Source organism: Saccharopolyspora sp. NPDC047091, assembly GCF_040643635.1.
GTDB lineage: Bacteria > Actinomycetota > Actinomycetes > Mycobacteriales > Pseudonocardiaceae > Saccharopolyspora_C.
Genome location: NZ_JBEYUS010000058.1, coordinates 1 through 41,520, shown reverse-complemented (window position 1 = coordinate 41,520; position 41,520 = coordinate 1). Strand labels below are relative to the sequence as shown.

Below are 41,520 nucleotides of genomic sequence, written 5' to 3'. Positions count from 1 at the left end.
TTGTCAATAGGTGTCCTCTTCTTTTTCTACCCCGCCGCCCCCCGCACCACGGGTGCACCCCGTCCGACGGGGCGCGCCACCACCGCCGCTCGGCGGCACCCACCTCGCGGACCACGAATGGAGTGACAGATGAAGGACGCGATCGTCATCGGAGCCGGCCTCGCCGGCCTGTCGGCGGCCTGGCGGCTCCGGCACTGGGACGCGGTGGTCCTCGAAGCCGACGAGCGCGTCGGCGGCCGCATCCGCTCGGAACGCCGCGGCCGCTACTGGCTCAACTGGGGCGGGCACGTCTTCGCCGGCGCCGACTCCTCGACCGACGCCCTGCTCAACGAGGTCGGCGTCGCCGCGATGGCCGTCCCCGGCTCGCTGCAAGCGCTGGCCATGAACGGGAAGTTCCTCCGGAAGGGCCACATCGCGACCTACCCGTTCCGCATCCCGATGCCCACCGCCGCGCGGATCGGCACCCTGCGCGCCGGGCTCAAGGTCGTCGCCGAGGTGGCCCGGTACACCGGGGTGGTGCGCAAGCGCCCCGGCGAATCCGGGGCCGCGCGCCAGCAGCGGATCTACGACTTCGCCAACGACCGCTCGTTCCAGGACTTCGTCGGGCACCTGCCCGAGGACGCGGCGGCATTGTTCCGGACGACGGTCACCCGCTCCGCCGGGGACATGGACCAGATCTCGGCCGGGGCGGGCATCGGCTACTTCAGCCTGGTGCTCGGCTTCGGACAGGGCCTCAGCCGCGGCATCGTCGGCGGACCGTCCACCCTCACCGAAACGATCGCGGCCGCGCTCGGCGACCGCGTGCGGCTCGGCGCCGCCGTGCAGGAGGTCGTGCGCAAGCCCGGTTCGGTCGTGGTGCGCTACCGCCAGGACGGGGTGGACCGCGAGGTCGAGGCGCGCACCGTCGTGCTCGCCACCACCGCCGACGTCTCGCACCGCATCGGCGTGGATCTGCCCGACGAGCTGCGCGACGCGCTGGGCCGCATCGAGTACGGGCCGCACGTCAGCTCCGCGTTCCTCACCGACGAGACCTCGGCCCGCCCGTGGGACGACATCTACGCCATCGCCGCGCCGAAGCGGTCGTTCGCGATCGCGCTGAACCAGGCGAACCTGGTGCGCGGCACCGAATCCGCGCGCCAGCCCGGCGGGAGCTTCATGACCTTCTCCCCCGCCTCGCTCGGCCGGGCGCTGCTGGACAAGACCGACGACGAGGTGGTGCGCACTCACCTGGCCGACCTGGACCAGATCCTCGGGCACGGCTTCGCCGACTCCGTCGTGGAGGCCGAAGCGGCGCGGTGGGCGGTCGCCTCGCCGTACTCGTTCCCCGGCCGCGCGAAGCTGCAGTCCACCCTCACCCGCGGCGCCGATCGCGTCCACCTGGCCGGGGACTACCTCGGCACGCTCTACACCGAGAGCGCCATCACCTCCGGTTTCTCGGCCGCGCAGGAAGCCGCGAGCTTCCTCGCCACCGAACGCCAGACCCACCGGGCCGCTCCCGCGCCCGCCGCCGTCTGACCCCGCCACACCCTCGCAGCAGAGAAGTCGCAGCAGAGAAGGAGAACCACCCGTGACGAACAACCTCAACGGCGTGCTCACCGCGCTGGTCACCCCGTTCGACGGGGACGAATCGATCGACCTACCGGTGCTGAAGAAGGTCGTCGACCGCTCCATCGAGTCCGGTGTGGACGGTGTCGTGGCCGCGGGCTCCACCGCCGAGGTCGGCGCGCTGAGCCCGGACGAGCGGCTCCGCCTCGTCGACACCGTCGTCGAGCACACCGCGGGGCGCGTCCCGGTAGTCGCGCAGACCGGCGCCACCAGCACCGCCGAAGCCATCCGGCTCTCCCGGGCCGCCGAGCGCAGCGGCGCGGACGTGCTGATGCTCGTCACCCCGTTCTACGAGCCGATCAGCCTCGACGAGACCGTGGCCTACCTCAAGGACGTCGCCGCCTCGGTCGAACTGCCGATCATGCTCTACAACATCCCGGCCGCGACCGGCGTCAACCTCGACCCGGAGACCGTGCGCGGGCTCGCCGAGAGCACCGGCAACATCCGCTACATCAAGGACTCCAGCGCGAACTGGGAGCAGGCGCTGCAGCTGATCCACCACCACGGCGACGTGATCGGTACCTTCATCGGCTGGGACGTCTACATCTACAGCGCCCTCGTGGAAGGCGCCGCAGGCGTGATGGCCGGGGCGGCGAACGTGGTCCCGGAGGAGATCGTGGCGGTCCGCCGCAGCATCGCCGACGGCGACCTGTCCGGTGCGCTCGCGCAGTGGAAGGCGCTGTACCCGGTCATCGACTCGCTCATCTCGGCGCCGTTCATCCCCGCGGTGAAGGCGGGCACCGGGCTGCGCGGTCTCGACGTCGGCTCCCCGCGGCGCCCCACCGCTCCGCTGGACGCGGCGAGCACGGCCCGCGTCGAGGAAGCGCTGGCCGCGATCCGGGGGGAGGCGCAGTGATATGGGCCTGTCCTCCCTCGCGGACGAACTCGCGGCGGTAGCCGACGCGATCTGGACGCCGATGGCCTACCTCGCCATCGGGTTGGGCGTGCTGTTCACGATCGGCACGAAAGCGGTGCAGTTCCGGCGCATCCCGGACATGCTGCGCCAGTTGCGGGACACGCCGGGCGAATCCGGCGGGCTGTCCTCGTTCCAGGCGCTGGTGCTCGCGCTCGGCAGCCGCGTCGGCGTCGGCAGCATCGCCGGGGTCGCGACCGCGATCGGCGGTGGCGGGCCGGGCGCGCTGCTGTGGATGGCGATCACCGGGCTGGTCGGCTGCACCGTCGGCTACGCCGAGGCCGCCCTGGCGCAGGTGTTCAAGCGCCAGGTGCAGGACGAGGATCGGCAGCGGGCCGGTGAGGACATCGGGGGCATGCCGTACTACATCAAGCACGGCCTGCGCATCCCGTTCCTCGGCGGGCTCGTCGCCGTCCTCGGCCTCGTCGGGTACGGGTTCGTCTTCCCCGGGTTCCAGGTGAGCACCATCGCCTCCAGCGCGAAGCTCGCGTTCGGGTTGCCGTCGTGGATTCCGGCGCTGATCATCACCGGGCTGATCGCGGCGATCATCTTCGGCGGGACCACCCGCATCGTGAAGGTGACGCAGCTGCTCGTGCCGGTCCTGGCGGTCGGCTACCTGGTGCTGGCCCTCGCGGTCATCGGCACGAACGTCGAGAACGTGCCCGCGGCGGTGTCGCTCATCGTGCGGTCGGCGTTCGGTCTGGAGCCGATGCTGGCCGGGCTCACCGGCGCGGCGGTGGCGTGGGGCGTGCGGCGGGCGGTGTTCGCCTCGGCGAACGGGCTCGGCGAGGCGACCTTCGCGGCCGCAGCGGCGCGCACCTCGCACCCCGGCAAGCAGGGGCTGGTGCAGAGCTTCAGCATCTACATCGACGTGCTGCTGATCTGCATGGCGACCGGGCTGATGATGGTGGTGTCCGGGAAGTACAACGTCTCGGACCACTCCGGCGGGTTCTTCATCGAGAACGTGCCCGGCCTGGACGCGGGCCCGAACTGGGTGCAGGCCGCCATCGACACGCTGGTGCCCGGTTGGGGCGCGGGATTCGTCGCCGTCGCGGTGCTGCTGTTCGGGTTCACCTGCCTGCTGCTGTACTTCTACGTCGCGAACTCCAACCTGCTGTTCCTGCTGGACGGCCGGAAGGGTCCGGTGTGGACGATGGTGCTGCGGCTGGGCACGGTCGCGGTGGTCTTCACCGGTTCGGTGCTCGACGCCGACCTGGTGTGGGCGGCGGGCGACATCGGGCTCGGGCTGATCGCCTGGGTGAACCTGCTGTGCCTGGTGCTGCTGTACCCGGTGGTGCACAAGATCTGCCGCGACTACGACCGGCAGCGCAAGCTCGGCCTCGACCCGGTCTTCGACCCGGTGGCGCTGGGCATCGAGGGAGCGGACTTCTGGCATCCGGACCCGTCCCCCGCACCGGCGGGCCGCGTCGCGGAACGGCCTACCGCCGACTGACCGGTCGGGGCTGGGCGAGGGCCGGGGTGCCGGGGTGCGGAACCACCCCGGCACCCCGGCCCTGCTCATGTCCGCCCCACGGCACGGTCGCCACTCGTACGCCGCGAACGGGATGCGCCGCGGCCCGGGCCGGTTCCGGCGAAGCGCGGATTCCGGGCTCAGTCCAGGATCGCGGTGGCGGTCAGGTGGTCGATGTCGTGGCGGTAGATCTCGGTGTCGCCGCGGTCCAGCACGGCCTGCTGCGCCGGATCCTCCGCTCGGGCCGAGCCGACGATGAACTCGACGAGGTCCTGCAACCTGGTGATGGCGATGCGCAGCACGTCGGCCGGGGTGATCTCGGGCAGGCCGTAGGCGTCGCAGAACAGCGCGAGCCGCCGCCGCTGCTCGGCGACGCCCGGGTGGCCGACGTCCGGGTTCCGCGGTCCGGTGAGCGGGACGAACCGGTACGCCGTGTAGCCGAGGTCCCACACCCGCGGTCCGGGCGACGCCGTGTCGAAATCGATCACGCCGGTGATCCGGCCGTCCTCGAACAGCAGGTTGTACGGGCAGAAGTCGTTGTGGCACAGCACTTCCCGCGGCTCGTGCGGAGGCCACTGCCACACCGCGCCGGCCGGGGGCTCGAAGTCCACCGTGGCGTCGTGGTACTCGCGCAGCAGGCCCGCCACCTCGCGCAGGGTGTGGTCGGAGAGCACCGAGGCGGCCAGCGGGTAGGTCGCGACCGCACCGGACAGGAAACCGAGCACCTCCCGGCCCCGCTCATCGCGTCCCAGCGGTTCCGGCGCGCGGGTGAACCCGCGCCGCCGCAGGTGGGCGAGCAGCGCGTGCACGGCGGGGGTCCACGGACCGGCGGTGCGCCGCACCGTGTTCCCGACCCGCGTCACCGCCGTCATGTTCCCCCCGGCGAGGACCTCTTCTTCCGCCATCCGCTCCCCTTCCCGACGGCCCCGAGTACAGCAGTTCGCCGATCGGGTGATCGTGCTCGGGGGTCTCCCGGCACCACGTCCGCAGCGGCACGTCTTCCGGAAACACCGCCCCGAAGGGCGCGTCGTCCGGCACCGCCCCGAAGGGCGCGTCGTCGAGGACCGTCGTCCGAGGTGCGGCGCCGCTCCGGGCGCGACGCGTTCCGAACGGGTGGGCGCCGCGCCCGGATCCGAGTGCGCGCGGCGGGCACATGGCGTCGCCGCTCCTCGACCGGGCGGTGCGGCACCACCGCGACGCCCCGGCTCGTTCGCCGCTTCGCGGATCAGCCCGCGAGGCGCCGGATTTCGTCGACGACGACGTCGGGTTCCGCGAGCGGAACGCAGTGGCCGGAGCGCTGCGCGACCACGTGCCTGCCCTGCGGGGACTGCGCCGTCCGGTGCGCGTGGCTCGCGTTCGCGTCGGCCCGCGCCGCCGCGTTCATGCCGCCCCCGGCGCGGCCGCCGGAGATCACCGTGCCCGGGAGGTCGCCGAGCTCCGGTGGCGCCTCCCGGAAGGCGAGGAGCTCGTCGAGGAACGTCCGCGACCGCTCGGCCTGGGTGCGCACCAGCCGCGGGGTGCACCCGTCCCGCAGCACGGCGCGGCGGGCGTCCGGTGGCAGCGGCCGGCACAGCGGCCCGAGCAGGCGCGCGCGGGCCAGCAGCAGGTGGGTCCGGACCACCCACTTCTCGGCGCGCCGGAATCCGGGGGTGAACAGCGCTTCGGACGCCTCGTCGGCCGGGTCGACCAGGACGAGCCCGGCCATGCGGTCCGGCCGGTCGGCCGCGGCCCGGAGGACGAGCGGCCCGCCGGCGCTGTGCCCGACCAGCACGAACGGCCCCGGCCCGAGGTCGTCGAGCACCGAGCTGCGGCCGTCGGCCATCCGCCGCAGCGTCCGGGACACCGGGTCGGGCGCGCTGGCTCCCAGGCCGCTGCGGTCGTAGACCACGGCCCGCGCGAACTCGGCGACCGCCGGTTGCCCCAGCGCCCACGAGCTCCCGGTCGCCGCCGCGCCCGCTTCGGGCACCACCGTCGGCGCGCCGGGCGGCCCGGGCAGTTCCCCGCCGTGCAAGGTGCGCCCGTCCGGCATCGCGAACGGCCGCACCGCGCCCTGCACGTGCTCTCCACGATCTCCCATGGCGAGGCGAGGCTCACCACACCTCGGCGAACTCGGGAACGCACCGCCCTGATCGCCACCTCGCGTTCCGACGGCGGTGGAAAGGGACCGCACGTGCCGGATCGTCCGGGCGCGCGGCGGTAGCCTGGGCCGGTGGAGACCGAACAGCGCCGCCCGGCGGGCAGGCCGCGGGGGTTCGACGCCGACGAGGCCCTCGAACGCGCCCTGCTGGTGTTCTGGGAACAGGGCTACGAAGGCGCCAGCCTGGCCAACCTGACCGGTGCGATGGGCATCTCCACCACCAGCATGTACGCCGCGTTCGGCAACAAGGAGGAGCTGTTCCGCAAGGCGCTGCAGCGCTACCTCGAAGGCCCGAGCGCCTACGCGAGCCGAGCGCTGGAGGAACCGACCGCGTTCGAGGTCGCCACCGCGCTGCTCGCCGGGGCCGTCCGGACCACCACGCTCCCCGAGCACCCGCACGGGTGCCTCACCGTGCAGGCCGCCCTGGCCACCGGTGATTCCGGGCGCGGGGCGCGGGACCTCCTGCAGAACTGGCGGCGGGACAGCCACACCGGTCTCCGGGAGCGCTTCGAGCGGGCCGTCGACGAGGGCGATCTGCCCGCCGGGACGGATGCGGGCCTGCTCGCCCGGCTGGTGAGCACCGTGTCGTCCGGCATCGCCGTGCAGGCGGCGAGCGGGGTCGGGCGCGAGGAGCTCCAGGAGCTGGCGGACGCGGCGCTGCGCAACTGGCCGTTGTGCTGAGCGGTTCCCGAGCAGAGCCGGGATCGTCCGCACCGGTGGCTCCGGCGGGCGACACCGCCGTCCGCACCAGGAGAACGCCGAGAACCCGCGGGTGATCGGGCGGTCCACGCGCTGACGGGAAGACGACACGAGCTCGCGTGCCGGTCCACGACCGGGCCGTGACGTCGTTTCGCCGACGGCGCGGGAAATTCCCCATCGGGGCGACGTGTTCAGCACATCGCCGATTCTGCATCGACCGTTTCAGAACGTGCTAGCGTCCCGTTCTGCATCGATCGCTACAGAACTGGAAGCGGGTTCGACCATGGGACTGCTCGAAGGCAAGACCGCCGTCGTCACCGGCGGCAGCACCGGCATCGGCCTGGCCGCCGCCCGGCGCCTCGCCGCGGAGGGCGCGCACGTGTTCATCACCGGACGCCGCGAGGAAGAGCTGGCGAAGGCCGTCGCCACCGTCGGCGACGCGACCGGCGTGCGCGGCGACGTCAGCGTCGCCGCCGACGTGGACCACCTCTACGAGCAGGTGCGCGCCCGCGGCGCCGGCCTGGACGTGCTGTTCGCCAACGCGGGGATCAACCACCTCGCGCGGCTGGTGGAGCTCACCGAGCAGGACCACGACCGGGTCTTCGACATCAACGTCAAGGGCACCTTCCTCACCGTGCAGAAGGCCGTCCCGCTGCTCAACGACGGAGCCTCGGTGATCCTCACCGGCTCGACCGCGGGCAGGCGCGCCGTGCCGGGCATGGGCGCGTACGGGGCGTCGAAGGCCGCGGTGCGCGCCTATGCGCGGACCTGGGCCAACGAGCTGAGCGGCCGGGGCATCCGGGTCAACGCCGTCTCCCCGGGGCCGATCGACACCGCGATGTTCGAGCAGGTCTTCGACACCGACGAGAAACGCTCCTCGGTCGCCGCCCACGTGCCCGCCGGGCGGGCCGGTCTCCCCGAGGAACCCGCCGCGGCGGTGGCGTTCCTCGCCTCGCCGCAGAGCAGCTTCATCCACGGCGCCGACATCCTCGTCGACGGCGGTGAACTCGTCGCCTGAGCCGCACGGCCCCGGGAACCGCCGGGCCGCCGCCGCGCACCCGGCGGCGGCCCGGGCTATCCGGCGCCGGAGGCACCCCGCGCACCGGAGCGCGCCGTGTCCCGGATCGGCGCCACCCCGAACATCCGCTTGTAGTCGCGGCTGAACTGGGAGGCGCTCGCGTACCCGACGGCGGACGCGATGCGCGCCAGCGCGTCCGCGTCGGCCACGACGAGGCGCCGGGCCTCGTGCAGCCGCGCCTGCTTGTGGAACCGGACCGGGGTCGTCCCGGTCGCAGTCTTGAAGTGCCGATGGAAGGTCGTCGCGCTCATCCCCGCCCGCTCCGCGAGCCGTGCCACGTCCACCGGCGCGTCGACGTGCTCGCGCAGCCAGGTGGTGCAGTGCCCGATGCGGCCGAGCACGCTGTCCGCCCTGGCCAGCTGCAGCAGCGCTGCCCCGCCCGGCCCGCTCAGCACCCGGTGCAGCAGTTCCCGGCGCACGCCGGCCGCGAGGACTTTCGCGTCCACCGGGTCGTCGGCGAGCCGCAGCAACCGCAGCAGCGGTTCGAGCACCGCGGGCCCGGCCGGGTGCACCGACACCGCGCCGTCGTCCTCGAACGACAGCGCGGGCAGCTCCGCGGCGAGCCCGGTGAGCTGTTCGCGGTCGATCGGCAGCTCCACCGCGAGGTACGGTTCCGCCGCGCTCGCGCCGGTCACCTGGGCCAGCGCGGGCAGGTCGATGCCGCAGGTCACCAGCTCGCCGCCGCGGTAGCCGACCACCCGATCACCGATCCGCAGCTGCTTGGCGCCCTGGACCACCACGTAGAGCGCCTTCCGGTACAGCAGCGGCATCGGCGGGGTCGGCGCGGTCTCGACGTACCGGCGCACCCCCACCGCCGCGAACCGGCCGGGGTCGTCGACGTGGTGCGCGAGCAGGTCCCGGATCTCGGTCAGCACGGTCCCGAGCGTACCCACCACCGCCGGGCCCGGGCGGTGCCCGCGGCAGGATCGGGCAAGAAGCCGGTGCTCGTGGTCCTGGAGGTGCCGCACCGCCGCGCCTAGCGTCGTCCTGGTCCCGAGAGGACCGGCCGGGAGCGGAGTTCTCCCCGCGGTTCTCCCACTTCTTCCCCTTCCGGAGCCGATGATGACCGCAGAGCAGTCCACTTCGGACGATCTCGACGCCGTGCTCGACCGGTTGGCGCACGGGCTCGCGCACCCGATCCGCTCGCCCCTGCTGCACGATCCGGGTGAGGAGGGGCTCGACTACGAGGAGCTGTCCTTCCCGTCGCAGGACGGGATACCGCTCGAAGCGTGGTACGTGCCGTGCGAGGGCTCGGACCGGCTGATCGTCTGCATGCACCCGCGTTCGTTCAGCCGCGCCGGTGTCCCCGCGCACCTCGAACCGTGGCGGTCGGCGTTCGGCACCGGGCTCGGCAACGACTTCGACGTGAACTTCGTGCCCAACTACCGGATCCTGCACGACAACGGGTACCACGTGCTGGCGTTCGACTTCCGCAACTTCGGGCTCAGCGCCGCGGCGAACGGCGGGTTCCCGTCGAACTTCCGGTTCGAGGCCAGGGACGTCCTCGGGGCGCTGGCCCACGTCCGATCGCACCCCGAGCTCGCCGGGATGAAGCTCGGCCTGTTCGCCGCGTGCCTGGGCGCGGACAGCACCTTCCGGGCGATCTCCGCGGAGCCGCGGGCGTTCGACGGGGTGCGCTGCCTGGTGGCGCCGCTGCTGCTGTCACCGCGCGCCATCCTGGAGCGGCAGCTGGAGCGCGCCGGGCTCGCCGAGCACGCCGACGAGGTCGACCGGCGCCAGCAGCTGCACACCAGCATCCGGCTCGCCGAGGGTTCGCCCGCGCGGTTCGCGCCGGACGTGCTGCTGCCGACGCTGACCTACGGGGTGCACGACGACGCGCTGGTGGACCGGTCCGACCTGCAGCGGATCTTCGACCGGATCGGGGCAGCGGACAAATCGCTGTTCTGGATCCACGGCACCACCCGGCGCTGGGACGGCTACGCGCACTTCCAGCGGCACCCGGAACGCGTCCTCGAATGGCTCGACGCCCGCATGGAATAGCCGGGCGCCCGAAGCCGATCCGTCAGCCGCCGAACGGGGTGTCCAGGTCGTCCGCGTTCTCCCGGCTCGTCCGCGGGCGGGGCGGCTCCGGGTCGGCGGAGGCCCGCTCGGGGGCGAGGAAGACGACGGGAGCCACCGGAGCCGGGCGGGGCTCGGTCCGGTGCGGTTGCTGCGCCGCCGCGCGGGGGTCGGTGTGGAAGGCGACCTCGGCGGGCCGTGCCGGAGTGCTCATGTGCAGGCCTTTCGTACTAGGTGTGTGCGCCCGCGGCGGTGTGCGGCGGGCGGTGGACTTGCGGGTGCGGTCAGCCGGTGACGAGCACGCGGCCGCCGCCGACGGCGGCGAGCTGGCGCAGCGCGCTGGCGACCGCTTCGGATTCGGTGCCGATGATCCGCGCGGTGTGCTGGCCCTCGGCGTCGGTGATCTGCCAGGCGTCCTCGGACAACGTCGGTGCGACGTAGCGGATTCGGCGCATCAGGCCACCACCTCCGCGGGGCGGCGTCCGGACTTCCGCTGCCGCGGCACCGCACCGCCGGGTGGGAGGAGCTCGATCCCGGCGGCGTGCAGCGCGGTCCGCACACGCGGCGCCGCACCGGTGACGCGAAGCCGGAGTCCTCTGTGGACCGCGTAGGCGTCGGCGGCGGCGAGCAGGTCCGCGCCCGCCGAATCGATGTCGCCTGCCGCCGCGAGGTCCACGACGGTCTCCGGTGGCGCGGTCAGCAGGTGGGACCAGAGCCGCTCGGCCAGCGCCGTCACCTCGGCTCCGGCGAGGTCGCCGCGCACGGTGAACGGGGTGGGTTTGTTCGTGATCAAGTGGGGGGTGATCGCCCGCATGGGATCTCCAGTAGTGGGACGGGTGCGGCACGGCGCGGACGCTGGGCGTCGCTGCTGCGGGCCGCGGGGAAGGACGTGGGTCGGGAACGCACCGCGCTGGGCGGGATTCGACTCGACCGGTGGTGGGAGAACCGGTGCGCGACGAGCGGCGGGAGGATGATCGCGCCCTGCGAGGGGCGGCGTCCTCACCGCGGTGCGGTCGTCGCGACTCCCGGCCCGTCCGGCACGCCTCGGCCGCGGGGCGGCGGGCAGGTGCCGGACGGGGAGGTACCGCGGTCCCGGCTCGGCGCGGAGCGCACGAGCCGGGGACGGGTCAACGCGAGATCAGAGCGCGCGGACGAGCTCGGCCTGCGGGCCCTTGGGGCCCTGGGTGACGTCGTACGAGACGGCCTGGTTCTCCTCGAGGCTGCGGAAGCCCGCGCCGTCGATGGCCGAGTAGTGCACGAACACGTCCGGGCCGCCCGCGTCGGGGGCGATGAAGCCGAAGCCCTTTTCAGCGTTGAACCACTTCACGGTGCCCTGAGCCATGTGCATCTCCATTCAGAAGGGGAAGTTCCACGGGTCGCACAGGGATGGCGACCCGGGGCCGGGTGATCTCAGACGGCGGCTTCACTCCAGCTGAACCAAAGACAGCAGCTCGCCCGCATCAACAATCCTGCGAGCGTGCGCGAACACGAACCCAGAAACAACGACCACCTTGAACGTTACACGTCGCGGACGACCTTGGCCACCGCGACACCCCGCTAGCGGCCGAGCGGCAGCCGCGCGCGTCCCCCGCGTCCCGCGATACCCGGCCGCGACGCGGGCCGACGCAGTCCGATGTGGACGGACATGTCGCACCGGCCGGGCGGCTCCCGGGCACCGCGCGCACTCCCAGCGTTCTCACAGGAAGTTTCCCGGGAGTTCACGGACTGTTCGGATACGTTCCCGATCATGATCTTCCCGAGACGGGGGCGAGCGCGCACCTCGGCGCGCCGACCCCGCGCCGAACCCGGCGGAACGCGGCCGGACCCGGTGTCCGACACCCGCGAGGTCGGCAGCCGGTTCCGCGCACCGAGCAAGCTGCACGCGTTCAACCGCTACGAGCTCAAGTACCTGGTGCCCGCCACCCAGGTCGCCGAGGTCCGCGCCGAGCTCGCCGCCCGCATGGACGTGGACCACCACTCCGGACCGGGCGGGTACGACGTGTGGAGCCTGTACTACGACACCCAGCGGTTGCGCTTCTACCACGAGAAGATCGAGGGCCTGAAGTTCCGCCGCAAGCTGCGCATCCGCCGCTACGGGGCCCCGTCCGCGGACGCCCCCGTCTCGGTGGAGATCAAGCAGCGGGTGAACCGGGTGACGCAGAAGCGCCGCGTCATGCTGCCCTACGAGGCGGCGCGCCGGCTCTGCGACCAGCGGGAACGGGTCGAGCACCCGGGCGCCGACCAGGTCTTCGTGGACGAGGTCCTCGACCTGATCACCCGGTTGGACCTGCGTCCGGTCGCGATGACCGGGTACCGGCGCGAAGCCTACGCCGGTGTCGACGCCGACCTGGGCCTGCGCGTGACGATGGACCACCGGATCCGCGGGCGCGACCGCGACTTCGACCTCAACGCCGAGACCGAGAACCGCTACATCCTCAGCCCGCACTTCGCGGTGCTGGAGGTGAAGGCCAACGAACGCGCACCGTACTGGATCACCGACCTGGCCGCCCGCCACGGCCTGCAGATCCAGCGGATCTCCAAGTACTGCCAATCGATCGAGGCGCACGGACTGGCGCCGCGCTCGATCTTCCACCTGCCCGAAGCGGACGTCGACGCCGAACGCCCGCAGACAGAACGCGAGCTCCTCCCATGAACCTCGACTTCGGATTCACCGACCTGTCCGGCACGTTCAGCGTGCTCGACGTGGCCATCGCGCTGCTGCTGTCGTTCGCGTGCAGCCTCGTGGTCGCCTGGACCTACCGGTCCACCCACCGCAACATCTCCTACAGCCAGAGCTACGTGCACACCCTGATCGTCCTCGGCATGATCATCTCGTTGATCATGCTGGTGGTGGGGTCCAACATCGCCCGGGCGTTCGCGCTGGTCGGCGCGCTGTCGGTGGTGCGGTTCCGGAACGCCATCAAGGAGACCCGCGACGTCGGGTTCATCTTCCTGGTGATGGGCATCGGGATGGCCTGCGGCACCCGCTTCTACACGCTCGCCATCATCGCCACGGTGCTGGTCTGCGCGGTGGTCCTGCTGATGCACCGGCTCAACTGGTTCGCGCTGGACGTGCAGCGCCAGGTGGTCAAGGTGCAGGTCCCGGCCGACGGGGACGACCACGGCCCGGCGATCGACGACGTGCTCATCCGGTTCACCGACGAGTACGAGCTGATCAGCACCGAGACCATCCGCGGCGGGGCGCTGCTGGAGCTGGCCTACACCGCGCGGCTGAAGAAGAACGTCAAGCCCGGCGCGGTCATCGAGGCACTGCGCGAGGTCACCGCCGGGCAGAAGGCGACCGTCCTGACCGGGTACGACCAGACGGACATGTGAGATGAGCAGCCACCAGGAACCCGCCCGGCGCCGCTGGAAGCACCGCATCCCGGTGCGGCTGCGCCACCACTGGAAGGTCCCCGCCGGACTGGCGGTCGTGGCCGCGCTGCTGATCGCCTTCGGCGACGCGCGGGTGCGCCCGCTGTTCATCGCCGAACCCGTCGTGCAGGAGACCGTCACCGAGGACATCGCCGGTACCGGCGACCTGTTCGACGGCGGGGAGCACGCCATCGAGGTGCGCTTCGACCAGGCCGAGTACGCGGACATGATGCGCACCTTCCGCGAGGAGGGCGAGAAGCAGTTCATCCGCGCCGACCTCACCGTCGACGGCACGCTCGTCGAGGACGTGGGGCTGCGGCTCAAGGGGAACTCCACCCTGATGAGCCTGCGCGGGCAGGACCGGCAGGGGCCGGGCGGGATGCCCGGTGGCGGAGATCCCGCAGGTGCACCGGGCGCCGGGGCCGATTCGCCCGGTGGCGGCGCTGCGAACCCGGGCGATGTCGCGGGCGATCCCGGCGGTGCCGGGGAGAATCCCGACGGTGTCGATACGAATCCCGGTGGTGCCGAATCGAATCCTGGCGATGCCGAGACGAATCCCGGCGGTGGCGGCGAGAATTCCGGTGATGCCGAGGCGAATCCTGCTGGTGCTGCCGAGAATCCGAGCGGTGCCGCCGCGATTCCCGGTGGTGAGCAGGAGAACGCACCCGACGAGTCCACTACGGACGGTGCTCGGCCCGATGCCGAGCAGCAGGGGCGCCGTGGCGGCCCGTCCATGGTCTCGCTGTCCGAGGACGAGCCCGAGAAGATCCCGTGGCTCATCAGCTTCGAGGAGTTCGCCGAAGGACGCGCCTACCAGGGCCACAGCGAGATCACGCTGCGTCCGGAGGCGGGTGGCACCGCGACCGCCGTCAACGAGGCCCTCGCCCTGGAGCTGACCGCGGCCGCCGGGGAGACGACGCAGCCGTACACGCTCACCTCGGTCAGCGTCAACGGCGGCGCGGCCGTGCCGCGGCTGCTGCTCGACCCGCCCGACGCGGCGTGGGCCGAGCAGCACGGCGACGGCGTGCTCTACAAGGCGCGGGCGGGCGGCTCGTTCGAGTACCTGGGCGACGATCCCACCGACTACGAGGAGGCGTTCAAGCAGATCAACAGCGAGGGCAACTACGACCTGCAGCCGGTGCTGGACCTGCTCTCGTTCGTCGACGAGGCGGACGATGAGGAGTTCGCGGCGGAACTCGACGAGCACGTGGACACCGCGTCCTTCGCCCGCTACCTCGCGCTCCAGAACCTGCTCGCCAACGGTGACGCCATGGACGGGCCCGGGAACAACTACTACCTGTGGTACGACACCGAGCAGGAGCGGTTCACCGTGTTGTCCTGGGACCTCAACCTGTCGTTCAGCGGCATGGGGATGGGGCCCGGCGGAGGCGGGCCGGGCGCGTGGCCCGGCGGTCCCGACGGCGGCGGTCCCGATCAGCAGGGCGGTCCCGATCAGCAGGACGGTCCCGGCGAGCAGGGCGGCATGCCCGGCGGGCCGGACGGCGAACGACCCGGCGGCAGTGGTGGCGGCAAGGCTCGCGGCAGCGGCGCGCTCAAGGAGCGCTTCCTCGCCGACGAGCGGTTCCGCGCCGACTACGAGGCGGCGTACGCGGACCTGCACCGGGAGCTGATCGCCGACGGCACCGCCGCCGAGCTGCTGGAGCGCATCACCGCGAGGGCGGAAGGCGTCGGAGACGCGGCGGCCCGCACCGCGCACGACACCATCGCCCAGCAGATCGCCGCCACCGGCCCGACGCCGAGCGAGGACGTCGGCATCGGCGGCCCGGGGAGGTAACCGGCGCCCGGACCGGAGCGGCGCACGTCGCCCGGTCCGGGCCCTCACCTGCGGCGTGCACGGATCGGAACCATCGGTGCACGCCGCGTGGCGCACCCGCTTGCCGATCACCCCGGCCCCCGGTGCGTAGCCTGTCCCGCGGTTTCGCGGTGATCGGCTCCGCGGACCGGTTCGGACGGCTCGTGCAGCTGCGCCTCGAACGGTCGGGGCCCACGAGGCGGTGGCAGCAGGAGGAGTGTCGTGGGTTCATCCCGGTTGAAGCGTTCCAGGAACGCCGCGCTGGCGGCCACCGTCGTCGCCACCGCCGTCGGCCTGTCGTCCGTCCCGGCGACCGCGGAACCGGCGGGCACCGCGACGGATGCGCAGAAGCAGCTCAAGGAACTGGGCCGCCAGGCCGAAGAGCTCACCGAGGTCTACAAGAAGGCGCAGGACGACCACACCAAGCGCCAGGACGAGCTGGCCCGCGCCAACGCCGACGCCGAACAGGCCGCGCGCACCACCGCCGACGCGCAGGCCGAAGAGGAGCGGTTCCGCGGCCAGGTCGACCAGTTCGTGCACGCCTCCTACCAGGGCGCCCGGATGAGCAAGCTGTCCGCGCTGCTCGTCAGCGAATCACCCGACGAGTTCCTCGACCGCTCCTCCGCGCTGGACGTGCTCGCGCACGACAACGACGACGCCGTCACCAAGCTCGCCGACGCGACCGCCCAAGCGCAGCGCGGCGAACAGCAAGCCCGGTCCGCGCACGAGCGCGCGACCCGGGCCGAAGCCGACGCGGCACGGCTCGAAGGCGAGATCGCGGGCAAGAAGGAGGAGATGGACGCCCAGATCGCCAAGGTCAAGGAGCAGTACGAGAGCCTCAGCGAGCATGAGCAGGACTCGCTGTCCGGCGGCGGCAGCAAGATGGGCTCGCTGATCGGCTCCGGCGCCGCGATCAAGGCGGTCAACGCGGCGCTCAGCAAGCAGGGCTCCCCGTACGTGTTCGGCGCGAAGGGCCCGAGCCAGTTCGACTGCTCCGGCCTCGTGCAGTGGTCGTTCAAGCAGGCGGGGGTGTCGTTGCCGAGCTCCACCCAGTCGCAGATCTCCGAGGGCGAGAAGGTCTCGCAGAGCGAGATGAAGCCCGGGGACGTGATCTTCTTCTACAGCTCCGGCAGCCACGACGGCATCTACCTCGGCAACGGCAAGATGGTGCACGCGCCGACCGAGGGGCAGACCGTGACCGTCGAAGAGGTCAAGTACATGGGAGAGATCAACTCGGTCCGCCGCTTCGCGGGATGAGCTCCGTTCCCCTGTTGCGGAGGGGCTGGTGCCGGTCGATCAGGTGGTCGCTGCTCAGCTGCTGCGCCGCTGACAGGAACATGAGCGGGCTCGCGGTCAGGTCGTGCCCAGGTGGCCGAAGGCCTTGTCGGCCGCTGCTCGTTCGGCGGTCCGGCGGACGGCTCGGGTCAGCGCCGAGCCCGGTTCGACCGCGCTGGCGACCAGGGCGATCGACGCCGTCGGGGCCGGATCGGACAGCCGCAGCACCCGCGATCCGGCGGGCGGGTGCAGGGTGTGCAGCCAGGACTCGGGAACGATCGTCGCCCAGCGGCCGGTGCCGACGTGCGCGATCAGCGTGACCAGCGAGTCCGATTCCAGCCGCGGCGCCACCACCAGCTCGCGCGCGGAGATCGCCTCGTCGATGAGCTGGCGGCCGCGCATCCCCTCGTCCAGCAGGCACATCGGCAGTTGCAGCGCCTCCGGCCAGCTGATCGAGTCGGACTGCCCGCTGATCAGTTCGCCGCTGGCCAGCAGCACGTGCCGTTCCTCGTAGAGCGGGGTGACCGCGAGATCGGCCAGGTCCTGCTCCTTCGGGTGGATGATCCCGGCGTCCAGCTCGAACCGGCGGATGCGTTCGAGGATGTCCGCCGAACGCAGGTCCGTCTCCAGCCGCACCCTCGCCAGCGGATGCTCGGTGCAGAACGGGTCGGTGATCAGCGCGACCGTGCTCGCCGCGGCCGGGATCACGCCCAGCCGCAACGTGCCGGTCAAGCCGGTCTGGAGCGCCGCGGCCTCGTGCTTCAGCGCGTCGTGCTCGGCCAGGACGCGGCGCGCCCACAGCACCAGCCGCTCCCCCTCCGGCGTGAGTCCCTCGTACTGGTGGCCGCGCCGCACCAGCGGCACCTTCAGCTCGTGCTCCAGCTTGCGGATCGCCTCGGACAGCGCGGGTTGGGACACGTAGCAGGCGTTGGCGGCGCGGGCGAAGTGCCCCTCCCTGGCGAGCACCACGAAGTACTCGAGCTGTCGGAACAACATGTCCCCATTCGACCACGGCGGGTGGCCGAACGGTGCCGCCGCTCCGCGGTGGGCCGGCCGGGTTCGCGGGCGCGGTCCCGGCACCGCACCGCCCGGTGAAAACGATCACGATGTGCACCCGGGGTCGGCACCACCAGCGTCGATAACGAGCACCTATCGACCGTTCGGCAACTCCGCTTGGACCCGCGGCGCGTTCCGGCGAACCCTGGTGCCCGAACCGCGGCGCCGCCCGCGCCACCGACCAGGAGCAGCCGAGGACGATGCCGGAGCACGACGACGCGACCGACGTCCCCTGGACCCGAGCCCGCGCCCTCGCGCGCGGCGCCGGTCGGCCGCTGCCGCGGCTGAGCCGCGAGCTCCCCGACGCGCTCGGCCACACCCTCGCCGAACCGCTGACCGCGCTCACCGACCTGCCGCCGTTCGACAGCTCCGCGATGGACGGGTGGGCCGTGTCCGGACCCGGCCCGTGGCGGCTGCGCGCCGGGCAGGCGCTGGCGGGCACCGAGCCCGAGCCGCTGGCCGACGGGGTCGCGGTCGGCATCGCCACCGGAGCTCAGCTGCCGCCCGGCCGGGCCGCGGTGCTGCGCCGCGAACACGGGCGGGTGGAGAGCGCCACCGGCCTGCTCGTCGACCGGACCGCGACCCTGCCCGAGCCCGGGCGCGACGTCCGCAAGCGCGGGCAGGAGTGCCGGGTCGGTGAACCGCTGCTGCCCGCGGGAAGCACCGTCACGCCCGCGGTGCTGGGGCTGGCCGCGGCCGCCGGGTACGACCGGCTCGTCGTGCACCGCGCGCCGACGGTGGAACTGCTCGTCCTCGGCGACGAACTCCTCGACTCCGGGGCACCCCGCGGCGGCCGGGTGCGGGACGCGCTGAGCCCCATGCTCGCGCCGTGGCTGCGCTGCGGCGCCGAGGTGATCGGGCGGCGCCGCATCCCCGACACTGCCGAGCCGCTGCACGAGGCCCTCCGCGACTCGACCGCCGACGTCGTGGTCACCACGGGCAGCACCGCCGCCGGACCCGTCGACTTCCTGCACGCCACGCTCGCCGAGCTCGAAGCCCGGCTGCTGGTGGACTCCGTGGCCGTGCGGCCGGGACATCCCATGCTGCTGGCCGAACTCCCCGACGGCGCCGACGGCCGGGCCCGGCGGCTGGTCGGCCTGCCCGGCAACCCGCTGGCCGCCGTCGCGGGCGCCGTCACGCTGGCGGCCCCGCTGCTGGGCGCGCTCGCCGGCCGGTCCGATCCCGAGCTACAGCAGGCCACCGCGGCCGACGACCTCCGCGGGCACCCCCGCAACACCAGCCTGGTGCCGGTGGAACTGCGCGGCCGCACGGCGGCACCGCTGCCGTTCGGCGGCCCGGCGATGTTGCGCGGCCTGGCCCTCGCCGACGGGCTCGCCGCGGTCCCGCCGGGTGGTCTCCGCACCGGTGACGCGGTGCAGATCGTCGAACTCCCCCAGCCCTGGGCCTGATCGCGTCCACATCGGACCGTGTCGCCCGCTGCGGGTCCCCCACCGGCTGCCGAGCCGCCCGCCGAACCACGATCACGGGTCGGCACCGCCGCTCGCCGATCAGGACGCGACGTGGGACGGACTCCCGGCGCCTCCGCGCCCGAACGGCGGCTGACCGGCAGCGGAATCGCGTGTGCGCACCGCCGCCGGAGGCACGGGGCTGCTCGTCGCGGTCTCGGTGACCGGTGCGGTGCACCGGAAACGCAGGCATGTTCCCGCGCCCGCCCTGGTGCGCGCGGGCGCGCCGGACCGGCGCCCTCCCCCACCCGGGCAGATCAGGACGCCGGTCCGCCGCGCGGCCGACCCCGCTGCGCACCGCACGGGCCCGGCGTGATCGGGTCGTGCTCCTGCCACGGGATGCGCGATCGGCCGGCCGGATCTGGCGGTTAGCCGCCACTGTCCGAATCGGCGGGCGGTGCGCGCTTAGCCTCCGTCCTGCGTGCAACTCGCCGAGCAGGAGGAGCAGACATGCCCAGGTACTCGATGACCGCCGCACTCTCCGGTGCCGCGACCGCGTTGCTGCTGGTCGCGGGCGCGCCGCTGGCCGGAGCGGACACCGGCGCGGCCGCCGAGCCGCACGTCGTCACCTACGACGCCAGCGGGGCCGCGGAATTCCAGCAGGCCATCGACGAGGCCACCGCGACGTGGAACGACCAGGTCAGCAACGTCAAGTTCGAGAAGGCCACCGACGGGCAGGCCGACCTCACGGTCCTCGCGGACGACGACTGGCCGCGCGCCCAGGTGGACGGGCTCGGCTCGGGCACCGTGTGGATGGGACGCCAGGCCGTCGACGAGGGCCACTTCGTGCCGCGCATCGCGACCCACGAGCTCGGCCACATCCTCGGGCTGCCCGACGACCGCACCGGTGTCTGCGAGGACCTGATGTCCGGGCACAGCGCCGGAACCGAGTGCAAGAGCACGCTGCCCAACGCCGAGGAGAAGGCCGAGGTCGAGTCGAACTTCGAGCAGGGCGCGTCGATCGAACCCCGCCTGTACAGCGAAGCCCCGGCCCTCGCCGGGCACTGATCCCACCGCCCGACCGCCTGCGGCGCGAACCGTCCCCGTCGGGGAGGTTCGCGCCGCGGTGCGTCCAGGCGAACCATCCACAATGGATGATCGAGCGGTTCACCCCGCGAGCGGGGTGAGTTCTCCGGCCAGGTCGGTGTGCAGCCAAGCGGGGAGATCCGCGGCGGGGATGCGTTGGCTGAGCAGGAAGCAGAGCTTGGCGTAGGCGGCCTCGAAGGTCATGTCGGCCGCACCGATCGCCCCGGCGTCCAGCAGCGCGCGTCCGGCGGCGTACCGGTCCAGGTCGATCCGGGACCGCTGCGACTGGCTGAGCACGACGACGGGCGTGCCACCGGAGCTCAGCTCCTCGATCACCTGGGTGAAGCCCGGCTCGCCGCTCGGGCCCACCCCCAGCCCGTAGCCGCGGAGGAGCACCGCGTCCGGCGCGGGGCTGGTCAGGTGCCGGAACCGCTCGGCGTTCATGCCGGGCACCACGGTGACCACGGCGATGTCCTGCCGCCGGTAGGGGGCGAGCGCGCCGAGCGCCGGTGCGGGCCGTTCGGCGACGGGCGCCGGGTGCGGGCTGGTGAACCCGTGCCGGTCCAGCGCGGAGCTCTTCGTCGCGCGAGGGCCGGCGATGAGCTCCCCGTCGAAGAACACCGCGAGCGCCCGGCCGACCGCCCCGCTCGTCACGGCCTCCACCGCGCCGCGGACGTTGTCCGCCGCATCCGACCCGGGCAGGGCGAACGGCACCTGGGCTCCGGTGAACACGACGGGTTTCCCGAACCCGGCCAGCGCGTAGGAGACGGCGGCCGCGGAGTGCGCGAGGGTGTCGGTGCCGTGCAGCACGACGAACGCGTCGTGCTCGTCGCGGTGCGCGCGGAGGTGGTCGACGATGCGCTGCCAGTCGTCCGGCGTGGCGTCGGACGAGTCGATCAGCTGCTCGAACGCGTGGAACCCGACGGTGACGTCCGGCCGGTCCCGCAGCAGCGCGGCGACCTCCGATTCGACGTCGGCACCGGGCTCGAGGCCGCGCGGCGAGTCGATCATGCCGATCGTCCCGCCGGTGTACAGGAACAGCATCCGGTGCATCTGACGTCCTTCGCGGGGTTTCTCGGCCGATCGGTCGTCCGGACGCTACCCCAGCTGGACTCGTGGTCCAATTCTGGACAATGTGATCCAAGTCGTGCGACCGTTCCCGCAGCGGCGACACCGGAGGGGACCGTGACCGACGACGCGGCGCACGACGCCGACGAGCACCTCATCCGCGAGGCGGAGGTGATCGCCACCGCGCTCGGCCGGATGTTCCCCGGGCTGTGCGAAGTGGTGCTGCACGACCTGCGCGACCCGTCGCACGCCATCCGGGTCGTCGAGAACGACCTGTCCGGCCGCGAGGTCGGGGACTCGGCCACCGAGCTCGGGCTGCGGCGCATCGGCGACCCGGACCACCCGCGCGTGATCCAGAACTACCCGAACCGGTTCCCGGACGGGCGCCCCGCGAAGAGCACCTCGATCGGCATCAAGAACGCCGCGGGTCGCTACATCGCCGCGCTGTGCCTGAACCTGGACGTCTCGGTGCTCTCCCCGGTGACGCTGGCGCTGTCCAACCTGATCGCCACGGACGCCGAGGAGCACCGGGCACCGCTGGAGAACCTGCGCGACCGCGGCACCCGCGACCTGCGCGAGATCGTCGAACGCACCGCGGCGGACCGGGCCGCCACCCCGCGAACTCTGCCGAAGGAGGCGAAGAAGGAGCTGGTGCGCCGGTTGCGCGCGGACGGCCACTTCGCCTCGCACGACGCCGCGCAGACCATCGCCGACCTGCTCGGGGTGTCCCGGGCGACCGTCTACAACTACGCGAGGTGACCGTGACCGACGAACCCGGCCTCATCGACCGCGCCGGGCGCCGCTACCCGCTCGGGGAACCGCGCTGGCGCGGCGACGACGGGTCGCCGCTGCTGGTGGAGCCGCTGCCGGGCATCGGGCGGGAGCGGATCGACACCGGCGTCACCTCGCAGTGGCGCTACGCGGCCGCGCTCGCCCGACCGGACGTGCCGCCGGTGAGCCTCGGCGAAGGGCGGACTCCGCTGCTGCCGCGGCGGTTCGCGGGCCTGGACGTCGCGGTGAAGGTCGAGGCGCACAACCCGACGGCGAGCTTCAAGGACCGCGGCGTCTCGGTCCTGATCAGCACGTTGCGAGCGCAGGGCGTGCGCGCGGTGCTGGAGGATTCCAGCGGCAACGGCGGTTCCTCGATCGCCGCCTACTGCGCGGCCGCGGGCATCGACGCGCGCATCCTCGCACCGGAGTCGACCTCGCCGGCCAAGGTGCTGCAGAGCCGCGTCCACGGCGCGACCGTCGAGCTCGTCCCGGGCAGCAGGCAGCGCACCGCGGACGAGGCGGTGCGCCGCTCCGCGGAGCGGTTCTACGCGAGCCACAACTGGCATCCCGCCTTCCTGGACGGCGTCAAGCTGATCGCCTACGAGATCTGGGAGGACCTCGGGTTCCGCGCGCCCACCGCGGTCGTCGTCCCGGCGGGCGCGGGCAGCCTGGTGCTGGGCTGCGCCGCGGGGTTCGCCGAGCTGCGGCGCGCCGGGCAGATCGACCGGGTGCCGCGGCTCCTGGTCTCGCAGCCGGAGCACTGCTGCCCGCTGGTGCGCGCCTTCGCCGCCGGAGCGGAGGCCGTCGAGGACGCCGACTGGCCCGCCACGATCGCCGAGGGCACCGCGATCGCCCGGCCGGTCCGCGACCGGGAGGTGCTGCGCGCGCTCCGGGACAGCGGCGGGTCGGCCACCGCCGTTCCGGAGCGGGAACTGCGCTCGGCGACCCTCGAACTCGCCGGGACCGGGCTCTACGCCGAACCGACCAGCGCCCAGGTGGTGCCCGCCGTCGCGCGGTTCGCCCGGGACGGGCTGCTGGGGCCGGAGGACACCGTCGTCGCGGTGCTCACGGGTTCCGGGCTCAAGGCGAGCGCTGCGATGTCCCGGCTGCTGGCGGACTAGCTCGGCGGGCCGCGGCGGCGGGCGTCCCGTCCGGACGCCCGGAGCCGAACCCACTGGACCTGGAAGTCCACTTAGGACACCAGTGGGTAAGGTCCCCTTGCACCGAGGGAAACGGGGCTCCGCACTCCCAGCAGCAGCGAGGTGAAGTCGCCGAGCACCCGCTGCACGTCGGGGCGCACTTCGCGGCGGTCGAAGAAGGTGCGGTCCAGCGTCGGATCGGGCCGGGCGCTCCACTGCCCGAGCACTTCGGCGAACGCGGTGAGCAGCACCGCCGACCCGGAAACAACGCGCGAGTGGCGCACTTCTCGACAGCGGGCCGACGCCACGGCCGGAACCGGATCGACCACCTGGGGTGAGCGATGAGCCGGAGATCCGCCACGTCCGTCCGCAGTGGACGGTGCGGGCGACACCGGCACCATCGCGGGGAAATCGGCGGAACCGGGTGCCACCTCGCGTCGAACACCGGTAGTTTCCACGGCCGGGGCAGTCCGCGGGCCGCCCGACGACCGGCAGCCCGCCCGGTCCGCCCCGACGCCGACCCGCCCCGGACGTGCCATGACAACGGTCCCGCTGCTCACCGCCGCCGCGCCCATCCTCGTCGTGCTGCTGTTGCTGGCGGTGCGCGTCCCATCGCTGTGGGCCGGGGCCGCGGGCCTCGTCACCGCCGCCCTCGCCGCGCTGCTGGAGTTCCCGCCGGACGCGGCAGGGATCACCGCCGCGCGGGGCATGGCGCCCACCGTCGTCGAGGTCGCCGTGATCCTGCTCGGCGGCGTCGGGCTCGCCGAGGCCATGCGCCGCGGGGGTGCGCAGGACCGGATCGCCGACTGGCTCGACGGCGCCGAACGCGGCGCGGACCGCACCGCGACCCTGCTGCTGCTGGTGTTCGGGCTGACGCCGTTCATGGAGTCCGTCACCGGGTTCGGCCTCGTCGTGGTGATCACCGCACCGCTGTTGGTCCGGCTCGGGCTGTCGCCGGTCAAGGCGGTGGTGTCCGGGCTGCTCGGGATGGTGCTGGTGCCGTGGGGTTCGCTCGGGCCCGGCACCCTGATCGCCGCGCGGCTGGGCGGGGTGGACTCCGGGGAGCTCGGGTCGTGGTCGGCGCTGCTGACGCTGCCCGTCCTGGTGGTGAGCGCGGGCGCCGTGCTCGCCCTCGACGTCGGACGCCCGGCACCGCGGCAGCTGGTGCTCACCTCGGCGGTGGTGCTCGTGGAGTGGATCGCGCTGATCGCGGCGAACCTGGTGCTGTTCCCACCGGCCGGAGTGCTGGCCGCGGCCGCGGTGATCGCGGGGCTGCTGGCCCGCACCCGCCTCGCGAACGGGCCGCTCCCGGCGGTGGACCGGGCGCTCGGGCTGGCGCTGCTGCCGTACTGCGTGCTGGTCGGCGGGATCTTCGCCGCCACCGGGGTGTCGGCGCTGCTGGGCGCGGGCGGTCCGGCCGCGGTGGTGGTGGCGAATCCGGCGGTGTGGCTGGTGATCGCCGCTACCGTGGCCGTCGGCTCGCTCGACGTCCCGGCGGCGGACCGGTGGCGGGTGCTCCGCACCGCCGTGCGCCGGTGGGTGCCGATCGCGGGCAACGCCGTGCTGTTCATGGTGCTCGGCATCGTCATGGCCACCACCGGGATGGCCGAGCACCTCGCCGCGTCGGCCGCGCACGCCGGGTACGGGTTCGTCGCGGCGATCCCCGCGATCGGGGCGTTCGGCGGTTACCTCACCGGGTCCAACACCGGCGCGGCGGCGATGTTCTCGGCCGCGACCGCGACCGCATCGGCCGGGCTCGGTGCGACGCCGCTGATCGCGGTGGCGGGCCAGAACGTGGCCGGTTCGTTCGCGATCATCGCGTCACCGCCGCGGATCGCGCTGGCCACCGCCGTCGCGCTGCCGCCGGGAGAACGGCTGCCCGGCACCGCTCACGGCGTTCTCGCCGGGGCCGCCGCGACATCCGCGGTCCTGCTCGGCCTCCTCGTCCTCGCCCTCGCCTGACTCCCCCCCGCAGATCCACTCCGATGCAGGATGGAACGGCCGACTGCCCAGGAAGCCACATGTCGGTTTCCTGTCAGCGGCGAAGCCGCTGAGCCGACGACCACCTGAGACACCGGCACCGCCGCGGGTTCTCAGCGGGATTCTCGCGAGGACAGCGCCTGCTCCTGTGGCGGAGCCACCGGTGCGAACGATCCCGCAGCGAGAATCCCGCTGAGGTTCCGCCACCCGCCCACCGAGCAACAGAAGTGGAACCGTCAGCCAGTCCGGTTCCTGTGGTGCAGCAGGAGCCAGGCTGTTCCTGCTGCGACCAGCACGACGAGCACCACCGCCCAGTCCGGCACGGTCCCGGACAACTCCAGGACCCGGCCTTCGAGCCGAGCCTGGTCGGAGGCGCCGAGCACACCGCCGACGCTCGTCGTTCCGCGCGTGACCAGCATCAGCACCCCGACGGCCGCGGTCAGCAGCCCGCCGATCACCCCGGTCCAGGTGTTCTCCCAGCGCCCGATCCGCACCGGCCGCGGACGCACCAGGCCGCGCACGAACGGCAACCGGTCCCACAGCAGGCTCAGCACCAGCAGCGGCAGCGCCATCCCGGCCGCGAACACCAGCAGCACGATCCCGCCGCGCAGCGCGTTCCCGGACACCGCCGCGAAGGTCAGCACCGCCCCGAGCAGCGGACCGGCGCACACCCCGGCCAGCCCGTAGATCGTGCCGAGCGCGTACACCGACGCCGTCGAGGTGCCGGCCGAGCGCTGCGTCCTGCTCAGCATCGGCAGCGGCACGTCCAGCAGCATCAGCACCCCGAGCACGATCACCACGACCGCCGCCGTGCCGACGAAGGCCTCCCGGTGCTCGTTCACGAACGCGCCGAGCGTCCCGGCCAGGACGCCCAGCGGCACCAGCGTCGTGATCAGCCCGAGGTAGAACACCCCGGTGCGGGCGACCAGCGCGCCGGGCGCGGTGAAGGCGTAGGAGAAGAAGGCGGGCAGCAACATCACCGAGCACGGGCTCAGCAGGGTCAGCACCCCGCCGACGAACGCGCCGAGCAGTCCCAGTTCCACGCGCCCTACTTCCCGCCGGCGAGCGCGGAGTCCACGAACTCGCGGAAGTTCTCGATCGGCTGCGCGCCGGACAGCGCCGAGTTCCCGATGGCGAAGAACGGCACGCTGTTCACGCCGAGGCGCTGCGCGTCGCCGGTGCTCTGCTGCACCGCGTCCAGCAGCCGCGGGTCGTCGAGGTCGGCGGTGAACTTCGCGAGGTCGGGCACGCCGATCTCCTTCGCGAACCCGATCAGCCGATCCCGCGGGAGGTCGGGGTGGCCGGATTCGGGCGCGACGCGGTACACGGCGCCGAGGTACTCGGGGAACATGCCCTGGTTCCCGGCGGCGCGGGCGGCGACGGCGGCGGTGGCCGACTTCTCGCCGAAGAAGGAGACGTCGCGGATCTCGATGCGCAGCTTCCCCGAGTCCACGTACTCGCGGACCAGCGCGGGCAGCGTGTCCCGGTTGAACACGGCGCAGTACGGGCAGCGCAGGTCGGTCCACTCGACCAGCACCACGGGCGCGTCGGCGGCACCGAGCGCCATCGGGTCGTCCGGGTCCCGCGTCTCGACGCCCGCGGCCGCCTGCTGCGGCGGGGATGCCGCGCCGCCATCGGCGTTCGGCGCGGGCTGCGCGGTGGAGAGCTGGGCGACCACCACCACGAGCAGGAACGCGGACAGGGCCGCGAGGACGACGTTGGCGATCTTGGACCGGCGGTACTTCGCCGCTAGATCATCCGGGCTGTCGGCGGATCGATTCGTCACTCGCACTAGGATACATGTTGCATCCCAACGGCCCGCGGGCCTGCTTGGGAGGATGGGGGCTCGGGGGCGACGACGAGAGGCGGCACGATGGCCAGGACCACGCTCGACGAGGGCTCCGCGAACGAGCGCGCCTACCGGCACGTCCGGCAGGGCATCCTCACCGGGCGCTTCCCCGGCGGCACGATGCTCAGCGAGGCGACGCTCGCCGCCGAACTGGAAGTGAGCCGCACGCCGGTGCGGGCCGCGCTGGTCCGACTCCAGGAGGAGGGCTGGCTGACGATCTACCCGAAGCGCGGCGCCCTCGTGCAGACCCTCAGCGACCGCGCCGTCGCCGAACTCGCCGAGGCCAAGGCGATGCTCGAATCGGGCGCGGTCCGCGCCGCCCGGCCGCGCGCGCTGGCGGCGCTCGCCACCGAGATGCGCCCGGAACTGGTGCGGCAGCAGGAAGTCCTCGACGCCGGGGACCTGACGGCGTTCGTGGAGCTGAGCATCGCGTTCCACCGCTCGTTCGTCGCGGCCGCGGGCAACGAGGTGGTCTTGGAGCTCTACGACCGGCTCGCCGACCGGCAGCGCTTCCTGCTGTTCAGCTACGGGCGGCGGCTGCTGGACCGCGCCGCCGGGATCGTCGCCGAGCACGGGCTGCTGCTGGACGCCGCCGCGGCCGGGGACGGCGACGTGTTCGCCACGACCCTGCGCGAACACCTCACCAACAGCTACGGCGACGCGTCGTGAGTTCTTCCCGCCGCGCGAACGAGAACCGAGGAGGGCGCATGACCGAAGCCGATCCGATGTGGACGCTCCGCCGCCGCAGCAGCGAGAAGTGGCGCACGCACGACCCGGACGTGCTGCCGATGTTCGTCGCCGAGATGGACTTCCCGCTCGCGCCGCCGATCAAATCGGCGCTGCTGGCCGCGGTGGAGGCGGGCGACACCGGCTACGTCGACCCGCACGACACCCGCGCCGCGGCGGCGTTCGCGTCCTACGCGGCCGACACCTGGGGCTGGTCGCCCGCGCCGGAGCGGATGCGCTGCACCACCGACGTCAGCGTCGTCATCGTCGAATCGTTGCGGCGCCTCATCTCCCTCGGCGACGGCGTGATCATCAACCCGCCGATCTACCCGCCGTTCTTCGACCTGGTACCGGAGGCGGGCGGCACGGTGGTGGAGGTGCCGCTGCGCGACGACGGCGAGCGCCACGAGCTCGACCTCGCGGGCATCGACCGGGCGCTGGCCGCGGGGGCCCGGGCCGTGCTGCTGTGCAACCCGCACAACCCGGTCGGGCTGGTGCACTCGCGCGCGGCGCTCGTCGAGCTCTCCCGCATCGTCGACCGCCACGGCGCGGTGGTGGTGAGCGACGAGATCCACGCGCCGCTGACCCACCACGGCCACGAGTTCACGCCCTACCTGACCGTCTCGGCGGAAGCCCGCGAGCACGGCATCGCCGCCGAGTCCGGCAGCAAGGCGTTCAACCTCGCCGGGCTCAAGGCGGCGCTGTTCGTCGCCGAGTCCGAGCGGATGACCGGACTGCTCCGCGACCTGCCGGAGGAGGTGACCTTCCGGGCCGGCCTGCTCGGGCTGATGGCGACGCGCGAGGGCTTCACCCGCGCGCGGGGCTGGCTGGACGACACGATCACCGCCGTCGAGCGCAACTTCACGCTGCTGGACGAGCAGCTCGCGGCGAAGCTGCCCGGGGCGCGGCTGCGCGGGTCCGCGGCGAGCTACCTGGCGTGGTTGGACCTGCGGGAGCTCGGCTGGGGCGACGATCCGGCGGCGCACGCCCTGGAGCACGCCCGGGTCGCGCTCTCCAGCGGACCGGCGTTCGGCTCGCCGGGAGCCGGATTCGCCCGCATGAACCTGGCCTGCGCCCCGGAGACCGTCGTCGAGGCCGTGGACCGGCTCGCCCGCTGAACCCGCCGGGGACGGGCAGATTGTCCACTTAGGCTCACCGGCTCGGCCGGTCAGAGCTCGCGCTGGAACCAGTGCTCGTCGCGGAAGTCGCCGGGCGCGACCTGCAACGCCACCGGGAAGCGGCCGACCTCGACCCAGCCCCGGCGGCGGTAGAACTCGGGCAGGTGGGTGCCGCCGCGGGTGGCGAGCACGAGCTGGCGGAACCCGAGCCCGCTCGCGTGCTCGACCGCGCGGGCCAGCAGGCGGCGCCCGGTCCCGCCGCGCTGCCGTTCGGGGTGCACCACCAGCTTCCGCACCTCGGCGCGGTGCCGGAACACCCGTCCTTCCTTCCCGCGGATCAGCACCATCCCGACCAGCAGTCCCCCCGTCGCGTTCGACGAGCAGTTCCTGGCGTCCGGATTCGACGTCGCGCAGTTCCTCGGCCGCCGCGTCCGCGATGAGCTCGGCGGGTGGGAGTTCCGATGCCCCCGGGGATGAACATCTCACGGTGGAGTCCCGGGTCCACCTCGCGTGGTGCAATGCGGGGACGGTCTCCGCCCGGAGGTCGTCGCCGATCCCGAGGACCAGCGAAGTTCCATGTCGTCACGCGCCGAACGTTCCGTCCTGAGCGATCCCGCCATGCCGCACCTGCTGCTGGTGGTGTTCTGCTGCTTCGCCGGGTTCGCCCTGCTGGTGCCGGTGTCGCCGGTGTGGGCGCTGCGCGGCGGGGCGGACGAGTTCGGATCCGGGCTGGTCACCGCGGTGCTGATGGCGGCGACGGTGCTCTCCCAGCTCTGCGTCCGGGCGGTGCTGCGGCGGATCGGCTGGACGTGGACGCTCGCCCTCGGTGCGCTCCTGCTCGGGCTGCCCGCCCCGCTGCAGGCGTTGAGCGATCAGCTGCCCGCGGTGCTGGGCACCACCGCGCTGCGCGGGCTCGGGTTCGGCATCCTCACCGTCTGCGGGTCCACGGCCGTGTCCGTGCTGGCCCCGCGCGGGAAGCAGGGCGCGGCGATCGGCTTGTACGGGCTCGCGATCGCCGTTCCGCAGGTGCTGCTCACGCCCGCCGCTCCCTGGCTGGTCAGCGCGATCGGCCTGCCCGCGGTCCTCGCCTGCGGTGCGCTGCCCGTGCTGGCTCTGCCGTGGACGCGCGGGCTGGGGCGTGCGGTCGCGGCGCGCGTCGACGAGCCCGCCCGGTCCGGCGAACCCGACGAGCCCGCGGGCGCGGTGCTGCGGCGCATCGCGCTGCCGCTGGTCCTGCTGCTGGTGGTCACCTCCAGCGGCGGCGCCGTGCTCACCTTCGCGCCCCAGTTCACCCCGACGCCCGCGCTGGCCACCGCCGCGCTGCTCGCCACCACCGCCACCGCTGCGGTCGCGCGCTGGGTCTGCGGGGTGCTGGTGGACCGGTACCCGCCGCGGCCGATCAACGTCGCGCTGCTGCTGAGCGGGAGCGCCGGGCTGCTGCTGACCGCCTCGGCCGTCGGGCCCGCACCCGGCACCGCCGCGCTGCTCGCGGGAATGCTGCTGCTCGGCGTCGCCTACGGCGGGCTGCAGAGCGTCACCCTGGTGCAGGCGTTCGACCGAGCCGGAACCGCGAACCGGCACGTCACGTCCGTGGCGTGGAACATCGGCTTCGATTCCGGCACCGGACTGGGTTCCCTGCTGATCGGCGTCGCCGCGGGGGCGGCCACCTTCGCCACCGGGTTCGCCGGCTTCTCCGCCGCCCTCGCCCTCGCCGCCGTCGCGGCGCTGGTCCTCGGGGGCCGGGCCGTGCGGCCGTCACCGGAAACCGTGGACACGTCCCGGCGAGCGCCCGGTGCGGACGAGGAACGGGGTTCCGACCTCCAGCGGTGACGCGGACGAACGGGAGCAGGCATGTTCAGGGTGTTGTACGCGCGGGAGAACGGCGGGGTGGAGCGCGTGTTCGCGGACTCGCTGCCGGACCGGCGGACCGCCGACCACGTCGCGGTGCAGCTGTTCGCCGAAGAGCTCGTCGCCGCCTCCTGGGTGGAGGACCAGCGGGACGCGATCGGACAAGCCCTCCCGCGCTGGTGATCCGCCGGTCGCCTCGGGCCGCGGTTCGAGCACGCCGCCGCCCCGCCCGCCGCCGCGGGACGGCGGCGGACGGGTAGGGCTCAGGTGCGCTCTTCGACCGGCGGGAGGGGGGCCAGGAGCATCGTCGAGGTGTCCAGGCGGTCGTTCTCGTCCTGGCCGTCGACCAGGTCGCGGGCCTCCGCGCCGCTGGCCACGACCGGGACCGAACCCAGCAGCGGGCGCGCGGCGGACTCCCGCATGAACAGCACCGCGACGAGCGCGATGGCGGAGAAGAACATGACGTAGAACGCGGGCGCGTAGGTGTTGCCGGTGATCTCCACCAGCAGCTGGGAGACCAGCGGTACCGTGCCGCCGAACAGCGAGGTCGCCGTGTTCTGCGTGAACCCGACGGCGCAGTACCGGGACGCGGTCGGGTACAGCTCGGCCATCACGGCCGCGTTCATGCACAGGAACAGCGTGGACGGGATCATCACGAGCCCCAGCGCGACGTACAGCGCCCACGGCGCCCCGACCCGCATCAGCGCGAACGCGGGCAGCAGCAGCACGAGGTTCCCGACGGCCGCCATCACGTACACCGGCCGCCGCCCCAGCTTGTCCGACATCCGCCCGAACACCGGCAGCAGCACGGCTTGCAGCAGCAGGATGGCGACGGTGGCGATCGCGGTGTGCGTGGTGGCGATGCCGACCTCGACTTCGAGGTAGGTGGGCATGTAGCTGGTCAGCGTGTACGAGGACGCACCGTCCGCGCCGATCAGCGCGAGGCCGACCACGACCTGCGGCCAGTAGAACTTGAACACCCCGGGCAGCTTGTGCCGCGTGAACAGCGGGTCGGCCGCCTGCTCCGCCGTCGTCGCCCGCGCGGCCTCGAAGCTGGGCGATTCCTCGATGCGGCTGCGCAGCAGCAGCGCGACGGCGCCGAGCACGAATGCCAGCAGGAACGGGATGCGCCAGCCGCCGTTGACCATCGCGTCCGGGCCCCAGAAGTGGGTGGTGATGCCGGAGGTCGCGGCGACCACGCCGGCGCCCGCGGCGAAACCGAGCTGCGAACCGCTGTTGAGCAGCGAGGTCCAGAACCCGCGCGTCCGGTCCGGCGAGAACTCGGCGACGTAGGTCAGCGCACCGGAGTACTCGCCACCGGTGGAGAACCCCTGCGCGATGCGCAGCAGGTAGAGCAGCACTACGGCCCAGGCACCGATCTGCCCGGGGCCCGGCAGCAGGCCGATCAGCGTGGTGGCAACGGCCATGAGCGCGATGGTGAAGAACATGACCTTGCGGCGGCCGATCCGGTCCCCGAGCGGCCCGAGGATCATGCCGCCGAGCGGGCGGACGAGGAACGACACCGCGAACCCGAGCAGCGTCACCAGCAGCCCGAGCCGTTCGTCCATCCCGGCGGTGAACACCTGGGTCAGCGTGACGGCGAGGTAGCCGTAGACCCCGATGTCGTACCACTCGATGAAGTTGCCCACGCCGGCGCCGAGCTGCGCGCGGATGAGCGCGGGCCGGTCGACGACGATGCAGTCCTCTTCTCTGATCCTGCGGGTGCCCGCGGACGGGCGGCTCCTGCTCGGTTCGGACATCGTTGTCCCTCTCCGGCGGTCGGCGTGGTTCGGGGTGGCACGGCTCGGAATGCGGCCGACCGTCAGGTGGACGGCCGCGGCGGCGAGCCGTCCTCGAAGGACAACACCTTCCACCTGTGTTCATATTTCGAACGCAGCGACCAAAAACTTGGCAGAGTCGCGCGGACGAGTCAAGGCTTTCACCGAACGGCGGTGCACATCGGAGGGAGAACCCCGGTAAGCCCGCCGCGGGACCGGACAGCACGTCCCACATGTGAACTCCGAATCCAGAAACCCGTTGCCACATCAGGACAATCCCGGCACCACCGCCTCTGGAGCAGCCTCGTTCGCCCACGTGGCGGTACCCCGGGGCACGCCGAAACCCCGTAGCCACCGGCGATTCGCCCACCACCCCGAACAACACCCAGCACAAGGCATTCGCCTTCGCCCTATCAGCGGCAAAGCCGCTGAGCAGCGACCACCAGAGCAACCGGCACCGCCGCGGGTTCTCAGCGCTTTCCTCGCGAGGACAGCGATTTCTCCTGTGGCGGAGCCACCGGTGAAAACGATCCCGCAGCGAGAATCCCGCTGAGGTTCCGCCACCCCACCCCCGGATCAACGAATCCAGGCGGGCACTTCACCGAGAGTGGTTGTGCATGACGTGCTTGGTCCTGGCGTAGTCCTCCAACGCGTACAGCGACAGGTCCCGCCCGTACCCCGATCCCTTGAACCCGCCCCACGGCACCTCGTTGGCGAGCGCCAGGTGCGAGTTCACCCAGACCGTGCCCGCGTCGAGCCGCGCGGGCACGTCGTGCGAGCGGCGCGCGTTCTCGGTCCACACGGATGCGGCGAGGCCGTAGGGCACGTCGTTGGCGCGCCGGATCGCCTCTCCTTCCTCGCGGAACGTCTCTACGGTGACGACGGGCCCGAAGACCTCTTCGCGAGCGATCTCGGCGCCTTCGGGCACGTCGACGAGCACGGTGGGGGCGATGTAGTAGCCGGGCCCGTCGAGCGCTCCGCCGCCGAGCGCGGCGCGCGCACCGTCCCGCTGCGCGCGTTCCAGGTACCCGCGAACCCGGTCGAAGTGCGCCCGGGACACCAGCGGACCGATCTCCGCACCGTCCACTGTGGGCTCTCCGGTGACGAGCGTGCCCGCTTCGCGGACGAGGTGGTCGACGAGTTCCGCCGCGACCGACTCGTGCACGAGCACTCGGCAGGCCGCGCCGCACTCCTGCCCGGAGTTCCAGAACGAGGCGGTGCGCAGCGTCTCGGCGACGGCGGCCAGGTCGGCGTCCGCGAACACCAGGACCGGTGCCTTGCCGCCGAGTTCCAGGTGCACCCGCTTGAGGCTCTCGGCGGCGGCGCGCGCCACGGCCCGCCCGCTGGGCACGGATCCGGTCAGCGCCACCAGGTCCACGTCGGGGTGCGCGGCGAGCCGCGCGCCGACCACATCGCCGCGGCCGGTGACGATGTTGAGCACGCCGGGTGGCAGCAGGTCCGCCACGAGTTCGGCGAACTTCACCGTCGTCACCGGGGTGATCTCGGAGGGTTTGAGCACGCAGGTGTTGCCCGCGGCGAGGATCGGCGCGAGCTTCCACGCGGCCATCATCAGCGGGTAGTTCCACGGCGTCACGACGCCGACGACGCCGACGGGTTCGCGCAGCACCAGCGACAGGTGGTCGTCGAGGTATTCGCCCGCCGACATCGAGGTGGTGGCCCGCACCGCCCCGGCCATGAACCGGAAGGTGTCGACGGTGCCCGCGATGTCGTCGTGGGCGACCGCGAGGGGTTTGCCCGTGTTGGCGGATTCCAGCCGTGCCAGCAGATCCCCGTTGGCCTCGACCCGGTCGGCGATGGCGTGCAGCACGTCGGAGCGGTCCTTCGGAACCCGCCGCGCCCAGGAGCCGCGCGCCGCGACGGCTTCGGCCACGGCCCGGTCCACGTCCTCGGTGGTGCCGTCCGGGGTGCGGCAGAGGACCTGTTCGGTGCAGGGATCGATGACGTCGAGCAGCCGCGTCGAGGTGGAGTCCGCGTAGCCGCCCGCGATGAAGTGGCGCGCCGGGGGCAGTTCGGCCGCCGCGGCGAGCGGGCGCGCGTCGGTGGACCGGCGGACCGCCGCGGGCTCCGGTGCGCCGTGTCCGGCCGAGGCGCTGCCTCCGGCCGGGGCTTCGCCGCGCGCCGCAGCGGCTTGCGCGGTGACGCGCCGCGCGGTGTCCGGCGGCAGGTCCAGCAGCGGGCTGCGCGGGCTGCCGACCCGCAGGCCCGCCGCGTTCAGCACGGCCTTCACGGCGGGGATGAACGGCACCGTCATCAGCGAGTCCATCAGCGGGTGCAGCCGCGCCCATTCGGCGCGGGCGCGGTCGAGCTCCCCCGCCCGCAGCGCGCGGTGCACGGAGACGAGTTCCGCGGGCACGAGGTTCGCGCTGCCCGCCACCACACCGGCGGCGCCCTCGGTGAGCGCGGCGAGGATCAGCGTGTCCCAGCCGCCGAAGGTGGTGATCACCTCCCCGTGGTGGTGGACGAACTGCCGCAGCCGGGACATGTCGGCGTTGGTGTCCTTGATGTAGCGGATGTTGTCGACCTCGCGGGCCAGCCGCCCGACGACGTCCGGGGACAGGTCGACGCCGGTGATCGCGGGCAGGTTGTAGAGCATCACGGGGATGTCGACGGAGGCGGCGACGGTGCGCAGGTACTGCTCGGTCTCCGCTTCGGTGAGCGGTTCGTAGTACGGGGTCACCAGCATCACGACCGAGGCCCCGCACCGCTGGGCGTGCTGCGAGAGCCGGATGGCCTGCTCGGTGCTGACGGCGCCGGTCTGGGCGACGACGGGCACGCGCCCGGCGGCGCGGGCGACGACGGTCTCCACGACCAGGCGCCGCTCGTCCTCGTCGAGCGCGGCGAACTCGCCGGTGGAGCCGCAGGCGACGAGGCCGTCGACGCCGCCGTCGATGCTGCGGTCGACCACGCGGCCGAGGGCGGCCACGTCGACTTCGCCGCCGGAGGTGAACGGGGTCGGCAGGGCGGTGAGAACTCCACTCAGTTGCGGCGACATTCCGGAACCCTTCCTGTTGCGTGCGTTCGGTGCCCGGCTCGCCTCCCCGGGCGGCCGGTTGCGCGTGGAGCGGTCCTTCAGCAGGAGGCGACCGGGTCGCCGAAGCGGCCGTCCGCGGGTTCGACGCCGAGCCCGGGCCCGCGCGGCACCGCGATGTGGCCTGCGTCGATGCGGACGCCGTGCTCGTCGTCGTAGTGCCCGTCGATGCCGTCGGCGGCGATCCACACGCCGTCCAGCAGTTCCGGGCGGGTGGTCGCGCCGACGTGGGCGCAGGCGGCGGCGATGATGTCGCCGCCCCACGAGTCGTCGCAGGTGTGCGGGAGGTTCCGCGCCGCGCAGACGTCGCGCACCGCGCGCATCGGGTGCAGCCCGCCGACCCGGGTGATCTTCACGCCGAAGCCGTCGACCAGGCCGGTTCCCGCGGCGCCGACCACCACGTCCAGCCCGGTGCTGCTCTCGTCCGCGTACAGCGGGTGGGCGAGCAGCGGGCGGATCGCGCGGAGTTCGTCGAGGGTGTCGCAGGGCTGTTCCAGCACGAACGGGACGTCCGCGCACTCCCGGCTCAGCAGCAGCGCGTCCCGGGTGCCGAGGCTGCGGTTGCCGTCGACGGCGAGCCGCACGCCGGTTCCGCGCAGCACCTCGCCGACCTTGCGGACGGCGGCCACGTCCTCGTCGACCGGCCTGCCGCCGATCTTGACCTGCAGCCGCGGGTAGCCTTCGGCGCGCTTCTCCGCGGCGAGGCGGGCGGTGTCGTCCGGCGGCCCGACGCCGAGCGCGGCGTAGGACGGCACCCGATCGACGAGCGCACCGCCGAGCAGGTCGGACACGCTGACGCCGAGGTGCTTGCCGAGGAGGTCGTGCGCGGCGATGTCGACGGCCGCCTTCGCGTAGCGGTGCCCGTGCAGCAGCCCGTCCATCCGCCGGTGCAGCGGGACCGGCAGCACGTCGGCGCCGAGCAGTCCCGGCCCCATCTCGCGGAGCGCCGCGACCGCACCGGCCGCGTGGGCCTCGGCGTACAGCGGCCCGATGGGACAGGTCTCGCCCCAGCCGACCAGCCCGTTGTCGGCGACCAGCCGGACCAGCGTGCTGGTCAGGAACCGGACTTCGGAGTGGCCCATCTTGTAGGCACCGCCGCGGACCGGGAGGCCGTGCTGGTGGACGTGGACTTCCGCGATCTTCACCGTGTTCCTCCGAACGTGCGCGCGGGTTCGCCCGCGGACTTCGTGCCGAATTCCCCCGTCTGCCGGGGAGCCGGGGAGAGCACCGGCGGCCGCCCGAGGTTCCGCTCCCGCGGCGCGGGCCCGCCGGGAGCGGGTTCAGGCGTGCAGCAGGTGTCCCATGCGGGCGCGCTTGGTGGCGAGGTAGCCGGCGTTGTGCGGGTTCTCCGGTGCTTCGAGGGGAATCCGCTCGGCGACGGTGATGCCGTGGTCGGCGAGGGCCCGGACCTTGTCGGGGTTGTTCGTCATCAGCCGCACCGAGCCCGCGCCGAGGTCGTGCAGGATGCGCGCGGCGTCGGCGTGGTCGCGGCCGTCGACGGGCAGCCCGAGCGCCACGTTCGCTTCGACGGTGTCCAGCCCGCGCTGCTGCTGGAGTTCGTAGGCCCGCAGCTTGCGCCCGAGCCCGATGCCGCGTCCTTCGTGCCCGCGCAGGTAGATCAGCGCGCCGCGGCCCTCTTCGGCGATGGCGCTCATCGCCATCCGGAACTGGCTGCCGCAGTCGCAGCGCAGCGATCCGGCGAGGTCGCCGGTGAGGCATTCGCTGTGCAGCCGCACCAGCGGCGCTCCCGCGTCGAACGGGTCGCCCATCGTCAGCGCGAGGTGTTCGACGTCGCCCGCACCGCGGTAGGTGGTGGCCTGGAAGGTGCCGAGCTCGGTGGGGATCTCGGCACGCCCGGTCCGCGCGATCGCCGGACCGGAGGTGCGCGCGTGCTCGACGAGCTGGGCGATCGTCACCATCGGGATGCCGTGCCGCGCCGCGAAGTCGTCGAGCGCGGGGCGGCGCATCATGTCGCGCCGGTCGGGGGTGACGATCTCGCAGAGCAGCGCGGCGCCGCTCGCCCCGGCCAGGCGGCACAGCTCCACGCCGGCTTCGGTGTGCCCGGCGCGTTCCCGCACGCCGCCCGCCTTGGCCCGCAGCGGCAGCACGTGCCCGGGGCGGGCGAGGTCCTGCGGCGCGGTCCGCGGATCGGCGAGGGCGCGGATGGTGGCGGCGCGGTCCCCCGCGCTGATGCCGGTGCCGGTCCCGTGCTTGAGGTCGACGCTGACGAGGAACGCGGTGCCGTGGCTCTCGGTGTTGGCGGTGACCATCAGGTCGAGTCCGAGGTCGCGGGACCGGTCCTCGTCGACGGCGACGCACAGGAATCCGGACGTGTGCTCCAAGAAGAAGGCGACGTCGTCGGTGGTCGCGTGCTCGGCGGCCATGATCAGATCGCCTTCGTCCTCGCGGTCCTCGTCGTCGACGACGAGGACCATGCCGCCGCGGGCGAGTGCGGTGCGGGCTTCGGCGAGCTCGGACATCGGTTCTCCTCGGCACGGGGTGGTTCATCGGTCCGCCTGCGATCGCCGTCCGCACACCGGGACTCAACACCGGGACGGTTGCGTTCACATAGTGGCCGTTGCGTTCAAACCAGAGTGGCAGCGCCGCTCGCCGCCGTCAAGAACTCCACTCGAACCCGATTTCGCCGCTACTACCGGAAGTCTCGCGGAATTCGCCCACACCGCCCCTTGACGAGCAGGTCGCGTCACCGCACAATGAGGCCGCTTCGTTCATATGTTGAACATTCCAGGGTCAGCTCGCGCCGAACTCGCGATCGCGCGTCTCCGGCGTGCGGTGGATCGGCACCAGGCTCACCGCGTACGCGGCCGCCAGCAGCAGCGCGATGCTCCACGGCGACCCGGTGACCGACAGCAGCAGGGCCGCGACCAGCGGCGTCGGGCTCCCGCCGACCATGTTGGTCAGCGTGTACACCGCGGCGTGCCCGGAGAAGCGCAGCGGGGTCGGGAACCGCTCGGCGAACAGCACCGCCAGCACGCCGAACTCGACGTAGTCGGACACCAGCGCCACCGCGTTCGCCAGCAGCATCAACGGCCACGACTTGGTGTCCAGCAACGGGAAGTACACCAGCGTGCCGACCAGGCTCAGCGCCGCGAACGAGTACAGCACCGGCTTGCGGCCGAACCGGTCGGCCAGCCAGCCGCCGAGCGGGATCGCCGCCACCCCGAGCAGGTTCGTCACCAGCACCAGCGCGAACCCGGTGCCGCTGGGCAGCCCCAGCGCGCCGTGCAGGTACTCCAGCGAGCACGTCGTCACCAGGTAGCTGCACGCGATGTTCGGCACCCGCAGGAAGGTCAGCCGCACGATCACCCGCGGATGGCTGCGGAACACGGTGCGCACCGGGCTGGCGCTCGTCCCGCCGCGCGCCGCCGCGTTCTCGAACACCGGGGACTCGTCCATGCGGCGCCGCACGAAGTAGCCGCCGACGGCCAGCGCGCAGCCGAGGAAGAACGGGAGGCGCCGGCCCCAGGCCAGGAAAGCCTCCGCGCCGAGCAGCGCGGTCATCGCCAGCAGCACCACCGACACCAGGACCTGCCCGAGCGGCGAGCCGAGGTTCACCAGCGAGCCGACCAGCGCCCGCCGCCGCACCGGGGCGTGCTCGAGCGCCATCACCTGCGCCGCAGTGCCCTCGCCGCCGAGGCCGGTGTGAACCCGGTGCCGCCGCTCAGCTCCCCGCGGCCGGGAACGCCGCCGCGCACCGGTCGAGCTCGGCCACGTGCGCGGCGATCCGCGCCGGATCGTCGAAGGACGCGCGGAAGCCGTTCCGGGCGAGCTCGGCCAGCGCAGCGCGGCCCAGCCCGAGGTGGGCGCGCACCGCCTCGTAGTTGTCGTTGAGGTAGCCGCCGAAGTACGGCGGGTCGTCCGAGTTGACCGTGACCAGCAGCCCGGCCTCGACCAGAGCGCGCAGCGGGTGCGCCGCCATCGAGGGCACCACCTGCAACGCGACGTTCGACAACGGGCAGACGGTCAGCGGCACCGCCGCATCGCGCAGCCGCGCCACCAGCTCCGGGTCGTCGATGGCGGCGACGCCGTGGTCGATGCGGTCCGGCCTGCACACGTCGAGGGCTTCGCGCACGTACTCCGCGGGCCCGTCCTCGCCCGCGTGGATCGTGGTGCGGTAGCCGCGGGCGCGAGCCGTCGCGTAGTAGTCGGCGAACTTGGCCGGCGGGTTGCCGCGCTCGGCCGCGCCGAGCCCGATGCCCAGCACCCGTTCACCCCAGGGCCGGATCAGGTCCAGGACTTCCAGCGCGGCACCCTGCGTGCGGTGCCGCTGGCTGGTGACGAGCAGCGCGCCGTCGATGCCGTGCTCGGCCCGGGCGTCGTCGATCGCGGCCAGCACCGGGTCCAGCTGGTCGGCGATCGGCACGCCGGCGTCCAGGAAGGTCTGCACGCCGAGGAACATCTCGGCGCGGCGCACCCCGTCGGCGGCGGCGCGGGTCAGGTAGGCGTGCGCGAGGTCGTAGAAGTCCTGGCCGGTGCGCAGCACCGACGCCGCCCGGAACAGCAGGGCGAGGAAGTGCTCCAGGCCGGTGAACTCGTAGGCGGCGCGCACCTGCTCGACGTCCGCCCAGGGCAGGTCGACGCCGTTGCGGGCGGCGAGCGCGAACAGCAGCTCCGGCTCCAGCGCCCCTTCCAGGTGGACGTGCAGCTCGGCCTTCGGCAGCGCCGGGATGAACGGGTCCGTCATGGCACGACTCCTCAAAAGTGAACTGAACGATTCACTTCTAGTCGTACCCTATCCGAGCAGCCCGCCGACGGCGAGGACGTGCGCCGCGTCCACCCGGGACCGCGGCTCACCGCAGATCAGTTGCAGCTGCAGCCCGCGCCACAGCGCGACCACCGCGACCGCGGTCGCCTCCGGATCCGCGACCTCCGGCGCGTCCCGCAACGCCTCGGCGACCACCGCGGTCCACCGGTCGCGGACCTCCGCGAGGAACCCGGCGTACTTGTCGGGCAGATCGACGGCCATGCCGAAGCGCGCGAAGAACAACCGGAGGTGCGGCAGGCGATCGGGATCGGCGAGGTGCGCCCAGGCGGCCGCCAACCGGTCCGCCGTCCCGCCCGGGCCGCGCAGCAGTTCCGCGATTCGGTCGAGCAGCACCGTGCCGCCGAGGATCTCGTCGATCGCCGCGCCGAGCAGCTCGTCCAGCGAACCGAAGTGGTAGAGCAGCATGCGGTTGTTCGAACCGATCCCCCGGGCCAGCTCGCTCAACGACAGCCCGATCACCCCGCGCGCCAGGACGAACTCGCGCGTCAGGCCCAGCAGCCGCGCCCGCTCACCAGATCCACTCGCCACCGCGCGATCGTAACCACGCCGGGGCCCGGCGGCGGCCGATGATCGGCCCGCGCACCGGCGGGTCCGCTCACGGCCCGAGCCGCCAGGTCGCGCAGCCGCTCGTCGCCCGCAGCACGCGGACCGGGTCCTCGACCTCGGTCTCCCACAGCTGCACCAAGTGCTCCTCGACTGGCTCGAACGCGACGCCGTCGTAGTCCACGTCCCGGCCGGTGGCGTGCACGCGGGCTCGGCACCGCGAACCACCGATCGGGAGCGGTGTTCGCAGCTCGACCGGGGGATCAGCCAGCAGCAGGCCCACCCGCAGCTCGCCCGGCGACACGCGCAGCGGAACCTCCACCACGTCCTCCCAGCCGGGTTCGAGTGGCGGGGCGCCGTCCCAGAGCTCCACCGCCAGGGCGATCGACCCGGTGTGGATTCCCGTGCACAGCGCCAGCAACCCGGGCTCCGCGGCCGCGAGCCCGGCGCCCTCGCGCCAGGACGGACGCCGCACGTCCTCGATGTCGGTGCGCGCGTCGAACAGGAAGTACTGGTGGTGGGACACCTCTGCCACGCCCGAGATCCGCAGCTTCCGCTCCGGCACGGCATCCCTCCCCCTGCTCCGAATCCGAGGGTCCCACGACGCACCGACAGGTCCGCCGGACCGGCACATCCACCGGCCCGGGCGCCGCACCGGCGGACCCGCGGCTTCCGGGCTCAGTCGACCCAGGTCGCGATCGGAGCGCCGAGCACCTCCCGGTCGACCTCGATGCCGAGGCCAGGTGCGGTTCCGGGCAGCACTCCCCCGCCGGTGATCCGGGCCCCGGGTCCGCCGTGCGCCGGGTGACCACGTCCGCGCACCTCGGTGGTTCGAGCCGGAGCGGGCACGTCACCGCACCCGCTCCCGCCGCGAACCGGTGCGCTCCCGTTCCGCGCGGCCCCTGGCCCGCGCTCGCACCGGTCGTTCCGAT

40 protein-coding genes and 1 pseudogene are annotated in these 41,520 nt (G+C 73.0%); 19 read left to right on the top strand and 22 right to left on the bottom strand.

Annotated elements, in window-relative coordinates; translation table 11 throughout:
- Positions 1-129: 129 nt before the first annotated feature.
- The 3 genes from ABZ805_RS22130 to ABZ805_RS22120 are packed head-to-tail and all read left to right on the top strand — an operon-like array spanning position 130 to position 3,971.
- Entirely contained in the window at positions 130-1,515 is a 1,386-nt protein-coding gene (locus tag ABZ805_RS22130) for an NAD(P)/FAD-dependent oxidoreductase (RefSeq protein ID WP_358443390.1), read from the top strand.
- A gap of 52 nt (positions 1,516-1,567) precedes the next feature.
- A complete protein-coding gene (locus ABZ805_RS22125; RefSeq protein WP_358443387.1) occupies positions 1,568-2,461 on the top strand; it encodes a dihydrodipicolinate synthase family protein in 894 nt (297 codons plus the stop codon).
- 1 nt (position 2,462) lies between these two features.
- Entirely contained in the window at positions 2,463-3,971 is a 1,509-nt protein-coding gene (locus ABZ805_RS22120; RefSeq protein ID WP_358443384.1) for an alanine/glycine:cation symporter family protein, read from the top strand.
- Between the two features lie 158 nt (positions 3,972-4,129).
- On the opposite strand, the gene ABZ805_RS22115 is transcribed toward ABZ805_RS22120, so the two are convergent.
- Together ABZ805_RS22115 and ABZ805_RS22110 are read right to left on the bottom strand one after the other, a co-directional pair.
- Positions 4,130-4,894: an aminoglycoside phosphotransferase family protein gene (locus ABZ805_RS22115; RefSeq protein ID WP_358443381.1), complete on the bottom strand. Its 765-nt coding sequence runs from the start codon at positions 4,892-4,894 to the stop codon at positions 4,130-4,132.
- Positions 4,895-5,214: 320 nt separating this feature from the next.
- Complete coding sequence (locus tag ABZ805_RS22110) at positions 5,215-6,066, bottom strand: alpha/beta hydrolase (protein ID WP_358443378.1); 852 nt, start codon at positions 6,064-6,066, stop codon at positions 5,215-5,217.
- Between the two features lie 132 nt (positions 6,067-6,198).
- Here ABZ805_RS22110 and ABZ805_RS22105 point away from each other — a divergent pair, with 132 nt between their 5' ends.
- Complete coding sequence (locus ABZ805_RS22105; RefSeq protein WP_358443375.1) at positions 6,199-6,807, top strand: TetR/AcrR family transcriptional regulator; 609 nt, start codon at positions 6,199-6,201, stop codon at positions 6,805-6,807.
- 301 nt (positions 6,808-7,108) lie between these two features.
- Positions 7,109-7,843: a glucose 1-dehydrogenase gene (locus tag ABZ805_RS22100; RefSeq protein ID WP_358443372.1), complete on the top strand. Its 735-nt coding sequence runs from the start codon at positions 7,109-7,111 to the stop codon at positions 7,841-7,843.
- A 56-nt stretch (positions 7,844-7,899) separates the two neighbouring features.
- Here ABZ805_RS22100 and ABZ805_RS22095 read toward each other — a convergent pair whose 3' ends face one another.
- A complete protein-coding gene (locus ABZ805_RS22095) occupies positions 7,900-8,778 on the bottom strand; it encodes an AraC family transcriptional regulator (RefSeq protein WP_358443369.1) in 879 nt (292 codons plus the stop codon).
- A 187-nt stretch (positions 8,779-8,965) separates the two neighbouring features.
- Here ABZ805_RS22095 and ABZ805_RS22090 point away from each other — a divergent pair, with 187 nt between their 5' ends.
- Positions 8,966-9,904: a hypothetical protein gene (locus ABZ805_RS22090; RefSeq protein WP_358443366.1), complete on the top strand. Its 939-nt coding sequence runs from the start codon at positions 8,966-8,968 to the stop codon at positions 9,902-9,904.
- Positions 9,905-9,926: 22 nt separating this feature from the next.
- Here ABZ805_RS22090 and ABZ805_RS22085 read toward each other — a convergent pair whose 3' ends face one another.
- The 4 genes from ABZ805_RS22085 to ABZ805_RS22070 form a co-directional block, all read right to left on the bottom strand.
- Entirely contained in the window at positions 9,927-10,136 is a 210-nt protein-coding gene (locus tag ABZ805_RS22085) for a hypothetical protein (protein WP_358443363.1), read from the bottom strand.
- Between the two features lie 70 nt (positions 10,137-10,206).
- Positions 10,207-10,377, bottom strand: a complete 171-nt coding sequence (locus ABZ805_RS22080) for a hypothetical protein (protein WP_358443361.1) — start codon at positions 10,375-10,377, stop codon at positions 10,207-10,209.
- Positions 10,377-10,736, bottom strand: coding sequence for an STAS domain-containing protein (locus tag ABZ805_RS22075; protein ID WP_358443358.1), 360 nt, complete (start codon positions 10,734-10,736; stop codon positions 10,377-10,379). The genes ABZ805_RS22080 and ABZ805_RS22075 overlap by 1 nt, the downstream gene beginning before the upstream one ends.
- A 324-nt stretch (positions 10,737-11,060) precedes the next feature.
- On the bottom strand, positions 11,061-11,264 hold the full coding sequence (locus ABZ805_RS22070; protein WP_358443355.1) for a cold-shock protein: 204 nt from the start codon (positions 11,262-11,264) through the stop codon (positions 11,061-11,063).
- Between the two features lie 405 nt (positions 11,265-11,669).
- Here ABZ805_RS22070 and ABZ805_RS22065 point away from each other — a divergent pair, with 405 nt between their 5' ends.
- The 4 genes from ABZ805_RS22065 to ABZ805_RS22050 all read left to right on the top strand — a co-directional run bounded on the left by ABZ805_RS22065 (position 11,670) and on the right by ABZ805_RS22050 (position 16,367).
- The gene (locus tag ABZ805_RS22065) at positions 11,670-12,575 is read left to right on the top strand and encodes a polyphosphate polymerase domain-containing protein (protein WP_358443353.1); all 906 of its coding nucleotides are present in this window, start codon (positions 11,670-11,672) and stop codon (positions 12,573-12,575) included.
- A complete protein-coding gene (locus ABZ805_RS22060) occupies positions 12,572-13,258 on the top strand; it encodes a DUF4956 domain-containing protein (protein WP_358443350.1) in 687 nt (228 codons plus the stop codon). Before ABZ805_RS22065 ends, ABZ805_RS22060 begins: the two co-directional genes overlap by 4 nt.
- A 1-nt stretch (position 13,259) precedes the next feature.
- The gene (locus ABZ805_RS22055; RefSeq protein ID WP_358443347.1) at positions 13,260-15,092 is read left to right on the top strand and encodes a CotH kinase family protein; all 1,833 of its coding nucleotides are present in this window, start codon (positions 13,260-13,262) and stop codon (positions 15,090-15,092) included.
- Between the two features lie 240 nt (positions 15,093-15,332).
- Positions 15,333-16,367 (top strand): NlpC/P60 family protein, encoded by a 1,035-nt coding sequence (locus tag ABZ805_RS22050; RefSeq protein ID WP_358443344.1) that lies wholly within the window; start codon positions 15,333-15,335, stop codon positions 16,365-16,367.
- 96 nt (positions 16,368-16,463) lie between these two features.
- Here the strand turns inward: ABZ805_RS22050 and ABZ805_RS22045 are convergent, their stop codons facing one another.
- Positions 16,464-17,381, bottom strand: coding sequence for a LysR family transcriptional regulator (locus tag ABZ805_RS22045; RefSeq protein WP_358443341.1), 918 nt, complete (start codon positions 17,379-17,381; stop codon positions 16,464-16,466).
- Positions 17,382-17,641: 260 nt separating this feature from the next.
- Between ABZ805_RS22045 and ABZ805_RS22040 the strand changes: the two genes are divergently transcribed.
- A complete protein-coding gene (locus tag ABZ805_RS22040) occupies positions 17,642-18,850 on the top strand; it encodes a molybdopterin molybdotransferase MoeA (RefSeq protein WP_358443338.1) in 1,209 nt (402 codons plus the stop codon).
- Positions 18,851-19,357: 507 nt separating this feature from the next.
- On the top strand, positions 19,358-19,915 hold the full coding sequence (locus ABZ805_RS22035; protein ID WP_358443335.1) for a snapalysin family zinc-dependent metalloprotease: 558 nt from the start codon (positions 19,358-19,360) through the stop codon (positions 19,913-19,915).
- 99 nt (positions 19,916-20,014) lie between these two features.
- Here ABZ805_RS22035 and ABZ805_RS22030 read toward each other — a convergent pair whose 3' ends face one another.
- Positions 20,015-20,986, bottom strand: coding sequence for an asparaginase (locus tag ABZ805_RS22030; protein WP_358443333.1), 972 nt, complete (start codon positions 20,984-20,986; stop codon positions 20,015-20,017).
- Between the two features lie 132 nt (positions 20,987-21,118).
- Here ABZ805_RS22030 and ABZ805_RS22025 point away from each other — a divergent pair, with 132 nt between their 5' ends.
- Positions 21,119-21,760 (top strand): PAS domain-containing protein, encoded by a 642-nt coding sequence (locus ABZ805_RS22025; protein ID WP_358443330.1) that lies wholly within the window; start codon positions 21,119-21,121, stop codon positions 21,758-21,760.
- Positions 21,757-22,893, top strand: a complete 1,137-nt coding sequence (locus tag ABZ805_RS22020) for a threonine synthase (RefSeq protein ID WP_358443327.1) — start codon at positions 21,757-21,759, stop codon at positions 22,891-22,893. Before ABZ805_RS22025 ends, ABZ805_RS22020 begins: the two co-directional genes overlap by 4 nt.
- A gap of 71 nt (positions 22,894-22,964) precedes the next feature.
- Here ABZ805_RS22020 and ABZ805_RS22015 read toward each other — a convergent pair whose 3' ends face one another.
- Positions 22,965-23,195 carry a hypothetical protein gene (locus tag ABZ805_RS22015; RefSeq protein WP_358443324.1) on the bottom strand — a complete coding sequence of 77 codons (231 nt, stop codon included), beginning with the start codon at positions 23,193-23,195 and terminating at the stop codon, positions 22,965-22,967.
- A 253-nt stretch (positions 23,196-23,448) separates the two neighbouring features.
- Between ABZ805_RS22015 and ABZ805_RS22010 the strand changes: the two genes are divergently transcribed.
- The gene (locus tag ABZ805_RS22010; protein ID WP_358443321.1) at positions 23,449-24,873 is read left to right on the top strand and encodes an L-lactate permease; all 1,425 of its coding nucleotides are present in this window, start codon (positions 23,449-23,451) and stop codon (positions 24,871-24,873) included.
- A 254-nt stretch (positions 24,874-25,127) separates the two neighbouring features.
- Here the strand turns inward: ABZ805_RS22010 and ABZ805_RS22005 are convergent, their stop codons facing one another.
- Together ABZ805_RS22005 and ABZ805_RS22000 are read right to left on the bottom strand one after the other, a co-directional pair.
- On the bottom strand, positions 25,128-25,934 hold the full coding sequence (locus tag ABZ805_RS22005) for a cytochrome c biogenesis CcdA family protein (RefSeq protein ID WP_358443318.1): 807 nt from the start codon (positions 25,932-25,934) through the stop codon (positions 25,128-25,130).
- Positions 25,935-25,939: 5 nt separating this feature from the next.
- Complete coding sequence (locus ABZ805_RS22000) at positions 25,940-26,677, bottom strand: thioredoxin domain-containing protein (protein WP_358443315.1); 738 nt, start codon at positions 26,675-26,677, stop codon at positions 25,940-25,942.
- 87 nt (positions 26,678-26,764) lie between these two features.
- Here ABZ805_RS22000 and ABZ805_RS21995 point away from each other — a divergent pair, with 87 nt between their 5' ends.
- Positions 26,765-27,409: a GntR family transcriptional regulator gene (locus ABZ805_RS21995; RefSeq protein WP_358443312.1), complete on the top strand. Its 645-nt coding sequence runs from the start codon at positions 26,765-26,767 to the stop codon at positions 27,407-27,409.
- A 38-nt stretch (positions 27,410-27,447) separates the two neighbouring features.
- Complete coding sequence (locus ABZ805_RS21990; RefSeq protein WP_358443309.1) at positions 27,448-28,584, top strand: aminotransferase class I/II-fold pyridoxal phosphate-dependent enzyme; 1,137 nt, start codon at positions 27,448-27,450, stop codon at positions 28,582-28,584.
- A gap of 50 nt (positions 28,585-28,634) precedes the next feature.
- Here the strand turns inward: ABZ805_RS21990 and ABZ805_RS21985 are convergent.
- Positions 28,635-28,973: pseudogene (locus ABZ805_RS21985) on the bottom strand (GNAT family N-acetyltransferase); the annotation flags it as partial.
- Positions 28,974-29,160: 187 nt separating this feature from the next.
- Between ABZ805_RS21985 and ABZ805_RS21980 the strand changes: the two are divergent.
- Together ABZ805_RS21980 and ABZ805_RS21975 are read left to right on the top strand one after the other, a co-directional pair.
- Positions 29,161-30,414 carry an MFS transporter gene (locus ABZ805_RS21980; protein ID WP_358443306.1) on the top strand — a complete coding sequence of 418 codons (1,254 nt, stop codon included), beginning with the start codon at positions 29,161-29,163 and terminating at the stop codon, positions 30,412-30,414.
- A gap of 21 nt (positions 30,415-30,435) precedes the next feature.
- Positions 30,436-30,615, top strand: a complete 180-nt coding sequence (locus tag ABZ805_RS21975) for a hypothetical protein (RefSeq protein ID WP_358443304.1) — start codon at positions 30,436-30,438, stop codon at positions 30,613-30,615.
- An 80-nt stretch (positions 30,616-30,695) separates the two neighbouring features.
- Here ABZ805_RS21975 and ABZ805_RS21970 read toward each other — a convergent pair whose 3' ends face one another.
- From ABZ805_RS21970 to ABZ805_RS21930, 9 genes are all read right to left on the bottom strand, one after another.
- The gene (locus tag ABZ805_RS21970) at positions 30,696-32,192 is read right to left on the bottom strand and encodes an MFS transporter (RefSeq protein WP_358443301.1); all 1,497 of its coding nucleotides are present in this window, start codon (positions 32,190-32,192) and stop codon (positions 30,696-30,698) included.
- Between the two features lie 616 nt (positions 32,193-32,808).
- Complete coding sequence (locus ABZ805_RS21965; RefSeq protein ID WP_358443298.1) at positions 32,809-35,223, bottom strand: aminobutyraldehyde dehydrogenase; 2,415 nt, start codon at positions 35,221-35,223, stop codon at positions 32,809-32,811.
- Positions 35,224-35,300: 77 nt separating this feature from the next.
- Complete coding sequence (locus ABZ805_RS21960; RefSeq protein ID WP_358443295.1) at positions 35,301-36,404, bottom strand: mandelate racemase/muconate lactonizing enzyme family protein; 1,104 nt, start codon at positions 36,402-36,404, stop codon at positions 35,301-35,303.
- A gap of 135 nt (positions 36,405-36,539) precedes the next feature.
- Positions 36,540-37,739, bottom strand: coding sequence for a GTP cyclohydrolase II (gene ribA / locus ABZ805_RS21955; protein ID WP_358443292.1), 1,200 nt, complete (start codon positions 37,737-37,739; stop codon positions 36,540-36,542).
- 271 nt (positions 37,740-38,010) lie between these two features.
- Complete coding sequence (locus tag ABZ805_RS21950; RefSeq protein WP_358443393.1) at positions 38,011-39,015, bottom strand: MFS transporter; 1,005 nt, start codon at positions 39,013-39,015, stop codon at positions 38,011-38,013.
- Positions 38,942-39,964 carry an adenosine deaminase gene (locus tag ABZ805_RS21945; RefSeq protein WP_358443289.1) on the bottom strand — a complete coding sequence of 341 codons (1,023 nt, stop codon included), beginning with the start codon at positions 39,962-39,964 and terminating at the stop codon, positions 38,942-38,944. Before ABZ805_RS21945 ends, ABZ805_RS21950 begins: the two co-directional genes overlap by 74 nt.
- Positions 39,965-40,012: 48 nt before the next feature.
- Positions 40,013-40,573, bottom strand: coding sequence for a hypothetical protein (locus ABZ805_RS21940; protein ID WP_358443286.1), 561 nt, complete (start codon positions 40,571-40,573; stop codon positions 40,013-40,015).
- A 67-nt stretch (positions 40,574-40,640) separates the two neighbouring features.
- The gene (locus tag ABZ805_RS21935; RefSeq protein WP_358443283.1) at positions 40,641-41,153 is read right to left on the bottom strand and encodes a hypothetical protein; all 513 of its coding nucleotides are present in this window, start codon (positions 41,151-41,153) and stop codon (positions 40,641-40,643) included.
- Between the two features lie 113 nt (positions 41,154-41,266).
- Positions 41,267-41,437, bottom strand: a complete 171-nt coding sequence (locus tag ABZ805_RS21930; protein WP_358443280.1) for a hypothetical protein — start codon at positions 41,435-41,437, stop codon at positions 41,267-41,269.
- Between the last annotated feature and the right edge of the window lie 83 nt (positions 41,438-41,520).

Bases quoted from the DNA above. Each gene is read 5' to 3' on its own strand.
- ABZ805_RS22130 (WP_358443390.1), top strand. From the start codon at position 130: ATGAAGGACGCGATCGTCATCGGAGCCGGCCTCGCCGGCCTGTCGGCG.
- ABZ805_RS22120 (WP_358443384.1), top strand. From the start codon at position 2,463: ATGGGCCTGTCCTCCCTCGCGGACGAACTCGCGGCGGTAGCCGACGCG.
- ABZ805_RS22115 (WP_358443381.1), bottom strand. From the start codon at position 4,894: ATGGCGGAAGAAGAGGTCCTCGCCGGGGGGAACATGACGGCGGTGACG.
- ABZ805_RS22110 (WP_358443378.1), bottom strand. From the start codon at position 6,066: ATGGGAGATCGTGGAGAGCACGTGCAGGGCGCGGTGCGGCCGTTCGCG.
- ABZ805_RS22100 (WP_358443372.1), top strand. From the start codon at position 7,109: ATGGGACTGCTCGAAGGCAAGACCGCCGTCGTCACCGGCGGCAGCACC.
- ABZ805_RS22090 (WP_358443366.1), top strand. From the start codon at position 8,966: ATGACCGCAGAGCAGTCCACTTCGGACGATCTCGACGCCGTGCTCGAC.
- ABZ805_RS22085 (WP_358443363.1), bottom strand. From the start codon at position 10,136: ATGAGCACTCCGGCACGGCCCGCCGAGGTCGCCTTCCACACCGACCCC.
- ABZ805_RS22080 (WP_358443361.1), bottom strand. From the start codon at position 10,377: ATGCGCCGAATCCGCTACGTCGCACCGACGTTGTCCGAGGACGCCTGG.
- ABZ805_RS22075 (WP_358443358.1), bottom strand. From the start codon at position 10,736: ATGCGGGCGATCACCCCCCACTTGATCACGAACAAACCCACCCCGTTC.
- ABZ805_RS22070 (WP_358443355.1), bottom strand. From the start codon at position 11,264: ATGGCTCAGGGCACCGTGAAGTGGTTCAACGCTGAAAAGGGCTTCGGC.
- ABZ805_RS22065 (WP_358443353.1), top strand. From the start codon at position 11,670: ATGATCTTCCCGAGACGGGGGCGAGCGCGCACCTCGGCGCGCCGACCC.
- ABZ805_RS22060 (WP_358443350.1), top strand. From the start codon at position 12,572: ATGAACCTCGACTTCGGATTCACCGACCTGTCCGGCACGTTCAGCGTG.
- ABZ805_RS22055 (WP_358443347.1), top strand. From the start codon at position 13,260: ATGAGCAGCCACCAGGAACCCGCCCGGCGCCGCTGGAAGCACCGCATC.
- ABZ805_RS22045 (WP_358443341.1), bottom strand. From the start codon at position 17,381: ATGTTGTTCCGACAGCTCGAGTACTTCGTGGTGCTCGCCAGGGAGGGG.
- ABZ805_RS22040 (WP_358443338.1), top strand. From the start codon at position 17,642: ATGCCGGAGCACGACGACGCGACCGACGTCCCCTGGACCCGAGCCCGC.
- ABZ805_RS22035 (WP_358443335.1), top strand. From the start codon at position 19,358: ATGCCCAGGTACTCGATGACCGCCGCACTCTCCGGTGCCGCGACCGCG.
- ABZ805_RS22030 (WP_358443333.1), bottom strand. From the start codon at position 20,986: ATGCACCGGATGCTGTTCCTGTACACCGGCGGGACGATCGGCATGATC.
- ABZ805_RS22010 (WP_358443321.1), top strand. From the start codon at position 23,449: ATGACAACGGTCCCGCTGCTCACCGCCGCCGCGCCCATCCTCGTCGTG.
- ABZ805_RS21995 (WP_358443312.1), top strand. From the start codon at position 26,765: ATGGCCAGGACCACGCTCGACGAGGGCTCCGCGAACGAGCGCGCCTAC.
- ABZ805_RS21990 (WP_358443309.1), top strand. From the start codon at position 27,448: ATGACCGAAGCCGATCCGATGTGGACGCTCCGCCGCCGCAGCAGCGAG.
- ABZ805_RS21980 (WP_358443306.1), top strand. From the start codon at position 29,161: ATGTCGTCACGCGCCGAACGTTCCGTCCTGAGCGATCCCGCCATGCCG.
- ABZ805_RS21975 (WP_358443304.1), top strand. From the start codon at position 30,436: ATGTTCAGGGTGTTGTACGCGCGGGAGAACGGCGGGGTGGAGCGCGTG.
- ABZ805_RS21970 (WP_358443301.1), bottom strand. From the start codon at position 32,192: ATGTCCGAACCGAGCAGGAGCCGCCCGTCCGCGGGCACCCGCAGGATC.
- ABZ805_RS21965 (WP_358443298.1), bottom strand. From the start codon at position 35,223: ATGTCGCCGCAACTGAGTGGAGTTCTCACCGCCCTGCCGACCCCGTTC.
- ribA (WP_358443292.1), bottom strand. From the start codon at position 37,739: ATGTCCGAGCTCGCCGAAGCCCGCACCGCACTCGCCCGCGGCGGCATG.
- ABZ805_RS21945 (WP_358443289.1), bottom strand. From the start codon at position 39,964: ATGACGGACCCGTTCATCCCGGCGCTGCCGAAGGCCGAGCTGCACGTC.